The organism is Dactylosporangium darangshiense (assembly GCF_039537565.1).
Lineage (GTDB): Bacteria > Actinomycetota > Actinomycetes > Mycobacteriales > Micromonosporaceae > Dactylosporangium > Dactylosporangium darangshiense.
On the sequence record NZ_BAABAT010000035.1, the window covers coordinates 56,192 to 113,862 of the forward strand.

The 57,671-nt window shown below is 73.4% G+C and carries 49 protein-coding genes, 1 tRNA gene and 1 pseudogene (2 of these 51 running past the window's edge); 20 read left to right on the forward strand and 31 right to left on the reverse strand.

Features of this window, described 5'->3' with window-relative positions:
* Nucleotides 1-243 carry the final stretch of a CoA transferase gene (locus tag ABD901_RS41785; RefSeq protein WP_345136269.1) on the forward strand. It extends 1,125 nt beyond the left edge of the window, so the window shows 243 of its 1,368 coding nt (coding positions 1,126-1,368); its start codon lies off the left edge, out of view; it ends in the stop codon at nt 241-243.
* A gap of 107 nt (nt 244-350) precedes the next feature.
* On the forward strand, nt 351-788 hold the full coding sequence (locus ABD901_RS41790; protein ID WP_345136270.1) for a DUF3592 domain-containing protein: 438 nt from the start codon (nt 351-353) through the stop codon (nt 786-788).
* On the opposite strand, the gene ABD901_RS41795 is transcribed toward ABD901_RS41790, so the two are convergent.
* Together ABD901_RS41795 and ABD901_RS41800 are read right to left on the reverse strand one after the other, a co-directional pair.
* Complete coding sequence (locus ABD901_RS41795) at nt 785-2,179, reverse strand: sugar porter family MFS transporter (RefSeq protein WP_345136271.1); 1,395 nt, start codon at nt 2,177-2,179, stop codon at nt 785-787. The genes ABD901_RS41790 and ABD901_RS41795 overlap by 4 nt on opposite strands.
* 55 nt (nt 2,180-2,234) lie before the next feature.
* Entirely contained in the window at nt 2,235-2,843 is a 609-nt protein-coding gene (locus ABD901_RS41800) for a cadmium resistance transporter (protein WP_345136272.1), read from the reverse strand.
* 60 nt (nt 2,844-2,903) lie between these two features.
* Here ABD901_RS41800 and ABD901_RS41805 point away from each other — a divergent pair, with 60 nt between their 5' ends.
* The 6 genes from ABD901_RS41805 (at nt 2,904) to ABD901_RS41830 (ending at nt 6,437) form a co-directional block, all read left to right on the forward strand.
* Nucleotides 2,904-3,725, forward strand: a complete 822-nt coding sequence (locus ABD901_RS41805; protein WP_345136274.1) for a hypothetical protein — start codon at nt 2,904-2,906, stop codon at nt 3,723-3,725.
* 97 nt (nt 3,726-3,822) lie between these two features.
* Entirely contained in the window at nt 3,823-4,698 is an 876-nt protein-coding gene (locus ABD901_RS41810; RefSeq protein ID WP_345136276.1) for an alpha/beta fold hydrolase, read from the forward strand.
* Nucleotides 4,699-4,782: 84 nt separating this feature from the next.
* Entirely contained in the window at nt 4,783-5,007 is a 225-nt protein-coding gene (locus ABD901_RS41815) for a hypothetical protein (protein WP_345136279.1), read from the forward strand.
* The gene (locus ABD901_RS41820) at nt 5,004-5,624 is read left to right on the forward strand and encodes a VC0807 family protein (RefSeq protein WP_345136281.1); all 621 of its coding nucleotides are present in this window, start codon (nt 5,004-5,006) and stop codon (nt 5,622-5,624) included. The genes ABD901_RS41815 and ABD901_RS41820 overlap by 4 nt, the downstream gene beginning before the upstream one ends.
* A 98-nt stretch (nt 5,625-5,722) precedes the next feature.
* Entirely contained in the window at nt 5,723-5,932 is a 210-nt protein-coding gene (locus ABD901_RS41825) for a caspase family protein (protein ID WP_345136283.1), read from the forward strand.
* 79 nt (nt 5,933-6,011) lie between these two features.
* On the forward strand, nt 6,012-6,437 hold the full coding sequence (locus tag ABD901_RS41830) for a chromosome partitioning protein (protein ID WP_345136285.1): 426 nt from the start codon (nt 6,012-6,014) through the stop codon (nt 6,435-6,437).
* 28 nt (nt 6,438-6,465) lie between these two features.
* On the opposite strand, the gene ABD901_RS41835 is transcribed toward ABD901_RS41830, so the two are convergent.
* Both ABD901_RS41835 and ABD901_RS41840 read right to left on the reverse strand, forming a co-directional pair.
* The gene (locus ABD901_RS41835) at nt 6,466-7,206 is read right to left on the reverse strand and encodes a hypothetical protein (RefSeq protein WP_345136287.1); all 741 of its coding nucleotides are present in this window, start codon (nt 7,204-7,206) and stop codon (nt 6,466-6,468) included.
* 3 nt (nt 7,207-7,209) lie between these two features.
* Nucleotides 7,210-7,842, reverse strand: coding sequence for a hypothetical protein (locus ABD901_RS41840; RefSeq protein ID WP_345136289.1), 633 nt, complete (start codon nt 7,840-7,842; stop codon nt 7,210-7,212).
* 92 nt (nt 7,843-7,934) lie between these two features.
* On the opposite strand from ABD901_RS41840, the gene ABD901_RS41845 reads away from it, so the two are divergent.
* On the forward strand, nt 7,935-8,192 hold the full coding sequence (locus tag ABD901_RS41845; RefSeq protein WP_345136292.1) for a hypothetical protein: 258 nt from the start codon (nt 7,935-7,937) through the stop codon (nt 8,190-8,192).
* A gap of 350 nt (nt 8,193-8,542) precedes the next feature.
* The gene (locus tag ABD901_RS41850; protein WP_345136294.1) at nt 8,543-9,349 is read left to right on the forward strand and encodes a hypothetical protein; all 807 of its coding nucleotides are present in this window, start codon (nt 8,543-8,545) and stop codon (nt 9,347-9,349) included.
* 12 nt (nt 9,350-9,361) lie between these two features.
* Here ABD901_RS41850 and ABD901_RS41855 read toward each other — a convergent pair whose 3' ends face one another.
* Both ABD901_RS41855 and ABD901_RS41860 read right to left on the reverse strand, forming a co-directional pair.
* The gene (locus ABD901_RS41855) at nt 9,362-12,634 is read right to left on the reverse strand and encodes a hypothetical protein (RefSeq protein ID WP_345136296.1); all 3,273 of its coding nucleotides are present in this window, start codon (nt 12,632-12,634) and stop codon (nt 9,362-9,364) included.
* The gene (locus tag ABD901_RS41860) at nt 12,631-13,623 is read right to left on the reverse strand and encodes an NAD-dependent epimerase/dehydratase family protein (protein ID WP_345136298.1); all 993 of its coding nucleotides are present in this window, start codon (nt 13,621-13,623) and stop codon (nt 12,631-12,633) included. Before ABD901_RS41860 ends, ABD901_RS41855 begins: the two co-directional genes overlap by 4 nt.
* Before the next feature lie 115 nt (nt 13,624-13,738).
* Between ABD901_RS41860 and ABD901_RS41865 the strand changes: the two genes are divergently transcribed.
* Together ABD901_RS41865 and ABD901_RS41870 are read left to right on the forward strand one after the other, a co-directional pair.
* Nucleotides 13,739-14,722 (forward strand): GlxA family transcriptional regulator, encoded by a 984-nt coding sequence (locus tag ABD901_RS41865; protein ID WP_345136300.1) that lies wholly within the window; start codon nt 13,739-13,741, stop codon nt 14,720-14,722.
* Between the two features lie 119 nt (nt 14,723-14,841).
* Nucleotides 14,842-15,585 (forward strand): SDR family oxidoreductase, encoded by a 744-nt coding sequence (locus tag ABD901_RS41870; protein WP_345136303.1) that lies wholly within the window; start codon nt 14,842-14,844, stop codon nt 15,583-15,585.
* An 18-nt stretch (nt 15,586-15,603) separates the two neighbouring features.
* Here the strand turns inward: ABD901_RS41870 and ABD901_RS41875 are convergent, their stop codons facing one another.
* Nucleotides 15,604-16,134: an MmcQ/YjbR family DNA-binding protein gene (locus tag ABD901_RS41875; protein ID WP_345136305.1), complete on the reverse strand. Its 531-nt coding sequence runs from the start codon at nt 16,132-16,134 to the stop codon at nt 15,604-15,606.
* Nucleotides 16,135-16,290: 156 nt separating this feature from the next.
* On the reverse strand, nt 16,291-17,139 hold the full coding sequence (locus tag ABD901_RS41880) for a hypothetical protein (RefSeq protein WP_345136307.1): 849 nt from the start codon (nt 17,137-17,139) through the stop codon (nt 16,291-16,293).
* Nucleotides 17,140-17,290: 151 nt separating this feature from the next.
* Here ABD901_RS41880 and ABD901_RS41885 point away from each other — a divergent pair, with 151 nt between their 5' ends.
* Nucleotides 17,291-18,154 carry a hypothetical protein gene (locus ABD901_RS41885; protein WP_345136309.1) on the forward strand — a complete coding sequence of 288 codons (864 nt, stop codon included), beginning with the start codon at nt 17,291-17,293 and terminating at the stop codon, nt 18,152-18,154.
* 262 nt (nt 18,155-18,416) lie between these two features.
* On the opposite strand, the gene ABD901_RS41890 is transcribed toward ABD901_RS41885, so the two are convergent.
* The 3 genes from ABD901_RS41890 to ABD901_RS41900 all read right to left on the reverse strand — a co-directional run bounded on the left by ABD901_RS41890 (nt 18,417) and on the right by ABD901_RS41900 (nt 20,546).
* Nucleotides 18,417-18,884 (reverse strand): DIP1984 family protein, encoded by a 468-nt coding sequence (locus tag ABD901_RS41890; protein WP_345136311.1) that lies wholly within the window; start codon nt 18,882-18,884, stop codon nt 18,417-18,419.
* Between the two features lie 41 nt (nt 18,885-18,925).
* Nucleotides 18,926-20,452 carry a hypothetical protein gene (locus tag ABD901_RS41895; RefSeq protein WP_345136313.1) on the reverse strand — a complete coding sequence of 509 codons (1,527 nt, stop codon included), beginning with the start codon at nt 20,450-20,452 and terminating at the stop codon, nt 18,926-18,928.
* Between the two features lie 21 nt (nt 20,453-20,473).
* Nucleotides 20,474-20,546, reverse strand: a tRNA-Arg gene (locus ABD901_RS41900).
* A 75-nt stretch (nt 20,547-20,621) separates the two neighbouring features.
* Here ABD901_RS41900 and ABD901_RS41905 point away from each other — a divergent pair.
* The gene (locus tag ABD901_RS41905; protein WP_345136314.1) at nt 20,622-21,548 is read left to right on the forward strand and encodes a helix-turn-helix domain-containing protein; all 927 of its coding nucleotides are present in this window, start codon (nt 20,622-20,624) and stop codon (nt 21,546-21,548) included.
* Between the two features lie 33 nt (nt 21,549-21,581).
* Here the strand turns inward: ABD901_RS41905 and ABD901_RS41910 are convergent, their stop codons facing one another.
* The 9 genes from ABD901_RS41910 to ABD901_RS41950 form a co-directional block, all read right to left on the reverse strand.
* Nucleotides 21,582-22,463, reverse strand: a complete 882-nt coding sequence (locus ABD901_RS41910) for a hypothetical protein (protein WP_345136316.1) — start codon at nt 22,461-22,463, stop codon at nt 21,582-21,584.
* Between the two features lie 63 nt (nt 22,464-22,526).
* Nucleotides 22,527-23,546 carry a hypothetical protein gene (locus ABD901_RS41915; RefSeq protein WP_345136318.1) on the reverse strand — a complete coding sequence of 340 codons (1,020 nt, stop codon included), beginning with the start codon at nt 23,544-23,546 and terminating at the stop codon, nt 22,527-22,529.
* A gap of 26 nt (nt 23,547-23,572) precedes the next feature.
* Nucleotides 23,573-24,256 (reverse strand): hypothetical protein, encoded by a 684-nt coding sequence (locus ABD901_RS41920; protein WP_345136320.1) that lies wholly within the window; start codon nt 24,254-24,256, stop codon nt 23,573-23,575.
* Entirely contained in the window at nt 24,256-25,383 is a 1,128-nt protein-coding gene (locus ABD901_RS41925; protein WP_345136322.1) for a hypothetical protein, read from the reverse strand. The genes ABD901_RS41920 and ABD901_RS41925 overlap by 1 nt, the downstream gene beginning before the upstream one ends.
* Nucleotides 25,384-25,385: 2 nt before the next feature.
* Nucleotides 25,386-27,611 (reverse strand): ATP-binding protein, encoded by a 2,226-nt coding sequence (locus tag ABD901_RS41930; RefSeq protein ID WP_345136324.1) that lies wholly within the window; start codon nt 27,609-27,611, stop codon nt 25,386-25,388.
* Nucleotides 27,612-27,702: 91 nt separating this feature from the next.
* The gene (locus ABD901_RS41935; protein WP_345136326.1) at nt 27,703-28,662 is read right to left on the reverse strand and encodes a response regulator; all 960 of its coding nucleotides are present in this window, start codon (nt 28,660-28,662) and stop codon (nt 27,703-27,705) included.
* Nucleotides 28,653-30,362, reverse strand: coding sequence for a sensor histidine kinase (locus ABD901_RS41940; protein ID WP_345136327.1), 1,710 nt, complete (start codon nt 30,360-30,362; stop codon nt 28,653-28,655). Before ABD901_RS41940 ends, ABD901_RS41935 begins: the two co-directional genes overlap by 10 nt.
* A gap of 51 nt (nt 30,363-30,413) precedes the next feature.
* Nucleotides 30,414-32,705, reverse strand: a complete 2,292-nt coding sequence (locus tag ABD901_RS41945; protein WP_345136328.1) for an FtsX-like permease family protein — start codon at nt 32,703-32,705, stop codon at nt 30,414-30,416.
* The gene (locus ABD901_RS41950; protein ID WP_345136330.1) at nt 32,702-33,385 is read right to left on the reverse strand and encodes an ABC transporter ATP-binding protein; all 684 of its coding nucleotides are present in this window, start codon (nt 33,383-33,385) and stop codon (nt 32,702-32,704) included. Before ABD901_RS41950 ends, ABD901_RS41945 begins: the two co-directional genes overlap by 4 nt.
* A gap of 204 nt (nt 33,386-33,589) precedes the next feature.
* Between ABD901_RS41950 and ABD901_RS41955 the strand changes: the two genes are divergently transcribed.
* Nucleotides 33,590-34,882 carry a sensor histidine kinase gene (locus ABD901_RS41955; RefSeq protein ID WP_345136331.1) on the forward strand — a complete coding sequence of 431 codons (1,293 nt, stop codon included), beginning with the start codon at nt 33,590-33,592 and terminating at the stop codon, nt 34,880-34,882.
* On the forward strand, nt 34,879-35,571 hold the full coding sequence (locus ABD901_RS41960; RefSeq protein WP_345136332.1) for a response regulator: 693 nt from the start codon (nt 34,879-34,881) through the stop codon (nt 35,569-35,571). The genes ABD901_RS41955 and ABD901_RS41960 overlap by 4 nt, the downstream gene beginning before the upstream one ends.
* Here ABD901_RS41960 and ABD901_RS41965 read toward each other — a convergent pair.
* Nucleotides 35,529-36,698 (reverse strand): hypothetical protein, encoded by a 1,170-nt coding sequence (locus tag ABD901_RS41965; protein ID WP_345136333.1) that lies wholly within the window; start codon nt 36,696-36,698, stop codon nt 35,529-35,531. The two genes, ABD901_RS41960 and ABD901_RS41965, sit on opposite strands and share 43 nt — an antisense overlap.
* A 211-nt stretch (nt 36,699-36,909) precedes the next feature.
* On the opposite strand from ABD901_RS41965, the pseudogene ABD901_RS59550 reads away from it, so the two are divergent.
* From ABD901_RS59550 to ABD901_RS41975, 3 genes and pseudogenes are all read left to right on the forward strand, one after another.
* Nucleotides 36,910-37,059: pseudogene (locus ABD901_RS59550) on the forward strand (glycoside hydrolase family 78 protein); the annotation flags it as partial.
* 75 nt (nt 37,060-37,134) lie between these two features.
* Nucleotides 37,135-39,927, forward strand: coding sequence for a family 78 glycoside hydrolase catalytic domain (locus ABD901_RS41970; protein ID WP_486303873.1), 2,793 nt, complete (start codon nt 37,135-37,137; stop codon nt 39,925-39,927).
* 72 nt (nt 39,928-39,999) lie between these two features.
* Nucleotides 40,000-40,740, forward strand: a complete 741-nt coding sequence (locus tag ABD901_RS41975) for a sulfite exporter TauE/SafE family protein (RefSeq protein WP_345136335.1) — start codon at nt 40,000-40,002, stop codon at nt 40,738-40,740.
* Nucleotides 40,741-40,863: 123 nt separating this feature from the next.
* Here ABD901_RS41975 and ABD901_RS41980 read toward each other — a convergent pair whose 3' ends face one another.
* From ABD901_RS41980 to ABD901_RS42015, 8 genes are all read right to left on the reverse strand, one after another.
* Nucleotides 40,864-41,832 carry a helix-turn-helix domain-containing protein gene (locus ABD901_RS41980; RefSeq protein ID WP_345136337.1) on the reverse strand — a complete coding sequence of 323 codons (969 nt, stop codon included), beginning with the start codon at nt 41,830-41,832 and terminating at the stop codon, nt 40,864-40,866.
* A gap of 115 nt (nt 41,833-41,947) precedes the next feature.
* Nucleotides 41,948-43,315 (reverse strand): hypothetical protein, encoded by a 1,368-nt coding sequence (locus tag ABD901_RS41985; protein WP_345136339.1) that lies wholly within the window; start codon nt 43,313-43,315, stop codon nt 41,948-41,950.
* Nucleotides 43,297-44,412: a hypothetical protein gene (locus tag ABD901_RS41990; protein ID WP_345136341.1), complete on the reverse strand. Its 1,116-nt coding sequence runs from the start codon at nt 44,410-44,412 to the stop codon at nt 43,297-43,299. Before ABD901_RS41990 ends, ABD901_RS41985 begins: the two co-directional genes overlap by 19 nt.
* Nucleotides 44,409-46,478 carry a TRAFAC clade GTPase domain-containing protein gene (locus ABD901_RS41995; RefSeq protein ID WP_345136343.1) on the reverse strand — a complete coding sequence of 690 codons (2,070 nt, stop codon included), beginning with the start codon at nt 46,476-46,478 and terminating at the stop codon, nt 44,409-44,411. The genes ABD901_RS41990 and ABD901_RS41995 overlap by 4 nt, the downstream gene beginning before the upstream one ends.
* Nucleotides 46,459-46,641: a hypothetical protein gene (locus ABD901_RS42000; protein WP_345136344.1), complete on the reverse strand. Its 183-nt coding sequence runs from the start codon at nt 46,639-46,641 to the stop codon at nt 46,459-46,461. The genes ABD901_RS41995 and ABD901_RS42000 overlap by 20 nt, the downstream gene beginning before the upstream one ends.
* Nucleotides 46,626-49,052, reverse strand: a complete 2,427-nt coding sequence (locus tag ABD901_RS42005) for a hypothetical protein (protein WP_345136346.1) — start codon at nt 49,050-49,052, stop codon at nt 46,626-46,628. Before ABD901_RS42005 ends, ABD901_RS42000 begins: the two co-directional genes overlap by 16 nt.
* Nucleotides 49,049-52,228 carry a tubulin-like doman-containing protein gene (locus ABD901_RS42010; protein ID WP_345136348.1) on the reverse strand — a complete coding sequence of 1,060 codons (3,180 nt, stop codon included), beginning with the start codon at nt 52,226-52,228 and terminating at the stop codon, nt 49,049-49,051. Before ABD901_RS42010 ends, ABD901_RS42005 begins: the two co-directional genes overlap by 4 nt.
* Before the next feature lie 9 nt (nt 52,229-52,237).
* The gene (locus ABD901_RS42015) at nt 52,238-54,466 is read right to left on the reverse strand and encodes a choice-of-anchor X domain-containing protein (RefSeq protein ID WP_345136350.1); all 2,229 of its coding nucleotides are present in this window, start codon (nt 54,464-54,466) and stop codon (nt 52,238-52,240) included.
* A gap of 604 nt (nt 54,467-55,070) precedes the next feature.
* Here ABD901_RS42015 and ABD901_RS42020 point away from each other — a divergent pair.
* On the forward strand, nt 55,071-56,057 hold the full coding sequence (locus ABD901_RS42020) for an aldo/keto reductase (protein ID WP_345136352.1): 987 nt from the start codon (nt 55,071-55,073) through the stop codon (nt 56,055-56,057).
* Nucleotides 56,058-56,125: 68 nt separating this feature from the next.
* On the opposite strand, the gene ABD901_RS42025 is transcribed toward ABD901_RS42020, so the two are convergent.
* Both ABD901_RS42025 and ABD901_RS42030 read right to left on the reverse strand, forming a co-directional pair.
* Complete coding sequence (locus tag ABD901_RS42025) at nt 56,126-57,232, reverse strand: hypothetical protein (RefSeq protein WP_345136354.1); 1,107 nt, start codon at nt 57,230-57,232, stop codon at nt 56,126-56,128.
* A protein-coding gene (locus ABD901_RS42030) for a SigE family RNA polymerase sigma factor (RefSeq protein WP_345136356.1) crosses the window boundary here: on the reverse strand, nt 57,229-57,671 show its 3' portion. It continues 67 nt past the right edge of the window; the window shows 443 of its 510 coding nt (coding positions 68-510); the start codon falls outside the window, past its right edge; its stop codon occupies nt 57,229-57,231. Before ABD901_RS42030 ends, ABD901_RS42025 begins: the two co-directional genes overlap by 4 nt.

Here is a 57,671-nt window from a genome sequence, read left to right on the forward strand (position 1 = left end):
GGCGAGGTCGCGCACGTGTCGGTCTCACTCGCCCGGACCGCGCAGTGGCTGCTGGACCAGGGCATCCACGCCACCCACCGGGATACCGGCGGCGAGCAGCGGCCGGACGCCTATCGGGTCGACCTCGGCAACGGGTGGAGCGGCATCGGCCCTCCCGGACGACTCGACGGCCGGCCGTTGACGTGGCCCCGCCTGCCGCCGGCGTACGGGCAGTCCCCCGCCGCCTGGCGCGACCGGGCGTAGCCGAATGCCGTTGCCCGTCTGGTCCTGCTCCGCGGCCGGGGGCACGCCACGACGCTGTTCGACCCGCGCTCCACGCAGGCAACGCGCTCGTTTCGTATGATCGCGACGTGGTCCAGCGCGACGTATCCGGCCCGCGGTTCTGGTCCGGCGCCGTGTTCATGCTCGGCCTCGTGAGCCTGCTGTCAGGCCTTGACGCCAAGCTGTGGTACGACGAGGAACACCTGGCGGCCCACGGAGTCACCGCGACCGCGGTGGTCGACGACCACCACTCGACGCGTTACGGCGTCACCGTCTACGTGCACTTCACGCCACCGGGCGGCGATCGGGTCGACGCGATCGTGCACGACCCACCGGACACGGCGCGGCTGGAGGCCGGCAGCCCGTTGCCGGTGCGCTACGACCCCGAAGATCCGGCCGGACGTATCGAACCGGTGGGCGCCGACGACAGGTTCACGCGATGGGGGCTCCTCGGCATTTGCGTGCTGCTGTGGGTCATGAGCGGCAGGGCCGTCGTGGGGAGGCTACGCGGCTCGCGACGGCGCTAGCAGACCGCGCCGGTGCGGCGGCGCAAGGCGCGCTCGATGTCCTCGAGGCTGCGGCCCTTCGTCTCCGGCAGGTTGCGGAACAGGTACAGGAAGCCCAGCACGCCGAGGAAGGCGTAGAGCCAGAACAGCCCGGTGGCGCCCAGCGCACCGATCGCCGTGAGCACGGTCAGCGAGATGAAGAAGTCGAGCGTCCAGTGGGTGACGGTGCCGGCGCCGGCCGCCTTGCCGCGCACCGCGGTCGGGAAGATCTCGCTGTTGATGAGCCAGATGCCCAGGCCGAGGCTGGCGGCGAAGGCGGCGATGTACACGCACAGCACCGCCACCAGGAGGACACCGGTCACGCCGGTCTGGCTCGGCAGCAGGTAGAGCGCGCCGAGCGCCACCAGGCTGACCACGACGACCGCGGTGCCGCCGAGCAGCAGCGGGCGCCGGCCGATCCGGTCGATGGCCAGCAACGCCGCGATCGTGACGAGCATGTTGACCAGGCCGATGCCGACGGTGGACAGCAGCGCCGCGGAGTCGCCGAAACCGGCCCGGGTGAGCAGGGTCGGCGTGTAGTAGATGACCGCGTTGACGCCGACGAGCTGGTTGGTCGCGGCGACGGCGACGCCGAGCAGGACGGCGGGGCGCAGCTGGCGGCCGAACACGTCGCGGATCGACATGCCGCGCTCCGCCGCGCTGATCCGGCGGATCTCGGCCAGCTCCTCGTCGGCCTCGCGCGGGCCGCGGGAGCGCAGCATGACGTCCCGCGCCTCGTCGTCGCGGCCGCGTGACAGCAGCCAGCGCGGGCTCTCGGCCAGGCCGAGCAGGCCGAGCAGCATCACCGCAGCCGGTACGACGGCGAGCCCGAGCATCCAGCGCCAGCCCTGGCCCACCCCGGAGAAGGAGAAGCCGACGAGGTACGACACGAAGATCCCGACGGTGATCATCAGCTGCTGCAGCGACACCAGGCGGCCGCGCACCTGTCGGGGCGCCATCTCGGCGATGTACGTGGGCACCGCCAGCGACGACGTGCCGATCGCCAGGCCGAGCACGAACCGGGCGGCGATGAGCACCGCCGGGTTCGGGGTGAACGCCGACGTGAGCGCGCCGGCGCAGAACACGGCGGCGGAGACGATGAGCAGCCGTCGCCGGCCGAAGCGGTCGACGAGCGGGCCGCCGCCGAGGACGCCGCCGATCGCGCCGAGCAGCAGCGCGGCGACGACCACCTCCTGCAGCCCGCTCGACAGGCCGAACGCCGTCGTGAGGTACAGCAGGGCGGCGGAGATGACGCCGGTGTCGTACCCGAACAGAAAGCCACCGAGCGCGGCGACGAGCGCCGGCCCGAGCACCGACCACTGCACGGTGACGGCGGCGCTACGGGCGCGCTGTGCTGCGGAGTAACCGGCCATGGCCAGCCACTACCCATCCGGCGCGACGTTAAGGGCGCGGCCGGCCGGGTAGGCCTCATAGGCCGAAGGCGCCGCCGTCGACGAGGATGACCAGGCCGATGCCGATGAGCACGACCGGCAGGACGATGTGGCCCCAGCGGGAGAGCGTCTTCGCCACGAGCGGCCGGGTGGCCAGGAAGTAGCCCGCGGCGCACCACGCGGCCACGCCGACGAGGAAGACGGCCGAGTAGACGGCCATGCCGCCGGCACCGGCCAAGGCGAAGACCGGGACGTAGACGCCGATGTTGTCGCCGCCGTTGGCGAAGGTCACCGCGGCGACCTGCAGCGCTCCGACGCCGTTGCCGGGGCCGGCACCGGGGTCGCTGTCATCGTCCCGGTCGCGGCGGTGTTTCCAGGTCTGCCAGGCGGCCCTGACGCCCAGCGCCAACGGCAGCAGGCCCAGATAGGGGATCACGGGCTCGGGGAGTAGCCCGGCGCCGAGCGCGCCGGCGACGGAGACGGCGAGAATGCCCGCGAAGCCGAGGTACTGCCCCGCGACAACCCGCCAGGCGGCCGCCCGGCGACCGGCGGCCCGGCCGAAGAACACGGCGAGGACCAGCATGTCGTCGACATTGGTGACGGCGAACATGCCGGCCGCCTGCCCCAGGCGGTCAAGATCTTCCACCCGGCGACCGTACCGGAGCGGGGACAACCTGGGCGCGTGAGAACTGCTTTGATGGTTGCCGTGGCGAAGCAATTGCTGTGGCGGATCGGCGTGGCTGCGATAGGTCTGGTGGCCGCCGTCGCAGTCGGGTGGCGACTGTCGCCCACCATCACGGTGCTCGTCATCGTGTGCGCGTGGCTGCCGCTGGGCGTGTGGTGCCTGTTCGCGCCCCGCATCCCGGCGGCTCTGCCGATCGCGCTTGCACTGCTCGTCGCGATCGCAACGATCTGGTGGACACTGCCCGGACGGCCGGGTGACCGGACCGTGACGATCGCCTGGTCGACCCTGATGTGGTACTCCCTCCCCGGCGGGCTCGCACTTCTGGCCGCGACCTGGCGTCCCCGGTGGCTCGGGGACCGGACGGGAGCCGATCCCGCCGGCCCTCCCGCTCGCCCGGTCTGGCGGCGTGTGACCGCGACCCTGGTCGCCGCGGGGGTGCTCGTGTCGGGCTGCGGCCTGCCCGGCCTCTTCTGGGGCGCGGTAGGCGTGCCGTCGTCGGACGAACTGTTCCCGCTGCCGCCCGGCATGGATGCGACCAGTGCCACCGGCCCCGACGGTGCGAACGGCTGCGATCAAACGGGGCACGCCTGCTGGACGTACTACCGGATCACCGGCGCCACGGGCGAGTCCACCGCCGTCCTCACCGAGCGCCTGCGGCGGCATCTGCAAGAGGCCAAAGGGTGGGGCGGACCCGAGTCATGCCGACCGGTGCGCCGGTTCACCCGACCGACCGCGACAGACCTCTGCATCACCGTGACCAGCGATCCGGCCGGCACCGTCGACCGCCCGACCATCGGCGTGGAACTGTCCAGGTCGAACATCGGCCCACCCACTGTCTCCTAAGACGCGCTATCGCGAGCAGCTCGCCGCGGCCAAGCCTGCGCAGCTGCTCGACGAGCTGGACCGCCGGCGGGCCTGACCGGCGTTGTACCTTGGGTGCATGTTTTTCGAGGTCGGCGGCGGTCGGGCCCTGCAGATCCTGCTCACCGGGCCGGAGGACGGCAGGGTGCTCGTGCTGCACCTCGGCACGCCCGTCGGCCCCGTCGACATGCCCACGCTCACCGGCGCGGCGGCGCAGCGCGGCCTGCGGACCGTGATCTGCGGCCGCCCCGGGTACGCCGGTTCGACCCGCCGCCCCGGCCGCAGCGTCGCCGACGTGACCGGCGACGTGACGGCGGTCCTGGACCACCTCGGCGCCGACCGTTTCGTCACGCTCGGCTGGTCCGGCGGCGGACCGCACGCTCTCGCCTGCGCGGCCCTGCTCCCCGACCGGTGCGCCGCCGCGGCGACGCTCGCGGGCGTGGCGCCGTTCGACGCCGACGGCCTGGACTGGCTGGGCGGGATGGGCCAGGAGAACGTCGAGGAGTTCGGCGCGGCCGTCGCCGGCCCCGAGGCGCTGGAGGCCTACCTGGACGGCGCGGCGGCCGAGCTGGCGGCGGTGACCGGCGACCAGGTGGCCGACGCGCTGGGCGGCCTGGCGTCGCCGGTGGACGCCGCCGCCCTCACCGGGGCGTTCGCCGAGTCCGTCGCGGCGGGCTTCCGGTCGGCCGTTTCCAGTGGTACCGCGGGATGGCGCGACGACGACCTCGCGTTCGTGCGCCCGTGGGGCTTCGACCTGTCCGCGATCACCGTGCCGGTCTCCGTGTGGCAGGGAGGCGAGGACCGCATGGTCCCGCCCGCGCACGGCGCCTGGCTCGCCGCGCACGTGCCCGGCGCCCGCGCCCACCTCGACCCCGCCGAGGGCCACATCTCGCTGGTGAACGCCGCCGGCCGCATCCTCGACGACCTGCTCGCCGCCGCCGGCTGGACCGCCTGACACCTGCCCGGCCCCGCTGCGGACCCGCACCGGATTCACCAACCCGACGAGGACGGCCGCACCTGGCTGCGACACGACGCATCGGTGTACGGCACCAGTCTCGCGCCGCTGCAGGACATCCTCGAGCGCGGCCAGCGCGCGGGCGAGTTCCGGGACTTCACCACCCGCACCATGGCGATGACCGTCCGGGCCGCCATCGACGCGATCGGGCCACAGATCAGCGTCATCCCCGACCTCGACCTCGACGCGTACGCCCGGGACCTGGTCTCCCTGTTCCGGCACGCCACCGAACAGGAGGTCCGCCCATGACATGCGAGCGCCGGTCCGGAGCCATCCTCGCGTTGACGCTGGACGTCGTCGTTCCACTGGCCGTCTTCTACCTCGCCCGCGCGGCCGGCCTGAACCAGTGGCTCGCGCTGCTGCTGGCCGCGATCGCACCCGCCGCCGGGATCGGCTGGACCTGGGCACGGACCCGGCGCCTCGACCCGACCGCGGTGTTCATCATCGCCACGATGGCGTTGTCGGTGCTGGTCGCGCTGGCCACCGGCGACGCCCGCGCACTGCTGGCCCGGGAAAGCTGGCTGACCGGAGCCGCCGGGCTGTGGATCTCCATCGCCACCGGCCGGCCGTTCCTGCTGGACGTGGCCGGCAAGGTCGGCCCGACCGGCATGGCCGCCCGGTTCGACCGGCTATGGACCGAGAACACGGTCTTCCAGCGCTGGGTGACGCTGGCCAGCGTCGCGTGGGGCGCCGCATTCCTGCTCGACGCGATCGTCCGCGTCGTGTTCGCCTACACACTGGCCATCGACACCGTTCCCGCAGCCGGCACCGTTTCGCTCATCGTCCTGATCGTGCTCGCCCAGGGCGTCGTGATGGTCCACGGCCGGCGCAGCGGCGCCCTCACCCTGATACGCGACCGCGGCTGACGCGCTTGCGCGGCCGGGCGCTCAGGCTGTCCGTCAGATAGCGGCGGGGCCGCAACGCGCAGGGCGTTTGGACCCGACCCGTTCCTCGGAGGCCCGCGATGCCGACCCGCCGCGCGCTGATCGTCTCGACGTCGCAGTACGCCGACCCGGGGCTCGCGCCGCTGCCGGGCACGCTTGGCGACGCCAGGGCCCTCGACGAGGCCCTCCGGACCGTCGGCGAGTTCGAGGTCACCGTCCTCGCGGACATCCCGATGGCCGGGATCGCCAGGGCGCGCTGCCGCTGCTCGCGATCGGGGGCTGCCAGCTGATCGCGCTGCCCTTCGCCGTCTGGCTCGGTCGCTAGAGCGGCACGGTGGATGATGGTCCCGAGGCGAGAAGGAGGTCGGCATGACGGGGCTGGAGCTGGTGGCCGGATGGGTGGCCATGTATGCGTGGGGCAAGGTGCGCCGGGCCGCCGGGCGGGCCGACGCTGAGGTGGACCGGCTGGTCGACCACGGGCTGGACCGGCTGCACGACGTGGTGACGAAGAAGCTGGACGGCGACTCCGCGCTCGAACGGCTCGAGTCGGAGGCCGGGCGGGACACCGCGCAGGTGCAGGTCAGCGAGCGGACGCTGCAGCGCGTGGAGCTGGCGCTGCAGGACGCCGTCGAGGACGACGCGGACTTCGCCGCCAGGCTGCAGCCGCTCATTGCCGCTCTGCAGGCGGCGAAGCCTCAGGTGTACATCGCCTCCAACACCGGCGACGCCACGGCGAGCGGCGGCGGTGTGGCCGTGACCGGAGTGTTCATCGGAGACGTGAACACCAACCGCTGACAGCACCCGCCGGAAGTACAGACCGAGGTCACCGAGTGGACGTTCGAGAAGCTGCGAGGTACCGCAGCCCTCGCTTGAGGAACGCGCGCGGGTTGGGCTCGACGTACCGTGCCCACCCCGGCGCCTCCTCCCCGCGCATCCGGGCGTACACGGCCAGCGCGTAGCCGTACATCGGCTCGGTGAGATAGCCGAGCCGGAAGCTGCTGGTGCGCACGTACTCGCCGCGTATCTGCCGCGAGTAGTCGAAGGCGGCGTTGGCGGAGAACACGCCGAGCCCGAAGAACACCGTCAGCAGGTCGGTGAGCGGCTCGTGGTCTTCGCGTTCCGGGTCGACCCGCCCGTCGCCGAGCAGCAGCACGTGCCCCAGTTCGTGCGCGACGGTGGCGACGAGCGCCATCGGCCGCTCCGCCATGTCGGCCCGGATCGCCACGACGGCCCGCCCGCCCCGCTCGCGGTAGTGCCCCGCGGCCCCGCTGAAGGAGGAGAGCACCGGCACGTGCGCCTCGAGGTCCGGATCGCCGTCGCGGGCCTCGTGCTCCACCTCGATGCGCGCCGGGTCGACCCCCATGTGCCGGCACAGCCGCCCGACGAGCGCCTCGACGTCGGCGCTGGACCCTTCGTAGGCCCCGGGGAAGTCCTCTTCGGTGGGCAGCAGCACTCGGCCGCGGAGCCGCTCGGCCCCGAACTCCCCGGCCATCCAGTTCAGGTTCTGCTCGATCCATCGCTGCTCCACCGGCCGCACCGGGCACTGCGGGCTACCCCACCACACGCCTCAACGGTACCGACGGCTCCAAACGAGGATGCGGTGCGTCTTTTTCCGCGACCGCCAGCCGCGCCGGTTCCTGCCGTGCCCGGCGTAGCGCTCGACGAGCCCCGCCCGCTCACCGGCGCCGATGCCCGGGTGCACGAGCGCACAGGCGAGCGCGTCGTGCGCGTGGTACGGCCGCCCGGGTTCGTACGCCCGCTCGGCCGCCGCCAGCACGACAGCCGCGTCGTACTCCCCCTGCGCGGCAAGCGCGAGCCGGGCCAGCTTGGTGGGGTAGCTCGGAAACAGCCCGTGCCGCACCGGATCTCCCGGCTCCCCCAGTGCGATCTCGCGCACCGCCGGCAGCAGCTCGGCCGGCACCGCCGGGATCGGCCCGTCCGGCGGGAACGCTTCGCGCAGGTACTCGGCGACCGCACCGGCGGCCGGATCCGACGCCTGTATGGCTCCCAGCAGCACCGGCCCGGACCCCGCCGCGGCGAGCAGCTTCTGCACCGTCCCGAGCCGCCGCAGCGCCGGTTCGGCCACGCGCACGTCGGGCACCTCGAGCTCGACGAAGTCGCAGTCGCGCGGCCGGAGCGCGCCCAGCCGGGCCTCGAGCGCGCCGGGCTCGCTCAGCAGCACCGTTCCCCCATACCTCACGCCGCGACGGTAGTACCGTGACGCGACATGAGGACGGTCGAGCACTTGGCGCTGATGTTGGGAACGCAATGACCACTCGATGGGAGCACGCCGTGCTCAGCGTGGACGTCGACGGTTCCGCCGCGCCTTGGAAGTATCAAGCGCGAGCATGGGTCGGGGAGACCGAGATCTACAACCGCACCCGGGACACCATGTTCTGGTCCGGGCCTTTGGCGGATCTCGCCGCCGAAGGCTGGGAACTGGTCTCGACCCACAGCACAACGGCGCGGGTGGGCTCGTATCTTGCGGGCATCAATGGCCCGCTGTCGTACCCCGTCTCGATGCACTTCTTCCTCAAGCGGCCCGCCTGAGACCGAATGCCTGCGGGTCTAGGAGCCGAGGCCGGCGTTGTACGCGATGATGACCAACTGGACCCGTAGATCCCCGGGCCCGAGGCCGGCTGGCCGGCACCACGGTGTCGCAGTGGTAGTACCGGTAGACGCCCCTGCTGCAGGTAGTAGTAGCCACCTTGACCGCGGGCTGTGCGCCAGGCAGCCGGAGGTGACCTGGCACACCTACGTCAAGCCGCTTTCCAGCTCGGCATCGAGAATGCCAGGGGTACGGCAGGCTCCTGCCAGGGTTTTGGCAGGTACGCGGGCAACTCTGTGATCTTGTCCGCGCAGGCACCAGCCGGCGCGCATGATGTGCAGGGGGATTGATCGTGTCGATCAAAGCGATTCGGCGGGTCGGCCTGGCGGCGGCCGGGGTGGTGACCGCGGGTGTGTTCGTGTTCGGGGCGGCGTCCCTGGCGAGCGCGGAGACGGCCGCGCCGTCGCCGGGAGCCTCGTCCGGCGCCGGATCACACAAAAACGACGGAGGCCATGGCGCCGACACTGCGGTGACCGGGGACGAGCTGGCGAAGGTGACCGCGGCGATGAAGGCCAAGGACTCGGCGGTGACCGTGACCACCGTCCGCAAGGATGCGGACGGCTCGTACGACGTGCTCGGCACCAAGGACGGCGCAAAGGTGTTCTACGAGGCCAGCGCCGACCTGAAGACGATCACGCCGAGCACCGGCCGCGGCGGAGGCGAACGCGGCCACGACAAGGGCACCGCGGTGACCGGCGAAGAGCTCGCCAAGGTGACCGCCGCCGTGAAGGCCAAGGACTCGGCCGTGACCGTCGACAAGGCGTGGAAGGGCCCGGACGGCGCGTACCACGTGCTCGGCACCAAGGACGACGCGAAGGTCTTCTTCAAGGTGAGCGCCGACCTCAAGACCGTCACCCAGGGCACCGGCAAGCCTGGCGGGCGCGGCCACGAGGAAGGCACCGCGGTGACCAGCGAGGAGCTGGCCAAGGTGACCGCCGCCGTGAAGGCCAAGGACTCGGCCGTGACCGTCGACAAGGCGTGGAAGGGCCCGGACGGCGCGTACCACGTGCTCGGCACCAAGGACGGCGCAAAGGTCTTCTTCAAGGTGAGCGGGGACCTCAAGACCGTCACCCAGGACACCCGCGGCCCGCGGAAGTAGCGTCCGCGGGCGTCAGCTCATCTCGACGGCGTACGCCTCTTCGCGCACGTCGGCGTCCGAGTGCCGGCGCAGCGCGATCAGCAGGTCTCGCCACGGCGTCTTCCAGCCGAAGCCGGACCCGTGCCGGACCAGCGCCACCGCGAACAGCCCGCCGGCGAGGTCGCCGCGCCGCGCAAGCCGGGCGACGGTGCCGGCGAGGACGGCCGGGTCGGGCCACTCCCGCAGGCCTCGCCGCCGGGCGCCGATGCGCTCGGCGGCGCGGGCCGCGAGCACGGGCCGGCCGGTGCACAGGTCGGCGATCTCGTCCAGATTGTCCAGCCGGCCGAGGTCGACCAGCAGTCCGGTCGCCGCGCCCGCGAAGGCGGGATGAGCGGCGAGCCAGCGCGCCGACTCGACCAGGGCGGTCCGGTCGGCGTCGGCCGGCCGGCGCCCGGACCGGACGATCGCGCCGCTGGCGAGCAGTTCGATGCGGCGCCGGGCCGGTCGGTCCGCGGCCGGGTGGCCGGGATCGTCGTCGCCCGCGTCGCGGTCGACGAGCCGGGCCAGTGCGGCGCCGAGAACGGCGTCGCCGCCGGCCTCCAGCAAGCCCGCCACCTCGATGTGCGCCATCGTCTCTCCGAGATCGGTGAGCCGGTCCATGACCAGGTCGGCGGTGCCGGTCAGCCAGGGCGACCACTCTGCGAGGCGGCCGAAGGCGGCGCGCCGGACCTCCCGGTCGGCGGCGCGGCAGGCTTCGACGACGAGCGCGCCGTAGCGCGGGCGGTGCCGTTGCGGGATCGTATACGGTTTCGCGTCCAGGACGGCGCGGCGCTCCTCCCGGCTGCCGTCGACCGCGGCGCGCAGGATGGCCCAGCCGGCTTCGGTCTGCAGCCGCTGCCGGGCGCCCGAGACGATCGCCGCGCGCAGGTCGCGGTGCGCATCCGGGTCGGTGTACACCTCGAGCAGGGTCTCCATCGCCGTCGGCGGCCCGTAGCGGGCCAGGAGCCGGGCCGCCTCCTTCCGGCTCGTGATCTTCGCCGGACCGGCGAGCACCTCGCCGAGCAGGCCGGGCAGCCGGGACGGCGGGATGTGCTGTGCCGCCCGGCCGGCTGCATAGAGCGCGACCCGCGCCCGGTCGCCGTCGGCGTACCGCAGCAGCATCGACAGCGCCTGGTCCGGCGCGTCGGTCCAGACCAGTGCGCCCAGCGCAGCCTCGGCGATCACCACCTCGGGAGCGTCGAGATGGCGCAGCACCAGCTCCCGGCCGGCGCCGGGCACGGCCGCGGCGGCCCGGATCGCCGCCGCGCGCTGCCACACACCCTGCCCGGAGTCGGCGATGATCAGCTGTTGCAGGTCCACGAAGCGGGCTCGCTGGCGGGGCAGCCAGCGCTCGGCATGCAACGGCCAGGCGGGCACCCAATGTGTCCCGTACTCCACGAACCGGCCGCGCGGGGGGTCGTGCAGCACACGGTCGAGCAGATCGGTGCGGGACGTGCAGATGGTCGCCCACACCTCGCGGATGGCCACCGCCGTCGGCTCGATCTCCAGCACCTCGCCGACCCGGTCGGGGCGCGTGCGCGGGTCGGCGAGAAACAGCCCGATCGCGGTGCGGGCCACCGATGGCAGCGTGTGCCGGCCGATCGCCTGGCGCAGCAGATCCTGCAGCCGCGGCAACCGCCAGGCCCGCTTGCCGAACGCCCGGGTCAGCGCGACCAGCGGCCCGTACCGGCCGCGGGCGATGCCCGCCTCGGCCCAGCCGCGCAGCCGGTCGAAGACCATAGCCTCCTGCCCGCGGCGCAGTACCGTGTCGAAGCGGCGCAGCGCCGGCACGTGCGCGCCGGTGCTGACCAGGTCGATCGTGAGCAGTGCCCACTCGCGCAGCTGCGGCACGGCGACGTGGTGTTGCAGAACGTCGGCGGCGAGTGCGCTCAGCGCCGTCGTGGTGGCGGCGGAGGCGTCGCGGGCGTCGACCGCGTCGGTGGTCAGCTGCGTGAGTCCCGCCGCGGTGTCCGCGGTGAGCAGCGGCGCCGCCTTCGCCAGCGCGGTGAGCGCGGCCGCACGCACCGGGTCCTGCTCGTTGCGCAGCCGGCCGAGACGGGCGATCATCGCGGCCACCGCGTGCGGGTCGCGGGAGCGGCGGGCGGCCTCGACCAACAGGGCGTAGCCGTGCGCCCGCTCGCCGGCGTCGCCCGAACGCAGGGCGTCGTCCAGTGCCGCGGACGCGTCCGGCCAGGCCAGGTAGGCACTCCAGGCGCGCACGTCCGCTTCCCGCTCGCGGATCTTCGCCAGGCCCAGCACCCTGGTCGCCTCCCGGATGCGGACCCCGGCCGGCAGCACCTCCATGACCTCGACGGCCGGGACCAGCACCGTCGCGTCGACGTCGGCCAGGGCCCGGTCGTACAGCGCACCGCGGCGGGCCGGTGCTACAGCGTCGAGCAACGCGGCCAACGACCGGCTGCACTCGCGGAGCCGGCCGGCGAGCGGACCGAGTTCGTCGGCCGGCAACGCCGCGAGGCGGCGCCACAGCGCCGGCGGCAGCGTCGTGCGCTGCAGCCAGGCGGCGCGGCCGGGCGCGACCAGCAGGCCGACGACCCGGCGCGGGTCGTGCGCTGCGAGGACTCCGTAGGCGTGCACAGATCCGGGCAGCCACTCCTGCGGCGCGTACCGTTCGAGCAGCTCGAGTGCCTGCGCCGGGTCGCATCGCAGCACCGCATCGGCGGCATCGCCCCAGATCCGGGCCCGCAGCTGCGGCGTGGCGGCGGCCAGCCGCTCGCCGACCCGCTCCAGCAGCGGGCCGGGGTGCCACCGCACGAGCCGCCCGAGGTTGAGCGCATGCTCCAGGTCGGGCAGCAGTGCCCGTACCGTCTCGGCGCCGCAGGCGGGCAGCAGCGCGGCGGCCTCCTCGTCACCGAACTGGGCACGGACCTTGCCGATCAGCGCGTCAGCGACGGCCGGGGCACGCCGGCGTCGAAGGGCCCGATAGACGCGCCGCCGCTCCGCCGCCGGCCGGTCGACATGGTCGCCGACCGGAATGCCCAAACGCACCGCCGCGGTGAGCGCGGCGGCTCTGATCGACGGCATCGGGTCGTGCGCCGCAACGGCGATCCCGCCGGCGTCCCGGACCACCATCGCCGCCACCAGCGCAAGATGCCGCTCGTACGGCCCCTGCTCCCGCAGTTCGACGCAGACCTGGTCACGGTCGGGCGCGGTGCGCGCCCACTGCGTGAAGCGGCGCCTCCGCTCCCGGTACGGCAGCGGTTCGAGCGACGTCAGCAGGGCACGGGTAGCGTCGAGCACGGCGATCATTCTGCCGCGAGCGCATCGGGACGAGATCGAATATCGCCGCGCGCCGGCGGGCCGGGGCGCCACTGCGCCGACGGCGACATCCCCTTGACCGTTTCGATCAAGGCGTCGTCGAGCGGCGTCGGCCCGATACCGAACGTCTGCTCGGTCAGCGACGCGTCCAGGATGAGCGGCTGCTCGAAGAGGTACAGCATTTCCGAGATCTCCGCCATGATCGAATTGGCCCGCCCGGCGGCGGCGACCTCTTCGGCCGACATCCGGGCCAGCTGCGGGGCGGGAGCGCCGGCGACGTCGGCGAGCCGGACGGTCAGCTCCCGGGCCGACGCTTCCGAGGTGGACGGCACGTGCCAGGCTCGTCCCCACGCCCGCTCGTCGCGACTCGCCGCGACGAGCACCCGGGCCACGTCGCCGGTGTAGGTCCAGCTGGTCGGCGCGTCGTGATCGCCCGGATAGGCCGCGGCCTCACCCGCCACGACCCGCGGCGCCACCGCCAGGGAGTACAGCGACGCCGAGCCGGCGCCCAGGTAGTCACTGGCGCGGACCTCGGTGACCCTGACCCGGCCGGCGTCGTGTGCCGCCAGCGCATCGAGCCACATCGTCGCCCGCACCCGTCCCTTCCTCGTCGTCGGCGCCATCGGCAGGTCCGGCGTCATGGACCCGGCGATCGGCCCGTATCCGTAGACGTTGCCCAGCATCACGTACCCCGCACCGGTGCGCTCGGCGGCCGTCAGCAGCGCGCCCGCGAGCGGCGGCCAATCGGTGGGCCACCGGTCGTACGCCGGCATGGCGCAGTTGAACAACGTGGTCGCGCCCTCGGTCAGCTCGGTCAGGCGGGCGGCGTCGGTGGCATCGGCCGCGACGAGCTCGATGAGCGGATGCGCCGGCCCGCCGCCGCGCCGGCTGACGAGACGGACGCGGTCACCGGACTCGGCGAGCAGCAGGGCGGTGGAGGTACCGGTTGGGCCGGCACCGACAACAACGTGGAACCGCATGATTGTCCTTCGGGAATTTCGGATCTTCCAATGATGTTCGCCGGCATGTCGAGTGTGCTGCTCGCGCCGGGACCCGGTGAGGGGGCGCGATGCCAAACATCCGGAGGATCTGGCCATGCATCGGATCGCAGTCCTCGCCGCGCCGCCGGTGAACATGTTCGACCTGGCGCTGCCCGAGGAGGTCTTCGGGCAGGTGCGTCTGGATGGCCGGCCGGGCTACACGGTGCTCACCTGCACCAGCGATCCGGGGCTGATCGAGACGGTCACGGGTCACGGGATCGTGGTACCGCTCGGCCTCGACGCCATCGACGACGCCGACACCGTCATCGTGCTCGGCACCGCGTCCTGGGCGGACGCCGACCCGAGGATTCTGGCCGCACTGCGCGCCGCCGCCCGGGCGGGAAAGCGCATCATGTCGCCGTGTCTCGGCGCGTTCCTGCTCGCCCGCGCCGGGCTGCTCGACGGACGCAAGGCGACGACGCACTGGGGGCACACCGCCGAGCTCAGCGCGCATTTCCCCACCGTCAAGCTGCAGCGCGACGTCATCTACGTCGCCGACGGCCCGATCTTCACCACCGCCGGGCTGGCCGCCAGCATCGACCTGTACCTGCACCTCATCCGCACCGACTACGGTGCCGCGGTGGCCAACGCGGCCGCTCGCCTGGCCGTCGCCGCCCCAGTGCGCCCCGGCGGCCACGTCCAGGTCATCGACGCTCCGCTGCCGCGTGACCGCGTCACCTCGGTGGCCGGCACCCGCTCGTGGGCCCTCAACCACCTCGACGAGCCGCTGACCCTTGCCGCGCTCGCCCGCCATGCGCGCGTCAGTGTCCGCACCCTGACCCGCAGGTTCCACGACGAGACCGGCCTCAGCCCGCTGCAATGGCTGCTCCAGCAGCGCGTCGGACGGGCCCGGGAGCTGCTGGAGAGCACCGACCTGCTGATGGACGAGGTGGCCGGGCGGGCCGGCCTCGGCACCGCCGACTCGCTGCGCCAGCACCTCGTGCGGGAGGTCGGCCTCACACCGACCGCCTACCGCGCCGCGTTCACCCGCCTTGCGCCGCGCGGTGCGGTTCGCCCGGACCCGGACCCGGGCGCGTAATTCACCCGCTGGGGTGCCCGCCGGCGTGCCGGCACTCTACGGCGGGTAATGCACCCCGGCCTTGCTGGCGGATCTCGCGGCATAGCCTCGGCGTGTACCGGAACGAAGAAAGGATCATCGTGCGGATCGCAGTCGCCGGCGCGACCGGCAACATCGGCAGGCTCACCGTCGCGGCGCTCGAACGGGACGGGCACGACGTCGTAGGGATCAGCCGCTCGCTCGGGGTCGACCTGTTGACGGGCGACGGGCTCGACACCGCGTTGGACGGGGTCGAGTCGGTCGTCGACGTCACGAACGCGCCGGCCGCCGATCGGGCCGGGACCTTGGCCTACCTCGGCGCCGCAACGCGCAACCTGCTCGCCGCCGAGGAGCGGGCGGGCGTCCGGCACCACGTGCTGCTCTCGATCGTCGGGATCCACGGGATCGAGGGCAACGCGCACTACGCCGGCAAGCGGGAGCAGGAGCGCCTGGTGAGCGCGAGCCCGGTGCCGTGGACGATCGTCCCGGCGACGCAGTTCCACGATTTCGCCGCCATGGTGGCGGGCTGGAGCGACCGCGACGGCGTCGCCACGATCGCGCCGCTGCTCGTGCAGCCGATCGCGCCGGCGGACGTGGCCGACGTGCTCGCCGAGATCGCGACGGGCGAACCGCAGGGCCGCTACGCCGACCTCGCCGGCCCGGAGCCGCAGGATCTCGTCGACATGGCCCGGCGTACCAATGCGGCGCGGGGCAAGACGGTGCGGCTCGTGCCGACGTGGTCGGCCCTGTTCGGTCTGGAGATGGCGGGCAACGCGCTGCTGCCGGGCGAGGGTGCGCGCATCGCGCCGACCACCTTCGACGAGTGGCTCGCCGGACAGCGGTAGGAGGCGGCGCCACCGAGGTCAGATGTCGTGCGCAGCGAGCCAGGCCGCCCGACGCCGGGGCGAGGCGCGCGACAGCCACGCATCCTGGATCACCTCGGCCAGTTCGGTGCGGGTGAGCTCGCCGAGCCGGCTCGCCCGCACCAGCACCGACGGGTGGCCGTCGAAGTGGGCGGTGGTGAAGAACGGCGTGCTGTCGTCCTGCACCAGCGCCTGCTTGTCCGCGTCGGATTCGACCCAGAAGACGATCACGTCCGGGTATCGCGCCCCGGTGGCCGGGTCCACCGCGTCCGGGCGGGGGTTGCGGAAGAAGATGAACGACCTGCCGCCGACCTGATAGACCGGATTCCCACCGGTGCCGTCGACGACCTTGACGTGCGGCATGGCGAGGGCGATCTCGTGCACATCCTCGACCCGGGCCGGCGGGTCCGCATCCTTCGACACCCGCCAGCGTAGACGTGGCGCGGCAGGGTCAGCTCTCGCCGCATTGTTTCGGTCGGTGGGGACGTTGATGTCCAGCTGCGACTGCAGCGAGGTGATCCACAGCTGCATCGCGACGCCGCCGCACTGCCAGCGCGCCCTGTCGCCGTTCGGGCGGACGTGGGCGGACAGCCATCCGGCGGTGCGCTCACCGATGGGGTCGTTCGGTGCCGGCGCGGCCCGGCCGCACTTGGCCAGGAAGCCGACCTCCCGCTCCGTGAGCGGCGTCTACCTCGTGTTCGGCCACGGTGCGGTTGATATCACGTCCAGGCCGCGCAGGCGTGCCGGTAGCGGCGGCACCTGCAGCGCGCCGGCACACGCGACCAGCTGGGGGCGCACGTCGCCGCCCCACAGTTGCCACGTCCAGTCGGCCGGCGGGTCGATGAGAGCGCCGTTGAGCTGGTCGATGGTCCACAGCCCGGCGGTGCGGGCGGCCCGGTCGACGTGCAGGCCCCAGCGCGGCACCTCCGGCAGCGTCAGCTCGGCGAGGCCTGGGCCCAGCGCGTCGACCGCCGCCGCGGTGACGACGGCGAGGACCGACGGATCGTCGAATGTCGGGTACAGATCCAGGGCGCCGTCCCGCCGCCGGACGCTGAGCACGCCGTCGCACTCGTCGTCGGGGGCGCGCAGGAACGGCGCGTCCGCGGGCCGATCGGGTCGCAGGAGCGGGGCGCGGTCGTGGCCGAGGTACGCCGCGAGGTCGAGCACCCCGTCGTACGCCCACCGCACGCGCCACCCGGGCCACGCCTCGACGAGCGTGGCGAGCCCGTCGACGAACATGGCGTAGTCCTCGAACCACTCGAAGGCGAGCAGCTCGCGGCGGTCGTGGTCGATGAGCGCGCCGCCGATGCAGCTGCGGTCGTCCATGAGCTCCTCGACGGGCATGACGCCCGACCACAGCAGCGCTTCGGCGGTGTTCGGCGGCGGCGGTACCGCAGGACGCCGCGGCCGTAGTGCCTCCGTGGCCGCCTCGGGGCCGGCGCGCAGGTCCGCGACGACGCGATGACCGCCCCACCGCGACCACCCCAGCAAGGTCTCGCCCCGTTCGATGACGACGTAGTTCGCCGGATCCCCCATAAGTCGGCATTCTCCCGCCGCGGGCCGCCCGGCATCGAACGATTTACGCGCGCCGCGTCGCAGCGGGCGCCGGGCCACTCCCACGGCCCGGCAGCGGCGGGTATCTTGACGGCGCAGGGGGACAAAAGCGCAGGACAGGCCGGAGGTGGGCATGGCGGCGGCGACGCGGCGGCTCGCGCTGCGGCGGGCCGACCTCGACGGTGGCCGCTGCCCGCTGCCGGCCGAGTGGGGGCCGGTCCTTCCGCCACACGTCACCGTGACGCTCGAGCACCGGGCGAAGGGGATCGCCCCGGGGCGGGTGGAGTTCGACGCCGAGCCCGCCGAGGACGACGGCTGGCGCCTGACCGGGCTCGCGTGGCCCGACGACGTGCACCCCGGGATGGTCGTCGCCCTGGCCCGGCGGGCCGGCGGCGCCGAGGTCGTGGTGCGCACCGTCGTGCTGGAGGAGCCGATGCGCATCGACGGCGTCAACTACTACCACGAGTACGACCCGGTCGTGGTCACCCGCGAGGTCGCGCCCGGCGTCTCGAACCGCGGCAAGGTGCTGCAGGCGGTGCGGCGGCTGGGGCGGGTCTTCGACGACGGCAGCGCGGTGTTCCCGGAGGCGCAGCTGGTGCGCCGCGGCGGGCTCGGCCGCGGCGCCCGCGGGACGTTCCTGCTGCGCAACGCCGTCGAGCAGCTGATCCGGGAGGGGTTCGTGACCCGGGTCGAGGGCAGCGTGGACGGTGGCGGCAACCCGTCCTACCCGGCGATCGACGGCGAGGAACCGGCCGAGATGCTGTTCTACGCGCCGCTGATCGAGCCGGCGGCGGTGCCCGGCGACGACGAGGGCGGGGAAGGTTCCGAGCGGCGCGAGCACTGGGTCAGCGGCTTCCTGCGCAAGCTGCCGCCCGGGGCGCAGCCCTCACCGCGGCAGCTGTCGCTGCACCGGCAGGCCGTCGACAGTGAGCAGATCGATGACGTGCCGCTGGCTCCGGGGTACACCTTCGTGAAGAAACACCACCGCAACGGCTGAGCGGACCGCGCCGCCGGCGACCCGGCCCGGACGCGGGTGCCGATCTCGGCTTTGAGGCTGGCGAAGGGGCGCGGAGCGTGGATCTGCACCCGGTAGTGAGCCGTGCGCTGTCCTCCGTCACATGTGCCGTGTGCTGGGCATGCGATGTGGATCGGGGAATCGAACCCCCACGCCGCCCGCGGCGTGCCGGAGAAAGGCGCCGGATTACCCGCCGGCGCAAACGGGTCTGTGCACGCCTCCACTCCTGCTCCGCGCCCCGGTCTCAATCCAGCAGGTCGACCTGCCAGTTGGTGCGCTGGATGACCGTGTCGACCTCGCGCAGCTGCCGGGCCAGGTCGTCGGCCTCGGCGCGCAGCTGCGCCACCGGCAGCGCCGAGACCATCTTCAGCTCCGAGCGCAGCTGCCGGTAGGCGCCGCGGCTCTTGTCCCCGGCGGCCGCGCCCGCGGCGTCGGTGACGACGCTGTGCCGCAGCCGCAGCACGTCCCGGCGGGCCAGCAGGTCGGTCAGCGTGACGCCGTCGACCTGCGTCGCGGCGTTGGTGCGGTTGATCCGCCGGATCAGCGACTCCAGCTCGCCGAGCACCGCGCCGGCCTCGGCCAGCAGCGCCGCTGCGTCCTCGGCCGGCGGCTCACCTTCCTGGTACCGCGCGTTGGCGGTGACCCGCGCCCGCAGCTGCTCGGCGCGGCGCACCGCGTCGGCCCGCAGCGTGAGGCCCTCGGCAAGCTTCATACCGCCCAGTATGCCCGACGATGATCATCGCCGCTGTCCGTTCAGGCGCCGGACGCTCGCAGCGCGTCCACCAGGTCGTGGCGGTAGGCGTCGGCGGCGGCCTGCTTCGGCGTGCGGCCGCGGCGGTCCTCCGCCACCGGGTCCAGCCCGGCGGCCAGCAGGCGCGGCAGCAGGTCGGCGCCCGGGAAGTGCGGCAGCAGGTGCAGCAGCGTCGCGCCGCTCTCGCTGCGCAGGTGCGGGTCCAGGCCGCGGTCGAGCGCGGCGGCCATGGCTTCGGGGTCGCCGTGCCGCACGAGGTCCAGGACCCGCTCGCGCAGGTTGCGCATCCGGCGCGGCATGCGGATCGCCGGGTCGCGCCAGCCGTCGACCGCGGCCGCGCAGCCCTGCACGCGGCCGCCGAGCGTGGCGAGGACCCGCTCCCGCTGGATCTCGTCCGGCGTGTGCGGCACGTGGATCGCGCCGTCGCGCATCACGACCTCGTGGATCGCGCCGGCGCACGGCACCTCGACCCGGTCGCGCGGCGGGTCGGGGTGCCGCGGCGGGACCGGTTCGGCGTCCGGGAAGAGCGCGGCCTGCACGAGCGGGTGCAGGTCGCCGCGGCGTACGGTGCCGTCCAGCAGCCCGGCCAGCTCGGGCGGGCAGCGAACGGCGTCGGGCCGGACGAGGGGGATCTCGGCGAGCAGCCGGCCGAACTCGGCGCGCTCGAGGCTCTCGCGCGCGGGGTCGCGGTGCCCGTCCGGCGGCACCGGCACCAGGCGGGCCCGCGGCCGGGCGTCGGCGGGCCAGTCGACGACGAGGCAGCGGCCGCGCCACGCGAGGCGGACGGGCTCGTCGCACGGCTCGGCGAGCACGGCGTGGATCGGCCGCAGCCCCGCCAGGGCCTTGTCGGCCTCGAGGCGGCGCACCCGCTCGACGTCGCCGCCGGCCAGCGCGGCCGGGTTGGTCAGCACCGGCCCCCACTCGGGCTCGAACAGCAGGACCCGCAGGTCGAAACCGGCCGCATGCCAGGCCTCGGCGGCCCGGCCCGCGTCGTGCAGCGCGATGGCCCGCTCCGTGACCTCCTCCGGACCGTCGCCGCCGGCCCGGTCCGCGCCGAGCGGCCGCCCGGCGGTGTCGAAGAACGGCGTCCGGGTCGCGCCGCCGCAGCGCCGGCGCAGGTCGGCGGTGCGCCGGGCGTCCCACCGGTACGGCGGGAGCTCCGCCGGCTCGCGGGCCTGCCGGGACCAGACGGCGCCGGGGCTCAGCTGGATCTGCAGCGGGCCGCGGCGGTCGGACACCTCGGCGGACAGGGCGATGCTGCCGTCCGGGCGGCGCAGGTGGAAGGTGATGCCCGTGTACTGGTCCCAGGCGGGCCGGCTCGCGGTGTACCACCGCAGCAGATCCGGGGCGAGGTGGCGCACGTCCTCGTCGAGGCGCGCGCCGGACGGCCCGGCCAGGGCCTGCTCGAGGCTCGCGCCGAGCACGACGTTCGCCGCCGCGCACGCGCCCCGCCAGTCACCGGCCAGCCGCCGCCGCGTCGACTCCTCGACCATGTACCGCGACATCGCCGGCGGTCGCCACCCCCGCACGCCGGCCCCCTTCGTCGAGGGCAGCGCCGACCGGACTCGAACCGGCGTTTCCAGCTCCGTAGGCTGGCGCGACTTCCTTCTTCGCCACGACGCTGCCGCCGGCAATCCTATGTGGTCCGGAGGTCGACGCCCGGCCGCGCTAGCCTGGCCGCGATCGGAGGGAGTCTTCATGGCGGTACTGCTGGACACGACCCTGCTGCCCGAACGGCACCGCGCCGACGCGATCCGGGCGGCGCTGAGCACCCAGCTGTCCCCCGCCGCCGTTTCGGTCGCCGAGCCGGTCCGGGCCCGCCTCAGCCACTGGGAACTCGGCGAGGGCGTGCACCTGCTGTACAACGTCACCGGGCCGCACCGCCTGACGTGCACCGAGCGCCACCTGCACTCGGGCACCCCGGAGCGCATCTCGCTCGGCCTGCCGGTCAGCGGCGCCGTGCGGATGCGCCACCGCGACATGCCCTTCGGCGACCGCATCGGCGAGCTGCAGCTGGCCGACCTGACCTCGCCGTGGGACTTCCAGGTCGACGAACCGTCGGTGCTGCAGGCCGTCCTGGTCGACTACAGCCGCCTGGGCCTGCCGGTGGAGGCGGTGCGCAGCGCGGTGCCGCGGCTGGCGGCGAGCCCGATGTACGAGCTGCTGCGGCGCCATCTGCTCCAACTGCCCGGCGTGCTGGACCGGATCGAGCCGGATTCCGCGGTACACCTGCTGGGCTCCTCGACCGTCGAACTGATCCGCGCCGTCATCGCGTCCGCGTGCGCCCCCGACGACCCGTGGCTGCGCGACAGCCTGTTCACCCGGCTCACCGCCTACATCGACCACCACCAGCGCGACCCCGACCTCGGCGCCGCCCGGCTGGCCGCCGAGCACGGCGTGTCGGTCCGCGCGATCTACGCCGCGTTCGCCGAGCGCGGCGAGCAGCTGTCGGAGTGGGTGATCCGCGGCCGCCTGCGCGGCGCCCACGACGAGCTGGCCGGGTCCCCCGACACGACGGTGGCGTCGGTCGCACACGCCTGGGGCTTCGCCAGCGCCCGGCACTTCGCGCGCCGCTTCCGCGCCGAGTACGGCCTCAGCCCGGTGGAGTGGCAGCGCGCCCGATGAGACGGACGTCCCGCCCGGTGGCCGGCGTCCGGTTCACGGGGGCGTCATGGTCAGGGCCGGGTCGGTGGCGATCGCGATCATCTGGTCCAGGGTGAGCGGGACCTGCGGGCGGCGCTTCGGCGCCGTCTCCTCCTTCGTGTTGCCCAGGCCCCAGTTGCGTACCTCCAGACAGATGCCGGTGCCGTCGGGCTTCGTCACGTCGATGCGGGCGATCTTCGCGCCGTTGTGGTCCTGGAAGTCCGGCATGGCCACGATGCGCTCGCCGTGCGGGCCGGTGGTCTGGGTGCAGTCGGGGTCGGGGCATTCCCGGAACTGCCCGACACCGTAGCCGGGCGGCCACGGGCGGCCGTCCGGGGCGATCGCCGAGAAGGGCCGGCCGATCCGGAGCAGGACGTTGCCGGTGCCGGAGCGGTCGCGCAGGTCGGGGGCGGCCGAGAAGTCCTCGGCGTACCGGCCGCCGTTGTCGGGGTGGGCGCCGCCGCTCGGGCCGAACTCGAACGGGCCGGCGGCATCGCCGTTGACGAGGGTGTCCAGGAACGTGGTGCCGGGCGGCGCCACGGTCCGCAGGTCCCGCTCGAACGCCGCGGTCAGCCGGGCGATCTGCGCCTGGTTGTACTGCAGCGGCGGCACGCTCGGCGTGGCCGTGGTCCCGTAGGTCGGCGACGGGGTCATCTCGGCCGGCACGCACATGACCGCGGCCGCTGACGGCGGCGGCGACGCCGGAGCGCTCGCACACCCGGTGTAGGCCACGGAGGGCTCGGGCACCGGAGCGGCCGGCGTGGCGCCGCCATGGCGCCCGCCCAGCAGGCCGCCGGCCAGGGCCACCGCGATCAGCACGACCGCCGCGGCGATCCCGCCGCCGATCACCGCCAACCCGCGCCCTCGCCGCCGGCCGAGTTCCCCAGTGTCTGCCATGGCCGTCCCTCCCAGACATACAACGGCGGGGCGGGCGGCAATGGTTGCATCCGCGGCGGCGGATCAGAACGGGGCCGGCGGTGCATCGATCGGGCAGATCGGGGCGGGCGCCGGCGGTTCGACGACCGCCGGTTCGGGCATACACGCCGCCGGACCCCAGCACGCACTGTCCAGCACCGCCGATACATCGTTGACCGGCTCGGGCACACACGCCAACGGACCCCAGCACGCACTGTCCAGCACCGCCGATGCATCGTTGACCGGCTCGGGCACACACGCCAACGGACCCCAGCACGCACTGTCGACCGTTACGGGCTGCTCCGGCGGGGCCTCGCACGCCTCGGTGGTCGGTGCCGGTTGCTGGCCGAGGCCGGCGGCGCGCTGACCGTCCTCGGTCAACCATTGCGGGGTGGGAAACCAGTTCACCCGCGCGTCCTGCGACAGTTCGTAGAGCGGCCGGACCATGCCGGCCAGCTGCTCGGTCATGTGCGGGGACTCGCGCTGGCCGAGGTAGGCGTTGAGCACCGCGGTGCCGGCCTCGATCGCGGCCAGGTCGACGTTCTTGAGCGTGACGTTCCCGTCATCGTCACGCTCGTGGTGGTCGGCCGAGATGTCATGGGTGTTCGCGGTCAGGACCCAGTCGTCCAGGCTCCGCGGAAGGTTGACGAGGAGGGTGGGATCGTAGGTGTTGATGGCTTCGACCTCGGCGAGCGGATTGCCGTGGTCCGCCCGCTGGTCGCGCCACACGTGGCCGCCGTAGCCGTCCTCGATGGTGTGCAGGGCCGCGCCGAGGTGGGCGATCTCGTCGTCCGCGCGTCCGTCCTGGTGTGCGGCCCGGGCCAGCTCGAGCTCCGTCATGATGTGCTCGACGATCGCCTCGGCGTTCTCGCCGACCGAACGAAACAACGGCAGTGCCAGCGAGTGGTCCGCCTGCGCGAAGGGCACCAGCCACCACGGCAGGAGCGACGTGGGACCGTCGGCGGCGGCCTGCGCCCGGTCGAGGCGCTCCGCGAACGCCTCGCGGGTGAGCCCGTTGATGGTGTCGTGCATCGTGTACAGGTTCTCGGCGACGCGACGGGTCATCTCCCCGTGTCCACGCTGGTCCGACATCACGATCTCCCGAACGGCCAGAGGGCGCGGGCGCACCGCGACGCCAGGCGGATGAGCCCGTGCCGGCGGGCCGGGGCGGGTTGGGCAACAGCGGTCGGAGGCACGACGACGACGATGCCTTCGCCGCGCGGGCCCGGCGTCGCCTCCGCGCCTCCGCCGCGCTCGATGGCCGCGACGACCGGCCGCCAGTCGACGCGGAACTCGTAGTCGTCCTCGCGGAAGACGACCGCCGCGTCGAGCACCCCGACGATCCCGTCCGGGTCGCGCAGGAGGTGGCCGGCGAGCCCGGCAACGTGGCCCGGCGCACCGCGGACGAGCAGGGAGAGCTCGACCGGCGCGCCGTGCTCGAAGCGGTGCCGCGCGCTGCTCACGGATGGAGCGAACAGTGTCAGCGTGCCGCCGTGGTCGGACGTCAGTACCAGCGGCACCGGCCGGCGCTCTTGGCCGGTGAGGCCCTCGACGTACTCGTCGAACGCGGCGTACGTCCCGCCGACGCCCGGGATCGGCTCGAAGTACCCCGGCGGGAACGCGCACTCGTCGTCCTCGCCGCCCCCGGGGTCCACCCGATGCCAGTGGTAGTCGCGTGGGCGCACCCGTACGCCGTTTTCCATCCGGCCCGTCGTGTTCGGATGCCGGGTCCGCAGGTGGACGGTCAGGTCGGTCGGCTCCGTCGGCTCCCCCATCACAGGTACCCGAACCCGTCTCTCGGCGGCTGTCCCTTGGCGCCCTTCGTCTTGCGCCGCACCAGCTCGGCCGCGGCAATGATGTCCTGCCGGACCCCGAACCAGAGATTGTGCAGCCAGCCGCGCTCGAGGAGCCGCGGGCGGTTGGCGTCCTGGACGGCAAGGATTCGCGACAGGACGTGCAGGACCGGCTGTTCGGTGTCGACGCCCTTGACGGACGCGTCCGCGGACTTCTTGCGGAACACGCCGTAGGGCAGCTCGTCGCCGTCCGCGAACCGATGGTGGTACACGCTGCCGAGGGTCTCGACCGGGGTGACGACGAACTCGGAAGCGGGCCATTTCTGCCGGACGACGTCGATCAGGTCGCGGTAGGCCAGTTTGACCTGGTCGAAGATCCGCTGTGCCTCGACGGCCCGCGAGAGCCGGTTCCCGTCGGCGTCCTGGGCGTCGTCCCATCGCCACCACTCGCAGCGAATCGGGATGAGCAGGAAGAGCCAGCCGCTGCGCCGCGAGCTCTCCGGCCGGGTGGACAGGTACTGGAAGAACGCCCGGATCTCGGACGGTGCGTTGCGCAGCTCGTTGAGATCGCGGTCGCCCTGCAGCAGCGCGGCGGTGTCGATGGGGATGGCGACGATGTCGACGGCCTCGATCAGGCGCGTCATGGCCTCGAACTCCCACCCCTGCGCGTTGTTCAGCCAGGCGCCGGGCGGATCGGCCATGCGGAAGAACACCTGCGTGCCGATGGCGCGGACGACGTCGAAGACCCACCGGTGGACGGTCGGGATCTTCGTGGGTGGGATCGCACCGTCGAAGATGTCGCGCGGCAGGTCCACCGACGGATCCCGATGACGACGCAGCCGCGAGCGCAGCTCCTGCAGCCGGCCGCCGCCGGACGTCAGTGCGGTGGCGGGGCTCTCCGGATTGAGCGTGACGGTGGCTTCGCTGCCGTCGGCCGGCCGGAACGTCTCCAGGAACTGCTCCGCCATCGTGTCGAGCATCGTCGTCTTGCCGACCCGGCTGATGCCGAGAAAGGCCAGGGTGACCAGGGAGGCGTTGGCCGGTACGCCTTCCTTGAGCTGTTTGAGCAGGTTGTTGACGACGGCAAGGCCGTCGCTGGGGAGCGTCACGGTCACTGGACGGTGCCCTTCCGGTCGAGGCGATAGGGGATGCAGACGGTGGCCGGCGCGTCGAGCTCGGCCGTCTTGACCATGGCGTAGCCGTCGGGCAACGCCGAGATCCCGCGCAGTGCGGTGGGGTCCACGCCGAACCGCAGCGCCAGCTCCGCCCGGTCGGCGCCGTCGACGACACGGTGGACGATGGTGGTGGCGGTGTTCGTCAGGACGGCGGGGTTGAGGTCGCGCACGCTCTGTTCGGCCATCACGAGGCCGAGGCCGCTCTCCCGGCACTCCTTCGTCATCCGGGTGACCAGCCGCGCCAGGCTCGCCTCCGCGGACACGGTGAGCTGGTCGCCGTCGCGCGGGCGGCCCGCGAGACGGTGAGCCTCGTCGATGAGCAGGGCCTGCCGCAGTCGCCGGCCGTTGCCGGCCGGGGTGGACTGCCAATGCTCGCAGAGCATGCCGAACAGCATCAGCATGAGCGCGTTGATCTCGTCGTCGTTGCCGATCTCGCGCAGCTCGATGAGGTGGGTACCGGCGACGAGGGTCTCGATGCCGAGGCGGGGGTCGTCCGGGCTGGTGATGTCGCGCAGCAGCGACGTCTCCAGTGCTCGCCACCGTTCGTCGAAGAAGGCGATGGTCGCGGCGCTCCACGTGTCGTGGCCGGCGAGCTGCGGGCGGTACCGCTGCGGCCACGACAGGATCAGGTCGGTCATGGTCGGGATTCGCCGGCCCATCGTGCGCAGCGCCGCGCCCGTGATCGTCACCAGATCGGCGGCCCGCTTGGCGCCGAGCTTGTCCAGGTAGAGCCGGACGATCATGTTGGTCAGCATGGTGTGGCCGAGCGCGGTGACCGGGAAGGTCATCGCGAGCGCGGTGGCGATCAGGGGAATGTGGCGGTAGACGGTGACCCGGTCGGGCGGCACGAACGGGTTGAACCGCAGTACCCGGCCCGGTGCGGCCGAGAAGTCCCAGATCCGGCCGCCGAGCTCGGTCATCGTCCCGCCGAGCACCGACTTGGCCGTGTCGATCCAGACGGTCGACACATCCTCCTCGGCCAGTTGTACGCCGAGGTTGCGCAGGGTGTTGGTCTTGCCCGCGCCGGCCTGTCCCAGGATGACGACGTGCTCGGTGATGCGGTCGATGTCGGTGCGCAGGTCCTGGCCCGTGTGCGGGCGCGCGACCGCACCCAGCAGGACGGTGCCCGCGGCGGCCGGCGGCCGGATCTGGGGACGGGCCAGCGGCGAGGCCGGTATCGCCGGGATCCCGGGGAGCGTGTCGTACGGCCCGAACGGGACCAGGGCGAGATCGACCGCCTCGGACATGAGGTACCGGTTCGCGTAGGCGAGCATCGACGCCGGCAGGGTCTGGCCGTCCTGGTGCGCCGCGCTGCCGGCGTCCGTGCCGTGCAGCGCCTCCGGATCGAGGTCCGAGCAGACCGCCGACACGAGGCCGGGACCGCCGACGACGGTGATCGAGATGCTCACCACCGGGCCGCGGTTCATCACGGCCTGCAGGAGCGCGACGCCGTCGTCCGGATCGGCCGCCGGGACGCGGCTGTGCAGGTAGTGGCCCAGGGCGGACTGCGCATAGTCGCGGTCGGCGTCGCTGATGGCCGGCGTGACGCAGCGCAGCCGCACACATCCGGGCTCCTCGCTCAGCTGGCGGGTCGTGGCCGCCCACGAACGCTCGGGAAGCTTGCTGGCCGTCGGGTGCGGCAGCGCCACGAGGTAGGACTCTTTCGGCGCGATCAGCTTGGTCAGCGTCTCGCTCGCCTCGTCGACGGCCAGTGCGGTCGCCCACAGCCAGGGTCCCGGCGGCAACAGGCGGACGACGTCGGCGGGCTGATCGAAGGTGCGCGGCCGCCGGGCGCCGGGCGGCAGGGGCACCGGCGGCGCGTCGCGCAGGTTCCCGGTCGCGACGAGCCGGAGCTTCCGCGTGATCTCCACCCGGTCGGGCGCGGCCGCACAACGGCACGTGGGCGCGCTCGGGATCGCGACGAGCTCGAGGAACCGTTCACTGCCGCCGAGCAGATCGGTCCGGCGCACGTCGCGCGCATACGGGGTGAGCAGAACCCGGATCTTCCCGCCCTGCGAGCTCATGTGCAGTTCGAACCCTCCCAGCGTGATCAGGTTCTTGACGAGACCGCGATAGGCGGCGAGGGCCTGGTCGAGCAGGAGGCGTTCGGGAGGGGAGGCGTTGTTGAACTGGTACGCCGCGGTCATCTGGAAGGTCGGCACGAGCTCGAGTCTGTTGGCCGGCCCGGCCGCCCGGTACCGGGGCGAACCCGGCTGTTCGACCGGGAAATCCCGTCCGTGTGCCGGCGATGACTCAGCGTATTCGCGGCCGGATGTCCCGATCGAGGGTGCAGGGCGCCCCGATGAGGTGCGCGCCCCGGCCCCTGAACACCGCTTCCGCGGCCCTTCCCGGGTCCAGATGGTCGAGCGGCCGGCCGTTGGCGCTCAGGCTGACGAGCTCGGCTTCCACCAGCGTCGGGCCGGTTTCGGTCAGCGTGAGGAAGACGTCCGCCGTGGCGGCCCGGCCGATCAGGCATCGCACCGTCGCGTGCAGGGCGTTGGACCGGTCGGCCTGCGTCCCGACGACCTCGAGCACGCACACCGCCATCGTCCGCCGGTCCTGCAGGTAGTCCAGCGCCGCCCGGACGCGGAGGTTGACCTGGCGGCGGTCGCCTTCGAACCGCAGTTTGCGGTAGATGGAGCCCACCAGGTCCTCGACGCTCTTCTCCGTGTAGTGCAGCTCGCCGGCGATCGCCTTGTTGGTCCGGGCCTGGGCGATGAGCAGGAGAACCTGCTCCTCGGCCGCGGTCAACGCGTCGAACGCACCGGCCGACCGGCTCTGCTGCATCAGCAGCTCGACGGTCCCCGCATCGACGTGCACGGCACCGGCACAGACCCGCTCCATGATCCCCACGACCTCGCGCCAGCCGATCCCGGCATCCTTGGACTGGAAGCCGACGGCGCCGCCGAGCCGCAGGATCTCCTCGATCAGCGGCACGTCGGTGTGCCCGGACATCACCAGGATCGGCAGGTCCGGCCGCCTGATGCGCAGGTGCCGGGCGGCGATGGCACCGGCCTGGCCGAGCACCGCACCGCCGGGCGTCGCGGGCATCCGCATGTCCAGCAGGACGAGGTCCGGCGGGTCCGCTGCGGCCATCGACACCAGGTCGCGCAGGCTCGGCGCCCATCGCGCGGCCGGATGACCGCGCTCGCGCAGCCTCTCGTCGACCGACTCCCACAGCAGCCGCGAGTCGTCGGCGACGATCACGCGCACGACAGTGACACCGTGATCGTCGTTCCGCCGGCGCCGGAGCTCACGTCGAGCCGGCCGCCGTGTCCCTCGGCCCTCCGTCGCATGGTCGACATGCCGGAGCCGAACCGGTCCGTCCGCACGCCGCCTTGGCCGTCGTCGGCGACGACGATGACGATCCGGTCGCCGTCCTGGCGGATCGTCACGTCGATGCTGGTGGCCTGGGCGTGCTTCTGCGCGTTGGCGATGGCCTCGCGCAGGATGTTGTACATGTCGAACTCCAGGTCCGGCGGCCATCGCCGCGGTGGCGCGTCGAAGGTGAGTTTCGGCGTCGTACCCGCGAATGCGCTGCGGACCGCCGGCTCGACGCCCTCGTCGATCAGCTTCGGCGGATGAATGCCCCGGATCGCCGACCGGAGATTCTCGATGGCGGCGAGGAACCCGGAGTGCAGGGCGTGCAACTGCTGCCGGTCGGCGGCGACGGTGCAGCCCGACTCGAGATCCTTCAGCCGGCCCACGAGCACCCACAATTCGTTGGCCGGCCCGTCGTGCAGGGCCAGCATGGTCGCGTGCCGGGTGTCGCGTTCGACCTTGCGCTGACTGCGCTCGTTGGCCGCGTGCAGCGCCTGGATCTCCCGGAGGCGGGCCCGATCGGCGATCTGCACCCCGATGATGAGCCGCGCGATCGTCGCGGCCGCGGCGAGCCGCTCGCTCTGCGGGTACTCCTGCAGGAACCGGTCGTGCGCCAGGAGGGCCATCGGTGCGTCCTGCGGGCCGACAGGCGTTTCGACGGACCCCGCGGGCGGCTCGGCCCGCCGACCGGCCTCGTCCTCCCAGCCGTCCCCATCGGCCCTCGGGTACAGCAACACCAGCCCCGGATCGCCCAGCGCGTGCGCCAGGCGGTCACCGAGCCGCGTCCCGGCGTCGAGGCCGGCGAGCATCCGCGTCATCCGGCGGTGCGCCAGCAGGGTACTGATCGGGCCGCCGACCAACGCCGCGGCGCCGACCAGGGCGATCGCGAGGTCGTAGCCGACCAGGATCGCGCCCTGGCCCCCGATCGGGACGTGCAGGAGCGCGCCCGCCGCGGCCGCACCGGCGGCCACACCGACCAGCGACACCGACAGCCAGAACAGCCGCCGGGCCCGGCGTGCCGCGCGTGACTCCTTGATCCAGCGCCGGAGGACCAGCAGGAGCGCCGCCGCGGTGAGCAGCGCGCCGACGATGCTGCCGGCCAGTGCCCAGACCGAGTAGTCGGCGTCCGGATCGCCCCACAACTGCGGCTGCAACGGGTCCTCGGCGAGCGCCCGCAACGCTTGGAACAGCGGCGTCGTGACGTACAGCGCCACGACGACGACCGTGGCCGACCTGGGACGCAGCCGCCCGTCAGGGGAGGCCAGCAGCAGGTGCGTCAGCACCACCGAGTTCACCTGGAACAGCACGAAGCCCGCGACGAACAGCCGGCGATCGGTGCTGCACTGCAGATCGGACAGGTAGTAGGCGGTGCCCATGGCGAGCAGCAACCAGCCCATCCGGGCACCATTGGGCTGGTTGACACCCACCACGACGCCGACCGCCACGAAGAACAGGCCGACCGGCTGGCTCACGAGGTCGACCCAGAACCCGAAAGGGCTGCAGCCCCAGGCCGTGACGATGGCGAACAACCCGAAGGCCGCGGCGAGTGCGCCCGCGATGCCGATCACGGTCGACTGGCGGCTCACCGTCACACAACAACTATGCGGATCGCGTCAATACCCGCTGCGGGCCCGGCCGCGCGGCTACTCGAACCGGGCCCCGTCGGGATCGGTCATCCGGCGCAGCAGCGGCAGCGTGGATGCGATCGCGGCCAGTGCCGCGGCGAATCCCACCGCCAGGGCGGCGAGATACCCGGGCCCCGGCGCCCGCAGCGGCGCTCCGCCGGGCGCCAGCGTGTGCGTGACCGACATCGCGACGACCGCACCGGCCACGACCGCCACCGCCGTGGCCGAGACCAGCGGTACCAGGGACTCCAACGCCACGACGCGGAACAGGACCGGCGCCGGGGCGCCGGCGACGCGCAGCAGGGTGAACGGCCGGCGGCGCTCCACGAGACCGCCGCCGACCGCCACCGCCAGGCTGCATCCGGCCACGAGCAGGGTCACCGCCACGACGGCCAGCGTCACCTGCTGCACCTGCCGGTAACGGGCCGCACGCAGCGCGATGCTCTCGCCGAAGGTCTTCGGCGCGCTCGTCGCGCCGATCCGGGCGGTGTATCCGGCCAGCAGCGTCCGGACCCGCTCCAGGGTGGCGGGGTCGCCGACGCGGACCAGCAACGCCTCGAGCGGCTGCGCGGCCGGGTCGGTGCCGAACTGCTCGCTGTCGCGGCCGGCGAACGGCAGGCCCAGCCCGGCGACGTTGTCGTGGCTGAGCAGCAGCCCGAACTGCGCCCGGATGGCCGGCCCGCCCGCCGGGCACCGGCCCAGCGCCGGGAACGGCGTCAGGTCGGCACAGGCGATCGCCGCCTCGGTTGGCGCGCACGCGTTGGCGCCGACGCAGGCATAGCCGGTCAGCCGCGCCTCGGGCGCGTACAGCGGCAGCACCGCCGTGCCCGGCAACGCCCGCAGCCGCTGCACCAGCGCCCGTCCCGCGTCCGGTGCCAGGCCCAGCACCGGATGCTCGGCGGCCGGGTCCGGTTCGGGCACGAACGACACCCGCAACACGCCGGTGAGGGTGCCGCCGCCGGCGGCGCGCATGCCCGCGTCGACCGCCGGGATGACGCAGGCGATGACCGTGCCGACGAACACGGCGAGGACCAGGCCACCGACCGATCGGAACGCGGCCCTGGGATTGTCGGCCAGCCGCCGCGACGCCAGCAGCGTCGAGGCCCGCCGCGCCGCCCGGGCCACCAGCCCGGAGCCCTGCGACGTCAGCCACGATCCGGACGACACCAGCCCCGCCATGGTCACCAGCAGCCCGGCCAGCGACAAGGGCAGCGCGGCGTTGCCGGGCCCGCCGGACAGGCCGGGCCCCGCCGGCTGCCGGTCGAGGACCAGCGGGGCCACCGCGAACAGCACCAGGCCGGCGACGAGCGGCGCCAACCGCCACGCCGACGGCGGGGGCGGCGTGACCTTGCGGCTCGCCCCGAACGGGGACCGCTGGACGCGGCGCAGCGACATCACGGCGGCCAGCGCGGCGGCCGACGGCACACCGAGCACGACCGCGAGGTACTGCACGAGACTCGGCGTCACGAGCGAGCCGAAGTACGGGGAGCCGACGACCGCCAGCCCGGCGATCACCGGGCGCAGCGGCTGGAACAGCGCGACGCCGAGCAGCGAGCCCGCTGCCGCGCCGAGGATGGCCTCGACCGACGCGACAACGCCGACCTGCCAGGGGGTCGCGCCGGCGAGCCGGAACGCGGCGAAGCGCTCCTCCCGCCGGGCGGCGGCCAGCCGGGTGGCGGTGCCGATGAGCGTCAACAGCGGGAACAGCAAGCCGACCGCGACCATGCCGATGCCGTAGCGGTACAGGTTGGTCGTGCCGTCGATCTGCGTGCGGGCCGAGATCTCGCCGACAACGCGGGTGGCCGGCAGCGCGGCGAGGTCGGCCGGCGCCCGCCCGACGACGATCACCAGGTCGTCCGGTCGGGCGAGCCCGGCGTCGCCGATCTCGCCGGTGGCCACCCCGGGAAAGCGGTCGGCGAGCTCATCGCGCGGCACCCCGGCCAGCAGCCGGTGCAGCGCCGGTGAGGCGTAGTACTCCCCGGCGGCGGGCAGCCGGGACAGGCCCGGCACGACCGGTGCGTCCGGCGACAGGGCGGCGACGTCGAGGCGCTGCACCACCCGGCCGTCGAAGTAGTCCTCGCTGTAGTTCCACAGCTCCCCACGCTCGCCGGGCCCGGCCGCGCCGACCGGCGCACCGCTGGTGCACTGCCAGCACCGCGTGTGTGCGGTGGCCTGGAACGCGTTGAACTCGGCCAGGACGGCCAGCAGCACGGTAACCCCGACGGCTACCGCGGCGGCGATCACCACGAGCCGGGTGAGCGCCTCCCGGCCGCTGCGCAGCGTCAGCCTCGCGCCGAGCAGGAGCATCATCGGCCCGCCTCCACCTCGTGCGACGCGAACACCCGGCCGTCGCGGACGACGACGCGACGGTCGGCGTATCCGGCGACCCGGCTGTCGTGGGTCACCAGCACCACCGCGACGCCCTCCTCGCGCGCCAGGCCGACCAGCAGGCGCATCACGGTCTCACCGGTCACCGAGTCCAGCGACCCGGTGGGCTCGTCGGCGAACAGCACCCGCGGGCCGATGGCCAACGCCCGGGCGATCGCGACCCGCTGCGCCTGGCCGCCGGACAGCTCGCCGGTGCGCCGGCCGCCGAGACCCTCGAGCTCGAGCCGGTCCAGCCAGCCCGCCGCCGTGGCATACGCCTGTTGTCGGCGGACCTTGTTCAGCAGCAGCGGCAGGGCGATGTTGTCCGCGACCGTCAGCTCCGGCACCAGCTGACCGAACTGGAACACGAACCCGAACGCCGTGCGCCGCAGGGCGGTACGCGCGGGCTCCGGCAGCGTGTCCAGCCGCCGGCCGTCGTAGCGGATCTCGCCGCTGTCGGGAACGAAGATGCCGGACAGGCAGTGCAGCAGGGTGGACTTGCCGGACCCGCTGGGGCCCATCACGGCCAGGATCTCGCCCGCCGCGACCGCCACGCTGGCGTCACGCAGGGCCGGGGTGGTGCCGAACGACCGGAACAGGTGCTCGGCCTCGACCATGGGCATCGGGTACTCCTCCGTCTTCGTCGACCTGTGCCTGCACGCTATGAACCGGCACCGGCACGCCGCGTCGATCCCGGCGACGACATCGCCTTCCCCGCCGGTACGACCGCCGCCTCGAGGTCCTCCTGCGGTACTACGACCCGAAGCCCGGCCGGATGGTGACCCGCGGGCGATGTGCCCGGCCGGCGGCTTTGACACACTGACCCGATGACCAGGGCATCGTTCGGTGAACGGCTGCGCAGCGGCCGGGCGGCGCTGCGCCGCGACGCGGTCACGCCGCCGGCCCGGTCCCGATGGGCGTTCATCGCCGACGCCGCCCTCGCCGTCGGGCTGGCCGTGGGCGCATTCAACGGCTTCACCGGGCGGGTCCAGGGCCAGGTGACGATGACGTCGACGGGTGCGCCGATCCCGCCGCCGCCCGGCCGGCTGCCCGACGAGATCCCCTACTTCGGCAGCATGCCCTGGCAGCAGGCCGTGCTGTGGGGTCTGCTGACCGCGCTGTCCACCCTGCCGCTGGCGGCGCGGCGGCGGTACCCGCTCACGGTCTTCTGGATCGTCGGACTGGCCACACAGACCTACCATCTGGCGCCGGGCTTCGACCCGACGTTCACGTTCGCCGCCTGCGTCATCGCCGCCTACGGTGCCGTCATGTACAGCCCCTACCGGATCCCCGCGATCGTCAGCGTCGCCGCCGGCGGCCTGCCCTTCGTGCTGCACCGGGCGAACCTGCCGGTCGGCCGGCCCGGCCTGCTCCTGCTCCTGCTGCTCATCCCGGTCGGGCTCGCGGCCAACGCCGTGCACAACATGCAGCAGCGGGTCCGGACGGCTGAGGCGCAGCGCGAGGCACAGGCGGCCCTCGCGGTCCAGCGCGAACGCGCCCGCATCGCCCAGGAGCTGCACGACGTGGTCACCCACAACGTCAGCGTCATGGTCGTGCAGGCGGCCGCGGCCCGGCGCGTGCTGCCCTCCGCACCGGACAAGGTCGAGCCGGCACTGGCCGCCATCGAGTCCGGCGGCCGGGCGGCGATGCAGGAGCTTCGCCACGTCATGGGCCTGCTGAGCATGAGCGGCGACGAGCCCGACCAGGACAGCCCGGAGGACCTGCTGCCCGCGCCCGGCCTGGACCGGGTGCCCGAGCTCGTGGAGCGGGTGCGCGCCGCCGGCACCCCGGTCGACGTGACCGTCACCGGCACGCCGGTGCCGCTGCCGCCGGGGATCGACCTCGCCGCGTACCGGGTCGTGCAGGAGGCGCTCACGAACACCGTCAAGCACGCTTCCGGCGCCCACGTGCGCATCGTCGTGGAGCACCTGCCCGCGGCGGTGCGGATCCGGGTCACCGACGACGGCGGGAGCGCCGGGCCGTCCGCCAACGCCGGCAACGGCCGCGGGCTCATCGGCCTGCGGGAGCGGATCGCCGTCTACGGCGGGACCCTCGACAACGGGCCGCTACCGGCCGGCGGCTACCAGGTGCTCGCCACGATCCCGCTGGACCGGGCGTGAGCGCCCCGGAACGCGACGGGGACCGGCCCCTGCGCGTGGTGGTGGCCGACGACCAGGCGCTCGTCCGCACCGGGTTCACCATGATCCTGGCCGCCGACGGGATCGAGGTCGTCGCCGAGGCCGGCGACGGGGCGGAGGCGATCGAGGCGGTCCGGCGCACGCGGCCCGACGTGGTCCTCATGGACATCCGCATGCCCACCATGGACGGCCTGGAGGCCACCCGCCGCATCCTGGCCGACCATCCCGATCCGCCGCGGATCCTCATCCTGACCACCTTCGACCTGGACCGGTACGTGTACGCCGCGCTCCGCGCGGGCGCGAGCGGCTTCCTGCTCAAGGACCTCACCGCCGACCGGCTCGTCGCCGCCGTGCGCATGGCCCGGGCCGGCGACGCACTGCTCGCGCCCAGCGTCACCCGCCGCCTCGTCGAACGCTTCGCCAAGCAACCCGACGGCGACACCCTGCACCGCGACCTGTCCGGTCTCACGCCACGGGAGCTGGACATCCTGCGGCTCATCGCCCGCGGCCTGAGCAACCTGGAACTCGCGCGGCACCTGCAGATCAGCGAGACCACCGTGAAGACCCACGTCACGCGGATCTTCGCCAAACTCGGCATCCGCGACCGCACCCAGGCGATCATCGTCGCCTACGAGACCGGGTTGATCACGCCCGGCGGTCCGGCAGCGTAGGAAGCCACCCCCCTCGGCGGAGGCGACGCGGGCCGTCGGCGGCCGAGCAGGAGGCTGCAGGCGGCCGCGAACAGGGCGACGAGCAGCCAGCCGCGCACCGGATTCGGCATCGGAATCCACCGGGCCACGAACAGCGCCAGGCACGCCGACAGCGTCCACCAGGGCACGTCGTGGCGGGAGCCGGCAAAGTCCCAGATGATGGTGCCGACGACGACGCCGGCGATGTAGTACTTGTTGCCGCCGGGCTCCAGCACCAGCCGGGACGCCACGGCCAGGAGCGGGATCGCCGCCCAGCGCCCGCGCCGGACGGCGATCGCGCCGAGGGCCAGGGCGAGCAGGAGCTGGGCGGGGCGGTCCCACGACGGGGTCCGGGGGTCGTGGATGCCGAGGGCGTGCAGTGCCGAGACCGGGGCGTTCTGGATGGTGTACCGCACCGCGTTGCTGGTGCCCGGGTCGGCGACGAAGAACGGCAGCCACGCGGCGGCGACCGCGGCCATCAGTGCGGCCGCGGCGACGAGCCGGCGTCGCCAGCCGGGCAGCAGCAGCAGGATCGCCGCGAAGCCGACGGCCCACGGTTTCGCATCGGCAGCCAATCCGAGCAGCAGCCCGGTGGGCCAGGCTCGGGCATCGCGGGCAGTGCGCAGCGCGGCGACCGACAGCAGCAGCGCAAGGACGTCGTCGAGGTGGGCGACGCCGACGGCGAGAAACATCCACACCGGCATGAAGTACGCCGCGCCGAGGGCGAGCCAGCCGTCGTCGCGGTGCCACCGCGGCACCAGCCCGCGCACGAGCCACAGGATCAGCAACCCGGCGGCGGCGCCGAGCACCTGCCAGCCGGCCAGGGCGGCGATCGCGCCGGCCGGGAGCAGGAGCAGCACGGCCAGGAAGCTGAGCGGCCCGATCTGCAGCACCGGAGCGGCGGCGTAGAGGTGCAGCCCGCCGCGGACACGGTCGTCGACGTCGGCGAGCGCCGACGCTCCCTGCACGAAGAAGGGCCACGACGAGCCGCCGCCGATTGCCATCACCACGAACCAGGCGACCGCCCACGCGAGCACGAGGCGGGCGATCGTGCGCGGCGGCGGAACCGTCAGGACCGATGAGCGAAGGCCGCGAAGCCGATCCAGCATCACCCGAAGCTAGGCCGGCCCGGCTGAGGCGCCGCTGAATCGCCCGCACCGCCGGTTCAGCCTGCCTTCAGCTTCCAACTGCGACCATCCTGCCCTGCTTCTCGCCGGCCCGATCAGGCGGCCCGCACTTGTCTCAGCAGTGATGTGTGTCTATGCTCGGGCATAACCGGGTCTTTGAAACGTTTTAAACGTCCCCGGCAGCGCGGACGTCTGGGACAGCGGCAAGGTCGCCACCGCCGACTCCGTCGCCGTGCCCTACGGCGGGCCGGCGCTGCAGCCGGCGCGGGCCTACTCCTGGGCCGTGCAGGTGTGGGACGCCCACGACCAGCCGTCGGCCTGGAGCCCGGCCGCCCGCTGGGAGACCGGGCTGTTCGCCGCCCAGGACTGGAAGGGCGCGCAGTGGATCAGCCCCGGCACCGCGACGACGGCCGCGCCCATGCTGCGCGCCGGCTTCACCCTCCCCGCGAAGCCGATCGCGGCGGCCCGCGCCTACGTCGACGGGCTCGGCTTCTACGAGCTGCGGCTCAACGGCGCCAAGGTCGGCGACCAGGTGCTCGCGCCGGCGAACACCCCCTACGCGCAGCGCAACCTGTACACCACCTACGACATCACCGGCGCCGTCCACGCCGGCGCCAACGCCGTAGGGCTGTGGCTCGGCGACGGCTACGGGCCGACGTTCAGCCCGTACGGCTTCCGCTGGACCGGGCCGAAGCAGGCGATCCTGCTGCTCGACGTCGCGTTCACCGACGGCAGCCACCAGAGCATCGTCACCGACCCGTCGTGGACATGGGCGACCGGGCCGATCACCGCCGACGACCTCTACGCCGGCGAGACCTACGACGCCCGGCTCGAGCGGCCCGGCTGGGACCAGCCCGGCAACGCCTCGACCGGCTGGAGCGCCGTGCGGGCCGTGGCCGCGCCGTCGGCGACGCTCACCGCCGCCACGCTGCCGCCGATCCGCGTCGCCGCCACGCGACCGCCCGTCAAGGTCAGCCAGCCGCAGCCGGGCACCTACGTGTACGACTTCGGGCAAAATATCGCCGGCTGGCCACGCCTGCGCGTGCAGGGGCCGGCCGGCACCACCGTCCGGCTGCGCACCGCCGAAGAGGTGCAGGCCAACGGCATGCTCGACACCACCACGAACCGCAACGCCGCGTCGACCGACGCCTACACCCTCGCCGGCACCGGCACGGTGGAGACCTACGAGCCGCGGTTCACCTATCACGGCTTCCGCTACGTCGAGGTCACCGGCTTCCCCGGCACGCCGGCCGCGAGCAGCCTCGACGCCCGTGTCGTGCACGCCGCCGTGCCCTCGACCGGCGCGTTCACCTCGTCCGATCCGCTGCTGAACCAGATCTGGCAGAACAACCGCTGGGCCATCCTCAACAACTCGATGAGCATCCCGACCGACAACCCGGTCCGCGACGAGCGCACGCCGCCCGGGATGGACGTGCAGGCCTACCACGACGCGTCGATCCGCGAGTTCGGCATGGGCGGCTTCTACGCCAACTACCTGCTGGACATGCCGCCCGGCACGGCGCTGCCGAACGACGCCGGCAACGCGCAGCAGCCGGACATGGGTGGCGATCAGGTGGTACTCGCCTGGGCGCTCTACGAGCAGTACGGCGACCGCGACACCCTGGCCGCCACGTACCCGGCGATGCAACGCTTCGTCGACACCAACGCCGCCAACGTGCCCGGCTACATCTGGACGACCGGATTCGGCGACTGGTGCCCGCCCGACCTCGGCCCCAACGCCAACGGCGGCCAGGGCAACCCGAGCGCGGGCAGCTGCACCAGCGAGGTCTCGATCGTCAACACCGCGCTGTCGTACCGCCAGGCGCACACCGTCGCCAAGGCGGCCACGGCCCTGGGCCAGGCCGCCGACGCCGCCCGCTACACCCAGCTGGCCGAGAACATCAAACAGGCGTTCAACGCGCGCTTCCTCAACCCCGACGGCGCCGGCTACGGCAGCGGCCGCCAGACCACCAGCGTGCTGCCCCTCGCCTTCGGCCTGGTGCCGGACGCCAACGTCACCGCGGTCGGCGCCCGGCTCGTCGACACCGTCCTCAACCGCAACGGCGGCCACCTTGACACCGGGATCTTCGGCACCCGGTACCTCATGGACGCCCTGGCCCGCATCGGCCGCGTCGACGTGGCGATGACGGTGCTGGACCAGACGACGTACCCGGGCTTCGGCTACGAGATCGGCCGCGGCGCGACGACCCCGTGGGAAGAGTGGACGTACGCCTCCTCGATGGAGACACACGACCACGCCATGTTCGCCGGCATCAACGCGTCGCTGTACACCCAGCTCGCCGGCATCCAGCCGACCGGACCCGGCTATGCGTCGCTGACCGTCGACCCGCGGGTGCCCGCCGGCCTGCAACACGTCGCCGCCTCCATCGACACGGTCCGCGGCCCGGTCGCCTCGTCGTGGACGGTCACCGGTCAGCAGATCGCGCTCGACGTCACCGTCCCGGTCGGCGCGGCCGCGACGGTACACGTGCCGAACTTCGGCCGCGGCGACGCCACCGTGACCCCGTCGGCCGGCGCGACCCAGGTGTCGGCGACCGGCACCGAGACCGTCTACACGGTCGGCTCCGGCGCCTGGCACTTCACCGGCGCCGTCGCCCCGACGCCGTCACCGGCCCTGCCCGGCGCCTGGCCGAGGTGCGCGACGGAGACCGGCACGTGCGCGTTCACCGGCACCCAGACCGTCGCCTACGGCGCCGCCGGCCAGTACCGGTACGCCGCCCTCACCGGCGGCACCGCGTGCGGCAACCGGGTGTTCGGCGACCCGCTGCCGAACGTGTCGAAGGCCTGCTACCTCATCGCCCCGCCGCCGGCGAACACGACCTGGACCCGGTGCGCATCCGAGACCGGCACGTGCGCGTTCGCCGGATCGGCCACGGTCGCCTACGGCGCATCCGGCCAGTTCCGCTTCGCCACCCTGACCGGCGGCACCGCGTGCGGCAACGCGGTGTTCGGCGACCCGGCGCCGAACACCGCCAAGGCCTGCTACCTGGCCGGCCCGCCGCCGGGCACGACGACGTGGACCCCGTGCGCCGCCGAGACCAGAACGTGCGCGTTCACCGGCACCCGCGAGGTCGCATTCGGCGCCGCGGGCCAGTACGCGTACCGCCGAATCACCGCCGGCACCCCGTGCGACAACGCGACCTTCGGCGACCCGATCCCCGGCACCCCCAAGAGCTGCTACGTCCAGTAACTCCGCGGTGGACTTCGCCCGATTCGCGGGGCCTTGCCGCGACGGCCGTCGGCGGTGCGCGAGACTCGGCGCGTGACGTGGTGGATGTATCCGATACTGCTCGCGGCCGGGATCGGCGGCGGGCTCGTCGGCGCCGCGGCCGGCGTCGCGTCGCTCGTCAGCTATCCGGTGCTGCTCGCGCTCGGCCTGCCGCCCGTGACCGCCAACGTCACCAACAGTGTCGCGCTCGTTGGCGGCACGGCCGGAGCCGTCGCCGGGTCGCGAGCCGAACTGGCCGGCCAGTCGGGCCGGATCCGGTGGCTGGGCGTCGCCGCCGTCCTGGGCGGGGTGGTCGGCAGCGGCCTGCTGCTGCTCGCCCCGGCCGGGTCGTTCGAGCTCGTCGTGCCGTGGCTGATCGCGCTGGCCTCGGCCGCGGTCCTGCTGCCGCGCCGGCCGGGCGAGGGCGAGCGCCGCGACGGATGGCTGCTGACCGGCGGGGTCGCGCTGATCGGGATGTACGGCGGGTACTTCGGCGCCGCCGCCGGCATCATGATGCTCGCGCTGCTGCTGGCGTTGACGTCCGACTCCTTCGCCCGCGGCAACGCGATGAAGAACACCCTGCTCGGCGCGGCCAACGCGGTCGCCGCGCTCGCCTACGCCCTGTTCGGGCCGGTGGACTGGATCACGGTGGTACCGCTGGGGATCGGCTTCCTCGTCGGCGGCCGGATCGGCCCGGCCGTCGTGCGCCGGACGCGGCCGGAGGTGCTGCGGGTCATCATCGCCCTGATGGGGCTGGGGCTCGCCGCGAACCTCGCCTGGCACGCATATCGATGAACCCGCACCTCACCCTCGAGCACGAACGACCGGGAATGTTCGATATGCGTGTCACTGCATAGCGCGCCAGAGCCCATTCGACGGCGTCCGGTGTCGCTCGATCAGGGGCTCCTCGGCACACACCTACCGTTCGAAGCGGATGCCGCCCGATGACCCGGATCCTGACCGACCCCGCTCGAGTGAGCGCCGGTTGGCAATTCGGTGCGCACGGATGGCTGCGAGCAGCCATGCGAAGGCGGGCACGGTGGGCGGGCCGGCCTCGGTGCCGTTGATGATGCTGAGCAGCTGCCAGTAGCGCTCGATCCGGGGATCGGCCACCATCTCCAGCCACGCGACCAGCGCGGCGGCTTCCTCGACCGGAAGGTCGGTCGGAACGATCCGGTCGAGCGTGTCCCGGCCCTCGACGGCATGCGGAGCGACTCCGCGCTCGACGGCGCTGCCGGCGTAAGCAAGGACGAGCGGCCGGATGTTCAGCCCGAACTCCAAGCGCGAGTCTTCGCCGCCGCTGAGCACCATGGTGCGGATCTTGTGCCGGAAGTCTTCGTCGGTGACGAGCTCGGCCAGTTCGAGCCAGGCGTCGATCTGCTCGTCGGTGGCGTCTTCGGCCAGTTCGGCGGGCAGTTCGCGCATCCAGCCGGCCACGACGGCGGCGTCCGAGTCGGCCATGCCGTCGAACGCGCTGTCGACGAAGTCGTCGATGATGCGCTGGCGCTCCTGTGCGGACAGCCTGGCGAGCTTGTTCATCACTGTCATCTCCTCTGCGGTGCTGTGCCGGCGGGCCACGGTACGCAGGACGGTGCGGCGCAGCCGCAGCGTGCGGATCTCCGCATCGAGGGCCTTGACGTGGGTCGCGGCAAGATCGGCCAGCGTGACCTGCCTGGTCAGCAGTGCGTTTACGGCATCGAGGCCGAGGCCCAGGTCACGTAGGGTCCGAATCAGCTCGAGCCGGGCGAGGGCCGCCGCATCGTAGAGCCGGTAACCGCCGCTGGAACGGTCGTCCGGCGGTAACACGCCCCTGTCCGACCAGAACCGGACGGTTCGGGCCGATACACCGGCACGCCGTGCGAGCTGCCCGATCGTGTAGCGATCCAATCTGCGATCCACGTACCAAGCCTGAAGGTTCCACCGGATGGAACCTCAAGCGGACCCCGGGGTGCTCGCCGCCGCCACCACCGCGTGGCCGCCAGCAGGACGGCGGCGAGCGCGGTCAGAAAGGCGGCGTCGAGGGTCTGGAAGTGTCGGAACCGACGGCCCGGCTCGTAGCGAATCGCTGCTGCTCGGCCCCATGATCGCTCCGACGGTCCGGGTGCCGCGGCAGGTCGTGGGCGACGTCATGGGTTTCGGCGCTCGGTTGGGCCGTCGCGAAGAGCAGGCCCAGGGCCACGAAGGCGATCATGAAGCTGACCCCGTCCGAGGCCAGCGGCAGCGAGGCGACCGACGGTGGCACCGAGAAGCCGGGGATCTGCCCGGCCAGCGGTGCCAGCACCGAGACCAGCAGCTGGCCCCCGAGTGCGGCGGCCCAGACCCGGGCGAACCTCCCGGGCTTGTCGCCGGGCGGGGGCGGGGCGATGCGCAGCACCCGGTGCAGCATCAGGCCCACCTGCACGGCGAAGACCAACGCCAGCAGGATGACGGCCCGGACCGCGAACGGGCCGGCCACCGCGCCCAGCGACGGGCCGTGGCCGTCCTGCCAGACGCCGACCAGGTCGCGTGGGGCGTCCGTCGGCGGCTTCGTGAAGATGCCGTACGGGTCGATGACGCGGAACACTGCGCCGACCCCGACCGCGACCGCGGTGCCGAGCGCGACCGGGCGCAGCGTCAACCACCACGTCGAGCCCCACACGACGCGGCCGGCGGCGATCACGGCACCGGCGCTCGCGCCCGCGGTGAGCGCCGCGGCGCCCGGGTCGCGGGTGAAGGCGTACACGGCCAGCGGGGGCACCGCCACCACGTGGACGCGGATCGCCTCCGGCGGGACCCTGCCGCTGCGCATTGCCCACCACAGCGCCAGCGCGCCGGCGAGCGCCGCGGCCAGGCCGGCCGCCGGGAGGCCGTCCTCCCAGCGAAGCCTCGGACCGTTGTTCGGGTGGGGCGTGAGGATCACCGCGGCGATCGAGCCGACCAGGAGCACGCCGACCAGGACCGCCCAGGCGACCACGTGGACGCGACGGCGGCCGACCTCGCGGACGGCGAGGAACACCAGCGTCGCGGCGAGGAACGCCAGCCACTCGCGGGCCGGCGCCGTGCTGCCCTTCTGGCCGGTGAGGCGCAGCAGGAAGCCGAGCTGGGTCAGCAGGATCGCGACCAGCAGCACGCCGCGCAGCTCGGAGGCGCCGGCGCCGGAGCCCACGTCGCGGGCGGAACGCGTGACGGTGGCCAGGAACAGCCAGCTGCACACGCCCACCCCGGCGAAGACGCTCCAGGCGATGAGCGGCGGGGACGGGTTCGCGTAGACGGCCCAGGTCAACGTCAGCAGCAGGGCGGCCCCGGCTTGCAGGAGGGCGCCGGCCACGTCGTCCGGCGAGCGCACGTCCTGCAGCAGCGCCCGGCCGACGCTCACCACGATCCCGCCCACATCAGGAACAGCACGAACACGAACGACACGACCGCCATGCCGAAGACCAGCAACGGGTACTCGGCCCGCTCCGAGACCGGCTCCGGTACGCCGCGGCCGGCCGGCACCGGCACGGGCTGCACCAGGGGCGGGCGCGGCGGCACCACCGTGGTGAGGGGCGGGTGCCCGACCGGAGGCGCGGACGGCGGCAGGGCCTGCGGCGGTGCGGGCACCACCGGCGGGGCGGCCGGCACCGTGACGACCGGAATCGCGGCCACCGTCTCGGCGACCTTGGTGGCGGTCTGGCTCGGCCGCATCGGCGCACGGGCGGGCGGGCCCGAGCTCGGACGCCCCTCGCCGGGCTCGAAGACCGCGTCGAGCCGCATCTGTGCGTCCGTGCGATACCTGCTGTCGACCAGGTCCGGGCGGGACAGGTCGATCTGCGCGCGGTCGCGGGCACCGGGGCTGTTGCGCGCCGACCTCGCCGGGACGAACACGAAGCGCGGCAGGTCGCCGTCGGTGTCGCCGGCCTCCGCGGTCGAGAAGGTCCACGGTTGCGCGGTCTCCTTGGCGAAGCACGCGTGCACGGCCCAGAGCAGCACGCGCGGGGACGCGTCCGCGGCGACGATGGTGAACCGGCGGTCGACGCCGCCCGCATGGAGCATCGCCGCCACCAACCTGACCGCCTGCGCCTCGTGCTTCCGGGCCTCCGCCAGCAGGGCGGATTCGTCGTCGCTCGCCGAAATCAATTGCTGCGGTACATCTCGAAACGGGCCGGCGCCGTAGTCGCCCGGTTCCTCGTCGGTGCGCAGGGCGATCGCGGCGTCGAAGGTCAGCACGTCCGGCGGGCCGATGAGGACCCGCGTTCGCGCGGAGTCCCGGTTCTTGCCGTCCTTGACCGGCCAGCGGTGCAGCAGGGCCGCCTGGCCGTCGTCGTAGTGCAGGTAGCAGGTGCTGCCCGTGTCGTGATGCCCGTTCGGTAGGAACACCCGCGTCAGCAGCCGCTCGTACCACAGGCGGTCATCCTGGCGGGACATGGAGCTGTACGTGACGTCCGTCCCGGACTTGCCCCGCTCGTCTGTCCACTCGAACACCATCGTGTGCAGTTGGGCGCTCATCCGCCGCTCCTCATCAGCTCGTGGGGCCGCCCCGCCGCCATCGGGGGCAGCACGCCCAGCTGCAGCAGCAGGGCCAGCAACGGCTCGAGGCAGCGTTGCGGGCGGGCGCCGCGCGGGAACTCGCCGTTGACCTCGTGCGCGCCGGTGGCGGACGCGAAATGCAGCGTGCAGTCGCGGATCCGGGCGAACGGGGCGAGCAGGCCGGTGCGGCCCCGCCGCTGCAGGTACGCGTAGGCGTCCCGGCTCTCCTCGACGACCCGGTCCCAGTGGATCGGCGCACGCCCGCCGGAGCGGGAGCGGATCCAGCGGTCGACCGGCTCCTCGAACCGGGCCAGGTCGCTCTTGGTGACCACGATCGCGGCCGGCACGTCGAGCTTGCCGTCCGGGCCCTGCCGCGGCGAGAGCCGGTCGAGTACCGCGCCGAACGTCGAGTCGACCGTGGCCGGCTCCGGGTCGGCGACGAACAGCAGCGCGTCGATCGCCGAGAGGAACTGCGCGGCCCGGCTGCGCTGCCGCTGCGGCATCAGGGTCTCGCCGGCGACGTCGAAGAACATCAGCGGCCGGCGCTGCGCTGCGATGCTGAGCACCAGACCGTCGGTGAAGTCGACGTCGGACACCACCTGGGTGTGCTCCAGCGCGCGCAGGCCGTCGTAGAGCCGCGAGACCTGTTGCTCCATGAACTCGGAGTGCCACGCGATGTCCACGGCGCCGGCCAGCACCCCGAACTCGGACAGGGCGTCGCCCTCGATCTCGCGCATGATGCCGGCCAGCAGGTGGCTCTTGCCGGCGCCGGAGCGGCCGACGACCGCGATGTTGATGGGCTTGCCGCTGCGCAGGTAGGCGGCGGGCAGGTAGTGCTCGGGGGTGTCGCGGGACGGGTTGGGGCAGCGTTGGAACGCGTGGCGCAGCCGGGCCTCCCGCTTGTCGGGGTCCACGATGGTCCGCACGTCGATCGGCTGATCCTTGCCGTCGATGACGGCGCGCAGGTCCACGCCGGTCCACTGCACGCTGTCAAGGCACCGGTAGCAGCGCCGCGGCGCGAACTCCGGGCGCGGTGCCGGCGGCGGCGGTGGCGGGGGCGGCGGCTGGCGGAACAGGTTGCCGCGCCGCTGCGGCTGCACGACCGGCTGCGGTGCGGGCGACACCGGCTCGGCGGCGGCGCGGGCGACGGGCGTGGAGCCCTTCGCGGCCATGAGGTCGTCGAAGCGGCGCCGGGCGGCGGCTAGCCCGCCGTCGCCCTCGACCGGGTCGCCGATCGGCGCGCGCACCGACAGCCGGGCGAGCACCTCGACGGCGGTCGGCCGGCGGGCGGCGAGTGGCTCCAGCATGTCGCCGAGCAACGCGCCGTACCGGTGGCCGAGGTGCGCCGGGCGGGGATGGTCGTCGGGCACGCCGGAGATCATCCGGCCCAGGAGCACCGCGGTGCTCCACACGTCGTCGCGCGGGTCGATGACGCCTTCGCCGGCCCGCTGCTCCGGCGAGCTCCACGGCGCCTTGCCGACCGGCTCGCGCGGCTCGCCGGTGAGCGCGGCCAGGCCGAGGCCCGCGAGGTGGGCGTGGTGGCCGTCCCAGAAGATCACGTCGGGGCCGACCGCGCGGTGGGTCACGCCCACCGCGGCGAGGCGGGCCAGCGCGGTGAGCACGTCGACGAGGACCTGGTCGATGTCCTCGTTGAGCAGCCGGGTCAGCTGGCCGCTCAGCGGCACGCCCGGCGGGGGCTGCCACAGGACGAACGGCTCGTCCACGTCGACCTTGTAGCCGACGATGGGTGGCAGCACCGGCAGCAGGTTGCGCTCGCCGAAGCGGCGCACGAGCCGCAGGCCGGCGCAGATCTCCGCGTCGAGGCGCCGCTCCCACGCGTCGCGCTCGTCCGTGCTTCCGGTGCCGGTCAGCCGGCGCTGCAGGATTCGCTGCTCGCCGGCGCTGACCGTCACGTGCCGCGACCGGAACGCGAAGCCGCGCCCGCCGTCGTGCGGCTCGTCGGCCTCGACGGCGACGGTCCAGGCGACCTCGTCGCCGTGCGGGGTGGTGAAGGTCAGGACCTGGTCACAGACCGCGTTCGACACCTGTTCCTCCTTTCGTTTCGGTCTCGGCGCCGGCGGGGCCCTTTGCCGCCCCGTGCCGCGGTGAGTGGTGCCACCCCTCGAAGGTCGACCAGGCGGCGTAGGCGGCGATCATGAGCAGCACGATCCCGAACAATGCGCGCAGCGTCGTCAGCGGGACGTCCATGACGGCCCCTCCCCCGGTCGCACCGTGTCGCGCTCCAGCTGGCCGAACTCGACCCCGGTGCGCAGCGGCACGAGGTGCAGCACCCCGGCCGACGTGCCGGCCGCGGTCCACACCAGCTCGCCCCGCCCGTCGGTGAACGGCGCCTCGACGTCGACCGGCTCGTTGCCGGCCGGGTCGGCGAGGACGTTGCGGGCGCTGCGCGGCGCGAACGCCACCGTGGCCGCGGCGCCCGGGTTGCGGCTGAGCAGCTGCACCTGGTCGTCGGAGCACAGCTGCTGCACCGGGCGGCCCGACGCGATGGCGCGCCGGAAGGCGTCCAGCCCCCGCCACCAGGTCGACACCAGCTGGGCCCGGCCGGGGCGGTCGGGCCAGTCGGCGGGCGGGTTCTGGATGCCGTCGCGGCGCACGTACCGGTCGTAGGCGTCGGCGAGGGCCCGGGCGCGCTGCCCGACACGCTCGGCGACGCCGTCGCGCTCGCCGAGCCGCACGTCGGCGGCGCCCCGCTCGACGCAGGCCAGGACGAGCCCGACGAGGTCGTGCCGGACGATCGCGTTGACGCTGCCGACCGTGGCCACGTCGGTGCGCGCCGAGCGGCCGGGCCGCGGGTCGGTGCGCAGCTCGGCGGCGTGTGCCTCGAGCTCGCCGCCGAGCGTGTCGAGCGTGCCGCCGAACGCCCGCACGGCGTTGGAGGCGCTGGTCAGGGTCTCGGAGAGGGTCCACTCCTCGGCGGCGGCGTCGTACACCGCCGTGATCGCCCGCCACAGCCGGCCCGGCTGGTCGGTGGCCAGCTCCGAGCGCCAGGCCCGGACCACCAGGTACCACCACAGCCCGATCGCGGTGAGGGCGACGACGGCGCCGAGGCCGACGGCGCCCCAGGCGAACGCCTCCGGCACCGGTGGCTCGTCGCCGACGGCCGGCAGCCGGCCGGTCAGCACGCCCCAGGCGACCGCCGCGGGTGCGACGGCCGCGAGCAGCAGCACGACGGTGACGATGCCGGTGTCGCGCAGGGCGGCCCGGCGCACCAGGCCGATCCGGCGGCGCCGGCCGCGCAGCAGCGCGGCGCCGAACACGAGCAGCAGCACCACGCCGACGCCGCAGGTGATGGCGCCGATCCGGCCGATCGGCGACCACAGCGCCGGGACGAGCGCCAGCAGCGGGGCGAGGAAGATCAGCAGCGGTACCGTGAACGCCTGGAACCCGCCCGGGATCGGCGGGACCTCGCCGAGCTTCGTGAGCTGCTGGTCCGGGCAGGACCTGTCGAGATCGGCGGCGCGCACCCGGCTGCCGGCCGGGCGCAGCTCGCTCGCCGCGGCGAACACTTCCAGGACGAGCGTCTTGAGTGGCCGGCCGGCCTCGATGCCGGCCACAACCTCGCGGCGCACGGCCTCGACCGCGCTCGCCGGCTCGTCGGCGTCCGGGCCGGGGCCGGGCGGCAGGGCGATGCCCAGGTCGCGCAGCCGGGACCGGCGGTGCCCGTCAGGGCCGGCGTCGCCTTCGATCAGCAGGCCGCGCACCGCCTCCCGGTACTGGCGCAGCGCCTCGGCGGCCCGGGCGAACAGGGTCGGCACCGGCGCGCCGGACTCCGGCACGAGCGGCCGCCAGGGCCGCCCGGCCGTCGCGACGGTGCGGGTGAGCGACTCGACGGCCCGCTGCGCGTCGGCGCGGGCCTGCCCGACCGTCCCGCCCGGCGCCGTCGGGGCCACGCGGGGGAACCGGCGGGCGAGCTCGCCGCCGAGCCGGGGCAGCCGCTCGCCGGTGGGCTGGGCCGGCACGATCCGGTCCGCGGCGCCGTTGATCGCGCCGACGGCCCGGCGCTGTGCGGCGACGAGCAGGTCGTCGTCGACGCGGGTGGAGACGACCCGCACGCCCGGGACGGCGACGCGCGACGGCATCTTCGACGTGTGCTGCGCCGCCTCCCGGAAGACCTCCATCGCGGTGAGCGCCTCGAGCAGGTCGGCGAGGTACGTGTCGTCGCCGTCGACCGCCTCGAGGGTCACGGTGGACGCCGGGCCTTCGCCCGGGTTCCAGCTGACGCCGCGCTCGTCGCCGACCCACAGCACCGTCGTGGACTCGTTGCGCAGGATGGACGGCAGCCGCACGGCGACCCCGCCGTCGCCGTCGGCCATGCCGACGGCGACGCAGATGACGTGCCGGACGGTCTGGGCGTTGAGCACCATCGCCAGGGCGTCGCTGTGCGCGAACAGGTCGCCGGCCCGGTCGATGACGACGATCCGGCCGAGCTCGACCCGGTCGGTCGTGCGGTCGGTGTCGGCGGTGCCGGCGGCGATGCGCTCGCGGACGTACTCGTGGAAGTTGCGGCGGCCGACGAGGAGCTGATAGTCGGTGCGCAGGTCGACGACGAGCGTGCGGTGGTCCGGCAGCACCTGGCCGGCGTGCGTCGCGGTGGTCACGCGCGGGTCCTCCCCTCGGAGTTGCCGCCCCGGCCGCGGACCGTGCGCTCGAGCGCCTCGAGCGTGTTGCCGCTCGGCGCCTGGCCGAGGAAGGTGGCGCGCCGGGCCGCGGCGAAGGTGTCCTTCCAGAAGGCAAGCAGCTGCTCGCAGTGGTGCCGGGTGCCCTCGGGCGTCACGTCGAGCATCTCGGTGAGCACCTTGATCTCGCGCTCGGCCACGACCTCGACGAGGTTGGTGTACAGCGGATCGGGGTCGCTGATCTTGGTGGACAACCCCTCCGGCACGCAGTCCATGAGCTTCTCGCAGAAGTTCAGCCGGATCTCGCTGCTGTCGGTGAGCGTCCACTCCTCGTAGGCGCGCAGGATGCTCCCCCACGACGAGGCCTCGCCGAAGGACGACAGCTCCAGGCGCATCGCGCCGGACGTCGAGGCGCCCTTGTGCGTGGTGACCAGGATCGCGTCCGGCGAGTCCTTGTCGCCGAGGCAGGTGACCTGCCCGTTCCACATGGCCGCGAGCAGGTGCTGCAGGATGCCCACCCGGTGCCGCTCGGTGGTGGCGAGCCAGTCCTGCTCGTGGCCGAGCCGCTGCCGCCAGGGCAGGTAGTGCTCGCGCCGCGGCGAGCGGGTGGCCTGCGACCAGTCCAGCAGCACCTGCCGGACCTCGGCGACCTCGGTCACGCCCATGCCGGTGCGCACGAAGACCACCGTGATGAGCTCGGTGTCCACGGCGTAGAACTCCGGCTCGGCCACGCGGTGGCCGTAGGGCAGCTTCAGGGTGGAGCGCAGGAAGCGCTCCGCGTTGTCGTCGCGCACCGCCGCCGGGTACACCACGAGCGTGCTCAGCGTCCCGGTGCCCTCGGGCACGAACGCGGCCGGGACCATGCCGGCGAGGGTGGACACGAAGTACTGCACGTCGTTCTCGTTGACGGCGCCGTCGCCGCGGTTGGCCGCGGCCCGCAGCAGCTGGCTCATGTGCGGCAGCAGCGGCCCGTCGCCCTGCTCGCCGTCGCGCAGGATCTGCACGACCTCCTGCTTGAGCCGGCCGAGCAGGATCTGCACGCCCTGCTCGGGCCCGCGGCCAGGGGTGAGGCTGTCGACGAGCGCGGCCCGCCAGCCGTCGGGGCCGAGGATCGCGGCGATGAGCTCGCCCTCGGTGGCGTTGGGCCGGACCTTCTTGGCCGGGTACCGGTCGGCGAGGCGGCGCAGCATCCGCTCGTAGGTGAGCTCGAGGTCGCCCCGCGGCGGCAGGAGGTAGGTGACGCCGACCCGGGAGCGGTACAGCTCGTCGGCGCGCTGGTTAAACTCGTCCTCGCTGTCGCGCGCGTGCGCGTCCAGCTCCTCCACCAGCGCCTTGAGCTGCCGGCTGAAGCGCTCCAGCCGTGGATGCCAGCGGCCCCGATGCTCGTTCCAGGCCGCATGCCAGCAGCGGTTGGTGCGGTACCGGTACCACTCGTTCTGCTCCTCGACGCTCTTGCGCGCCGCCGGATGCGCGACGGTCGCCCGGATCACGCCGAGGCTGTTCTTGATCGCGCCGACCTTGGGCGCGTTGATGCTCCAGTCGGGTGAGGGCGGCGTCGGCGGCTGCCGGCGCGTCTCCATGACCCCCTCGACGCCGAGCTTGTCGATCTGCTCGGCCAGGGCCAGGTCCCCGCACACGACCCGCTTGAGCCGCAGCAGGTGGGTGTCGCCGAGCACGCCGAGGGCGCCCTCGACCGGGTTGAAGTCGCGGGCCAGCTCCGGGGTGAGGCGCACCAGGCTCTGGTCGAGGCTGGCCAGGCCCTCCTCCATGCGCCGCACGCGGGTGCGCAGCATGTTCACGATGTCGGTGGCGCCCTTCACCGCCGCCGGCTCCTGGAACGGCTGCTCCGCCCGCTCCCAGACCGCGCCGATCCCGGCGCCGTTGAAGAAGCGGTGGATGTGCTCGCGGTTGGCCTCCTCGCGGCCCGGCGGCGCGGGCAGCAGCTCGCGCACGCCGCGGGCCAGCATCCGCCCGGCGAACATGTCGGCGAGGTCGTCGAAGGGCACGGTCAGCGAGCCGACCAGGCTGGTGGAGACGCTGCGCTGGCCGATGCCGGTCTTCGACGGCGTCTGCCGGTCGGTGCTGCCGTTGATGAAGGTGGCCGCGAACGACTGGCTCTCCGCCGTCGCGCCGAGGCCCTGCTTCGGCTGCTCCAGGCCGACCAGCGACATGATCAGCGCGACGATCGAGCGGTGCAGGTCGTCGCGCTCGATGCCGGCGGTCTTGCTGAACAGGAACGCGGTCTGCATGGCGCCCAGCCGCATCTTCAGGTCGCCCTCGCCGGGGTAGCTCACGTGCAGCCCGCGGTTGACCCGGCTGCCGGTCATCGCACCGTACTGCCGGGTGTCCTGGTTGAGGTCGTCGATGAGGCGGAACAGGTCCAGCAGCGACCGGCCGGCGTTGAGCGAGGCCGGCATGCCGCCGCCGCGGCCCTCGTCGAACGCCGAGGGCATGAGCACCAGCGGGTAGATGTTGGCCTGCACGTTCGCGCGGGCGAACGCCGAGTCGATGATGTGCAGGTAGTCGTAGAAGATGCCGGCGCCGGTGCCGCCGACGACCGAGAACGCCACGAACACGTCGACGGGCTGCAACGCCGCGTCGCGGTCGCGGTTGAGCACCATCAGCTCGGCCGCCGAGGTGCTGATGGCGCCGATCGCGTTGGTGATCGGGTGGCGCACCGAGTCGAGGTTGTTGGAGATGGTCTCGAAGATCGCCGCCCGCCCGACGGTCGGCAGCTGGCCGGCGCCGAGCTTCAGCGGCACGACCATCGGCTCGTGCTCGGTGTCGGGCAGCCAGCTCTCGACGAAGCCGTGCCCGCGGATGCGCAGGTTGCGCGCCACCTGCGGGTAGCTGTCGAACTGCGGCAGCAGGTCGTAGGCGTAGGCGGCATTGCGGGTCGCGACGTCGGCGAACGATTCGTTCGGCACCGAACGGCGCCGCAGCCGCGCGAGCTCCTCCTGGCTCAGGTCGGCGTAGATGAACTGCAGGCAGTGCGGCAGCTCGTACGGCTGCAGGTGCTGCAGGTTGAACTCCTCGCCGCGCAGCTTGAGCCCGTCTGCGCCGCACAGCTCCTCCCGGAGCCGCCGTTCGAGCTCGGCGCCGATCCGGCAGCCGGTGCCGCCGAGCCCGACGAACATGAGCGGGTGGTACAGATGCATGGGGGTCCCCTATAGGTATGGGTCGGCGGCGCTGACGGTCGGCGCGGTAGGCGCGGGAATTCCGGAGTCGGGAATCTGCTGTGCGATCCGGCGCGCCGCGATCGCGTACTGGGGCAGGTGGGGCAGCTCGACCGCCGGGCCGGCGAGGTCGATCTCGAGGGGCTCCGGCCCGCCCGGATGCTGCAGCAGGACCGTGCTCTGGTCTTTCAGGCGGGCGAGGTAGCCGCCGGTGCCGGGCTCGACCGACTGCAGCGCGGCCAGGTCGTAGCCGGCCGTGGGGATGCGGATGTCGAACTCGAACCGCGAGACCGAGCGCTCCACGTCCAGCACCGGCAGGAGGGGCTGGCCGTTGTGGTACAGCGTGAACTGCAGGCCGCGCAGGTTCGCCGCCCGGACCCGGCCGACGACCAGCGCGACGACCACGATGGCGGCGACGAGCAGCAGCACCCCGGCGGCGATCAGCGGCCACTTGTACTTCTCCAAGGGGCCCGGCTGCGGCTTGACCGTCACGCCGAGCGGGGTGTTGGCGATCACGTCGTTGCTGGCCGCGTCGACGAGCTGGAGCACGCCGCCGGACGGGCCCGTGGCGCCGCCGGAGAACGCGAGGCTGTACGTGAACTCGCTCTTGCCGGGCGCCGCTGTCGCGGTCGCCGGCGAGACCGAGACCGAGCCGCTCGTGTTGAGGTCCTTGAGCACCAGGCGTACCTCGTGCGGCTTGGTGTCGGTGTTGTTGAGCTGGACCTTGCCGGAGCGGCTGGTGCCGGCGACGGCGTCGGAGCGGTCGACGGCGATCTGCGCGTTGACCAGCTGTACCTTGCCGGGCGTGAACGTCTGCGCGTGCTCGTCGACGGCGACGCCGGGGCCGCTGGCGGAGCCGCGCACCGTGTACTGCCCGGAGGCGTTGGCCGGCAGCTGGAACGAGGCGCTGTAGAAGGCGTCGTTCGCCTTGGCGTCCGGGCCCTTGCCGTCGTCGAGCAGCGCCACGGTGGTGTCGACGCCCGATCCGGTGAGCCTTGCCGAGAACGCCAGGCCCGCCAGGGTCTTGGGATCGGTGATCTCGGCGGAGCGGGTGTGCGGGCGCATCACCACGGTGAAGGTCTGCCCCGGCGCGGGGCTCGGCGGGTCGAGGACGAACACCGAGCGCAGCACGCCCTGCCACAGGGCGCTGGCGGTGACCAGCTGGCCCTCGATGCCCGACGGGGCCTTGAGCTGGACCGTCCACTTACCCGGCTTCGGGTTGCGGATGCGCAGCGCCTCGACGGTACCGCTGTTGCCGGCCAGCTCGAACGTCGAGCCGTCCGCGGTGCCGCTGGTCGGCGCCGCGTGCCCGTCCGGGTCGAGGTAGGTGACCCGGACGCCGGGGTCGGCCTTGTACACGGTGATCGTGCCGTCCGTTGCGATCGCCGGGATCGTCACCTCGAGCGTGATGTCGCCGCCCGGGCGCAGGGTCTCCGGGTCGGCGAACGAGTTGCCGAGGCAGCGGCCCTTGGCGAAGGCCTCCTGCATCGCCTGCAGCAGCCGCGCCCCGCCGGCGTCCTGCACGATCCTCGCCTCGGGCGTGAACTCCTTGCCGTCGGCGCACTCGGCCCGCCCGCCGCCGGCCGCGAACTCCTGCAACATGCCCTGGTCGACCGAGCCGAAGCCCAGCGGCCACACCTGGACGTCGCGCTGCTTCGCCGTGGGCAGCACGTGCTGGCGCAGCAGCTCGATCGCGTGCTGCTGGCGCGCGTCGGCATCCGGGCCGTAGTCGGAGTCCTTGCGCACGTCGAGCTGGCCGTCGGTGAGCAGCATCAGCAGCTTCGGCCGGTCGTTGTCGGTGAGCACCGAGATGCCCTGCTCGAGCGCCGCGACGAAGTCGGTGTCGGAGCCGTCGCCCTCGCGGCGGTTGATGTGCTGCTGGATGCACTGGCTCATCGTTTCGCGGTCGGCCGCGCCGGCGCCCGGCGACAACACGCACCGGTCGCTCTCGATCGCGGCCTTGCCGGAGCCGCGGCTGGCGAAGCCGAACACGGTGATGCGCGACTGGGGCGAAAGCTCGCCCAGCGCGATGATGGCCGCCGCCGCCTTCTCCTGCGCGATGTCGGCCGGAGACAGGCTGCCGGACTCGTCCACCGCCACGGCGAGGTCGATCGGCTGGACCTCGCCCTCCTCCGCGGCCGCCGGCGAGGCGACCGCGAACACCCCGGCGCACGCGATCACGGCAAGCAGCACCACGCGCGCGGAACTGGCTCGCGTCACGGTTCCCGTCCCTTCGTCCCAGATGGCTGCGAGCCCGGCGCGGCAGGGGCCGGCCGGGTTCGCTGCTCTCTGACGGACGGCTCGTGGCCAAGAACCACTGGGAGCCGAACGGACGACCACGAACGGGTGACACTCGCCGCGCCGCAGCACCTGGGACACGCTGTGTGCCACTTTCCCGGCCGGACGCCCGGACGATGCTGCGCCGCCGGACGGTCCTGAAGGGCCAGCCGACCGGTGGACACGTCGCTACACTGAAAGCCGGTATGCCGGGAAGGCTGGTCGGCGTCTGCAGCGCAAAAGGCGGCAGGAGGCTCGGCCCCTCACGGCCCGGCTACGGCCGCACTCCCCTGCGCACCGGACCCACGCCGGCGCATGGGCGGGCGTCCGGTCTCAGTTGTCTCCTCGGAACAGGTTCCTGGCCACGGTGATCGCCGACATGGCCTTGGGCCAGCCGGCGTAGAACGCCAGCAGGTAATGACAGAACCCCTCTCGGCCCCGGCCGGGGTCGTAGCGTGAGGGACATGGACAACCGGGATGGGGCTGCCACAGTACGGTGGCAGCCGCCGCATCCCCGAGCCTGACCATGACCGCTAGGGAGCCATCCATGCAGCACCGCACGCTCGGCACCGGCCTGACCGTCTCCGCGATCGGCCTCGGCGCCATGGGCATGAGCCAGAGCTACGGCCCCGGCCCCGACCGCGACGCCAACATCGCCCTGTTGCGCGCCGCCGTCGAGCGCGGCGTCACGTTCTTCGACACCGCCGAGGTCTACGGCCCGTTCGTCAACGAGGAGCTCGTCGGCGAGGCCCTCGAGCCGTTCCGCGGCGAGGTCGTCATCGCCACCAAGTTCGGCTTCGCGTTCGACGCCGACGGCCGTCAGGCCGGCCTGTCCAGCCGCCCCGACAACATCAGGCGCGTCGCCGACGCCTCGCTGCGCCGGCTGCGGGTCGAGGCCATCGACCTGTTCTACCAGCACCGCGTCGACCCCGACGTGCCGATCGAGGACGTGGCCGGCGCCGTCAAGGAGCTCATCGAGGCGGGCAAGGTCAGGCACTTCGGCCTGTCCGAGGCCGCGGCCGGCACCATCCGCCGCGCGCACGCCGTGCAGCCCGTCACCGCGGTCCAGAACGAGTACTCGCTGTGGTGGCGCCGCCCGGAGGCCGAGGTCATCCCGGCCTGCGCCGAGCTCGGCATCGGCCTGGTGCCCTACAGCCCGCTCGGCAAGGGCTTCCTCACCGGTACGATCACCAAGGACACCGAGTTCACGGCCGGCGACATCCGCACCAGCATCCCGCGGTTCGACGCCGAGGCCCGCGACGCCAACCAGGCCCTGGTCGACCTGCTCGGGACCGTCGCACAGCGCAAGGACGCCACGCCGGCCCAGATCGCCCTGGCCTGGCTGCTGGCCCGGCAGCCGTGGATCGTGCCGATCCCGGGCACCCGCCGCCTCGAGCGCCTCGACGAGAACATCGCCGCCGCGGACGTCGACCTGACCGCCGAGGACCTCCGCGAAATCGAGGATGCGCTCGCGGAGATCGACATCCAGGGCGAACGGTACCCCGAGCACCTCGAACGCCTGACCAACCGCTGACCGGGCGGTCAGTCATGGCTCCCACCGTCTCGTGACCGGCCTGCCGCCGGCCGGCCGGCCTTGCCGGGTCAGGGCCGGTAGTGCAGCCGCGTGTCGCCGGTCTCGGCGGCCGGGAGCGGGTACGTGCGCAGCAGGTGCCAGTCCTTGTCGTACAGCTTGGCCTGGTTTCCGGAGATGACCACGGCTCCGTCGGCGCGGAACCACGCGTGGCTCAGCTGGCCGAGGGAGACGCGCTGCTTCGTCACCGTGTCGTAGACGAGCGTGGTGGTGTACACATGCCGCGGGTCGCTGTTGACGTCGCCCAGGGCGAGGTAGCGGCCGTCGTCGGAGACTGACTGCACCGATGTCGGGCAGCCCGCGTGGGCGGTGCACTCGCTCAGGCCCGCGACCGACACCGTCCGCGGTGAGCTGCCGTCCGCCTTCGTGATCTCGATACTGTCCTGGACGCTCGGGGAGCCGTACGCGCGCAGCGTGCCGCTCGGGGAGAAGACCAGGTACGGCAGCGCCCCCACGGACGTGGTCGCTGCGGTGGCGGCGTCATAGCGCTTGCCGTCGGCGATCACCGCCGTACCGTCGGGGGTCCAGACGGCCGTGCTGCCGCCGGCGAATTGCACATTGTGGGCGAGAATCCGGCGCGCGCCGCCCGCGGCCACCACGACCAGGTCGCCCGGGACGATGGAACCGGGGTCCGGGGACGTGTTGGCGACCACGCGGGTGCCGTCCGGCGACGGGCTGGCGTAGACGTCGTGGTCGTTCGCCGTACCGAAACTCGTGGTCTGCGGGGTGCCGTCGACGTAGCGGTGCAGCACGATCGGCTTGCCGGGCTGCAGCGTCAGGTACGACAGCACGCCGGGCAACGCGTCGGGCGGCATCCCCACCTGCGACGCGGACGTGGCCGGCGACGGCGCCTCGGACGACGGCAACGGCGACGGCGGCAGCGAGGGCGAGGCCGAGGTACCCAGGACCGGCACCGGTGCCGCCTGGTCGCGCAGCTGCAGCACGGTGAGGCCGCCCGCGAGGACGGCGACGACCGCCACGGCGGCGGAGGTGGCCATGGCCCGGCGGTTGCGGAGCCGGCGGGAGCGGCGGTCCACCCGCTGGCGCAGGCCGTGGAGGTCGGTGCCGTCCATGTCTGCGGCCAGGTCGGCGAACTGGTCGTACAGGTCGCGGTTCACGGGATCATCCCCTCCGTCGCCAGGTCCGGCAGCACCTTGCGCAGCGCCCCGAGACCCCGGGACAGGTGGCTCTTCAGCGTTCCGACCCGGCAGCCGAGCAGTTCGGCGGCCTCCGCCTCGCTGCGGTCCTCGAAGTAGCGCAGCACCAGCGCCGCGCGCTGCCGGGCCGGCAGGGTCAGCAGGGCCTGTCGCAGAGCCAGCCGGTTGGCCGTGTCGCCGGCCTGGTCGCGGCCGTCGCGGCGCTCGGGCAGTTCGCCGGGCAGCGCCTCCGGGACGCCTTTGCGGCGCCACCGGCTGACCTGCAGGTTGTACATGACCTGGCGGGCGTATGCCTCGGGGTTGCCCCCTTCGCGCAGTTTCCGCCAGGCCCGGTGCGTGCGGGCGAGCGCGTCCTGGACCAGGTCCTCCGCCAGATGCCGGTCACCGGTGAGCAGATACG

Bases quoted from the DNA above. Each gene is read 5' to 3' on its own strand.
- ABD901_RS41830 (WP_345136285.1), top strand. From the start codon at position 6,012: ATGACGGGGCTGGAGCTGGTGGCCGGATGGGTGGCCATGTATGCGTGG.
- ABD901_RS41855 (WP_345136296.1), bottom strand. From the start codon at position 12,634: ATGATCGCCGTGCTCGACGCTACCCGTGCCCTGCTGACGTCGCTCGAA.
- ABD901_RS41795 (WP_345136271.1), bottom strand. From the start codon at position 2,179: ATGGCCGGTTACTCCGCAGCACAGCGCGCCCGTAGCGCCGCCGTCACC.
- ABD901_RS41885 (WP_345136309.1), top strand. From the start codon at position 17,291: ATGGCGGCGGCGACGCGGCGGCTCGCGCTGCGGCGGGCCGACCTCGAC.
- ABD901_RS41945 (WP_345136328.1), bottom strand. From the start codon at position 32,705: ATGATGCTCCTGCTCGGCGCGAGGCTGACGCTGCGCAGCGGCCGGGAG.
- ABD901_RS41965 (WP_345136333.1), bottom strand. From the start codon at position 36,698: ATGCTGGATCGGCTTCGCGGCCTTCGCTCATCGGTCCTGACGGTTCCG.
- ABD901_RS41910 (WP_345136316.1), bottom strand. From the start codon at position 22,463: ATGGCAGACACTGGGGAACTCGGCCGGCGGCGAGGGCGCGGGTTGGCG.
- ABD901_RS42000 (WP_345136344.1), bottom strand. From the start codon at position 46,641: ATGGACGTCCCGCTGACGACGCTGCGCGCATTGTTCGGGATCGTGCTG.
- ABD901_RS41820 (WP_345136281.1), top strand. From the start codon at position 5,004: ATGACATGCGAGCGCCGGTCCGGAGCCATCCTCGCGTTGACGCTGGAC.
- ABD901_RS41825 (WP_345136283.1), top strand. From the start codon at position 5,723: ATGCCGACCCGCCGCGCGCTGATCGTCTCGACGTCGCAGTACGCCGAC.
- ABD901_RS41970 (WP_486303873.1), top strand. From the start codon at position 37,135: ATGCTGCGCGCCGGCTTCACCCTCCCCGCGAAGCCGATCGCGGCGGCC.
- ABD901_RS41955 (WP_345136331.1), top strand. From the start codon at position 33,590: ATGACCAGGGCATCGTTCGGTGAACGGCTGCGCAGCGGCCGGGCGGCG.
- ABD901_RS41915 (WP_345136318.1), bottom strand. From the start codon at position 23,546: ATGACCCGTCGCGTCGCCGAGAACCTGTACACGATGCACGACACCATC.
- ABD901_RS41865 (WP_345136300.1), top strand. From the start codon at position 13,739: ATGCATCGGATCGCAGTCCTCGCCGCGCCGCCGGTGAACATGTTCGAC.
- ABD901_RS42010 (WP_345136348.1), bottom strand. From the start codon at position 52,228: ATGCATCTGTACCACCCGCTCATGTTCGTCGGGCTCGGCGGCACCGGC.
- ABD901_RS41875 (WP_345136305.1), bottom strand. From the start codon at position 16,134: ATGCAGCTGTGGATCACCTCGCTGCAGTCGCAGCTGGACATCAACGTC.
- ABD901_RS41890 (WP_345136311.1), bottom strand. From the start codon at position 18,884: ATGAAGCTTGCCGAGGGCCTCACGCTGCGGGCCGACGCGGTGCGCCGC.
- ABD901_RS41810 (WP_345136276.1), top strand. From the start codon at position 3,823: ATGTTTTTCGAGGTCGGCGGCGGTCGGGCCCTGCAGATCCTGCTCACC.
- ABD901_RS41860 (WP_345136298.1), bottom strand. From the start codon at position 13,623: ATGCGGTTCCACGTTGTTGTCGGTGCCGGCCCAACCGGTACCTCCACC.
- ABD901_RS41880 (WP_345136307.1), bottom strand. From the start codon at position 17,139: ATGGGGGATCCGGCGAACTACGTCGTCATCGAACGGGGCGAGACCTTG.
- ABD901_RS41905 (WP_345136314.1), top strand. From the start codon at position 20,622: ATGGCGGTACTGCTGGACACGACCCTGCTGCCCGAACGGCACCGCGCC.
- ABD901_RS42020 (WP_345136352.1), top strand. From the start codon at position 55,071: ATGCAGCACCGCACGCTCGGCACCGGCCTGACCGTCTCCGCGATCGGC.
- ABD901_RS41950 (WP_345136330.1), bottom strand. From the start codon at position 33,385: ATGCCCATGGTCGAGGCCGAGCACCTGTTCCGGTCGTTCGGCACCACC.
- ABD901_RS41990 (WP_345136341.1), bottom strand. From the start codon at position 44,412: ATGAGCGCCCAACTGCACACGATGGTGTTCGAGTGGACAGACGAGCGG.
- ABD901_RS41920 (WP_345136320.1), bottom strand. From the start codon at position 24,256: ATGGGGGAGCCGACGGAGCCGACCGACCTGACCGTCCACCTGCGGACC.